Origin of the sequence: Caballeronia sp. LZ033 (assembly GCF_031451265.1) — a bacterium.
GTDB lineage: Bacteria > Pseudomonadota > Gammaproteobacteria > Burkholderiales > Burkholderiaceae > Caballeronia.
The window spans coordinates 1168188-1225409 of sequence record NZ_JARUXQ010000004.1 but is presented as its reverse complement, the minus strand read 5'-3'; the positions used below and the strand labels follow the sequence as shown (position 1 = coordinate 1225409).

Here is a 57222-nt window from a genome sequence, read left to right as displayed (position 1 = left end):
AGGCGACGAATGCGCTGTTGAACCGGTCTCCTGCACAGCGTGAAGCTGCGCCTTCGACACTTGCCGAACTGATGCCGCTCAACAGGGCATGGGCCGTTGATGTGTCGGTGCGCGATCTCATCGCCGAGCAGGGCGTCCATACGATACAGGGCAAGAGGTACATTGAAGAGCAGACCCATGTCTATCGCGTGCGTTACAGCCGCGAAGAAGGCGTTTTGTGCGTATTGTCGAATGGTCGGGAGCATGATCGGATGGCCTGGCATCCGCTCGAATTCAAAGGCGGGCATTGGTGGGTCAAGCCACGCACCGTCAAGCTTCCCGGGGGCGCGGCAAGCGATGCTGCATCAGCCGATGAGCATTCTTCGACTTCGGTACAGCAGATCGAGAGCGACGGCCTGACGATCCATGACTTCCTCGTCACGGACGCCGGCTCGAAGGAAGCCACCGGCCTCAACTGGACGCGAATAGTCGGCGCCGCTGGGCTTGCCGCCAGTCTCTCCGTGATGCTGACGCTGTTCTTTGTCTGGCGCGCGGCGCGTGGCGCTGAGGCGCATGCGTCGGAACGACGTGGAAGCGAGTCGTCGAGCGTCGAGCCCTCTGAAAGCGCGCCATTGTCCATGGAGTTTCAGTCGCTGCCTCCTGAAGTCAGCGAGATCGAAGTCAGCATCAACGGCAGCAGCAATAGCGCTTCGAGACGCAATAAGTACTTCGTTTTGATTGGCGCGCTGGCGGCGGTGATGGCGGCAGGATCGGTCTGGGCCCTCGTGACGCCACTCGACGAACCCCCTGTCGAAGACGACGCAACGCCCGACGGCGACACGGCCGGTAGGTCCGATCTTCTTGCGAGTGAATACCTGTGCGGCATCGAGTCGCCTTCAGTGCCGTCGCATCAGATTGTCATCGACGCTTCGATCGACCTGCGTCTGCTTCGCGCGGCACATCTGGAAGACGACGGAAAAGGTGACGCAGTCGAGGCGAGAGCTCACCGCTCGCGGCGATTCGCAGACGCCACGGCAGCAAGCCCTGAGTTCTGGCCGATGCCGGGTGACTCGGCAGTCGATGCCCAACTCGAAGCCGCCGTGACCAACATGTTTTCCGCTGCGAACGCTTATCCGCCGGAAGTCGAATACTTCCCGCAGATCGAAGACAAGCTGTATTCCAACAAGGCCGGCACGCGCAAGCTTCTTTTCGCAAGCGGGCGCTTCTGGGCCTGCCACAAGTTCGTTGATTTTTCGCCGATTACCGGAGCGGAGAATCAAGACGCGGCGAAGTCCACGGCTGCGGGGGAAAAGGGATCGACGAATCGTGACGCCATCCTCTCCGCAGGCGGCAAGCAACTCTACATCGCATTCGACGGGCACAACTGGAAGCTGAAGGCCGGCGCCAACACCGGTGTCAATACAACGAGCAAGTCCGTGCCGGAGCCTTTTGCCAAAGAGGTGATATCCGAAATCGGGCAGTGGAGCGAGCAATCGGTTTATCCCTACACCAGGGGCGCCGGCGGCGAAGGACGGCTGTATGCGGACCCCCAGGGAAACCGACTCATCTGCCTGAATCGACGGTTCTGGCGATGCGTATTGTTCCATCCAAACCTGATCGAAGTAATGGGGGGAACGGAGGCGCGTCCGGACACCGCTTATCTCGCATGGTCGACCGAAGAGTCCCGGTGGAATCTCGCGCAAGTCGCGAGTCCGTCGCCGTTGCCAGACCGCATCTATACGGATGAACTGAAGAGGGCGATTGTGGAACAGGTCGCGCCGGAGGATCCTGCCTACCCGTTGCACAGAGTGAAAGGTCATCCAGGCCTTTATTCGACGTCGGTCAGCCCGACTTCGCGGAAAAGCGAAAGTTGGTATCTCAAACTGGAAGCCGAATTCTACCGATGCGCCGAGAAGCTTCTGGTCATCTGTGTCAATACCCAGGGCGGGGATTCCGTCGAGGCAGTGTCGCTTGCGCCAAAAGAACGGGCCAGACCGACGATCCACGCGGCGTGGGACGCAAGCCTCGGACAATGGCAAAAAATCAGCTTCGACGGCAAGACAGCCTGCACGCCCGGATTCGACGCAAATGAACTTGCGTCGCATGGTCAATTCACGCGCGCCAACACGACGGCCGGAGCCGAACTGCTGACGCAGCTTTCCGATCTGGACGATACGGCCGCACTGGATAACCCGGACGTAGCTCAACCTCCTGTGCAAGGTGGGATTTACGAGTCTGATCGAAAGCTATACATGCATTTTCTCGAAAAGTTCTGGCCGTTCGTCATGCTCACGCCGGTGCTGGGCATTCTATTCACCGGAAAGAAGATGACGCAGTCCCGGACGCTCGTCTGCATCAAGGGCGCATGGTTTCCCCTCGATGCCGGCGTGGCGATGCGAAACATCTACCAGCTTTTGCAGGGCTCGCGGATGTCGGAGCTTCTTGAATGGTCGGATTCACTGCTGACGCGTGCGGGGCCCATGACCTGGTCGCAGATGTTGATCGGACTGGATGATCTCGCCACGAAGTCGCTTCTCGAGAATGTCGATACGCCGGACACGGAGGCATTCAGGATCGCCTTGCTCAGGAAGTCCCTTGTATGGTTTCTTCAAAGGCTGACGCCTCCTGATAAACAGTGGTCGCTGTCCATCGCGGCAGGCAGGTCGCCGAGCAATGATCTGATGCAGCAGATTGGTCTGGAATTGGGACGCCACGAGCCAGTCAACGAACCGAATATCGCTTTTGCTGTTTCCGTATGTGATTCGACCGACCAGCAGATCCAGAGCGAATTGAATGATCTGACCGCGAAGATAACGGCAACGGAAGCGGCGCTCAAGCAGGCTGAATATCATGTTCTCGCGGAGAATCGGGCCAGGCCCGATCCGAATGCATGCTCGGATGGACCGAAGGCCGAGCCGCTCGTTTTTATCCTGCTCAATGAGATCCATGAACTGGGCGCTGACATGGATGCCAAGGCCGAGTGGTGGATCGGCGAGTACAAACGTCTGCTACGCGTGAGCGAGAAGTTGAAGTGCCGGAGAACGGACCTCTTCGCCCTGCAGGACGGAATCAGAGCGAACGATTACGTTGCAGGCTTCAGGCTTGCTCGAGGCAAGGAGAAGGAGGAACTGTCCAGGCAATGGATCAGTGACGACTTCGGCAAGAAGCTACGTCAGGGAATCGCCTATTCGCGCATTCTTGCGGACATCGAATGGGAGATCTTCAGGTTCTGGAACCAGAACAAGGGCGGCGAAAATCTGAGCGATCCGGCGATGGTCAGGATTGGCGATCTCCTCAATGCACGCCTCTACATTTCCCGGCAGTGGCAGCAAGCCGATAACTTTTCCGAAATTCTGTTCGAACTGAATCGCTTCGACGCCAAGCAGCTTGCGATCAGCCTCGCCGGAAACTATCTGGATATCCTTGCCTCGCTGGAGAAGGCGGACGTGATCATCGCATCATCACCGCAGTCATCCGGACTGAATGCATCGCACCGGACGATCATTGCCGCGATCGTGCTCTGGACCGGTGAGAAAGGCGTGTCGATTGCGTCCATCAGGCCGCTGGATCACGCCCTCATTGCGGATCACTTCTCTGAACGCTCGCAAGCATTGCATCCATTGAGCGGCATCGGCCGCGCGCCTGAAGGCTACCGGACCTTGATGAATCTGAAGCCGAGTTCACTCTGTGCGAACGACACGGAGTTCTTCGCCCAATTCGAAAGTTATGAGGCGTACAGCCTGCCCTACGATGCGATGTGGACTGCAGCGACGCTGTTACTGCCGCTTCGGATTTCAATGCGTGAGTACTACTCGATCACAAAGGCGATTCACGTCAGCAACGAAATCGACAAGTCCGACGAGTACTTCATCAAGCTTGCAGGTGGCGACTGGATTCTGGCGAAACTTGGCGCGGACAGCGCTGACAGGAGCAGTCTCAGGATCGCGGCGAAAGATGCCAGAAACGCGCGGGCTGCTCCGCAATATCGATTCTGGAAGGATGTTCGTGTGCTGAGTGATTCCGGCAAGCAGATATTCGAATACACGTTCGAGGAAGTATTCATCTGCCTCGACCCCGGGATTCCCAGAAATTGCCCGAATGGGATCAAGCAGACTTCATTGAAACGGAACAGTGCCGAGTATCTGGACAAGACGAAGCACGCAAGCATCGCGGACTACCTGTCGCTTGAAATGGCAAAGCTGATCAAAGCCCGGGTCCCACAGTACAAAGACAAGCTCTATAGGCCGAGCTTCGCTCAACGATTGCTGTTCAATCTCGTGCCGTTCTACAAGATGGGATACATGATCTCGTTCGACAAGGACTATAAGGTCAGTCCGCTTGATGCCCTTGTCGATACGCTCACGGTCATGTTGTCCCTGTATCCGGCGGGCAGAGGAATCGGTGCGGCGATTTCCCGAGGCTCCTTGCGGGAAAGCGTACGTTCGGGCAGGGCGCTTGGATTGTCCGGAACGGCATTGGCCAATCACGTCCTGCGCGTCATCCAGGCGAGCGCAGTGGGGGCGGATGTATCCAGGATCGCCAAAACCATTGCGGCCGCTTTGCTGGACATTCTCGTTCCGCTTCCAATCGATATAGCGGATATCGGGCGGGCATCGAAGGCTGGAATCATCCGGCCCGCGCGACTGAAGGCGGAACTGTATTTCCCGGACGACTGGAGTGTGCGCGCCATGAGGGTCGACGATCAATATCTGACCTCCGTGGCATCCGAGCCCGGCCTGCAATTCAATGCCCCAAGCAATACCTATACGCTGCGCGGAGCCTCGCCCGTCCCGAGGTACGCGGAATATATCAAGGCTGGCGAGAAATTCTGCGAGGTCAGATTCAACTGGAGAACCAACACCTATAACGCCGTTCATCCGATGAGCCGTCTGGATGGCCCGTCGGTGAGGTTTTCCGGAGGAGAATGGAAGGTCGTGCCGGAGCCGACACCGCCGTGCACACCGATACGCAGATTTGCCATCACGCACATCGATGAAGGCATGAGCCTGCAAACCGCCAGGGAAATGCGCGACGTGTTGGCCAGAGCGAAGAATGAAGCGATGAGCCTGCTTGAGGATGCCAGCTTCGCGTTGCGGGAGAACCGTGAGGAACTGCGAATTGCGAGATTGTTCGAGATATTCTTCGGCGATTCCGTGGAGGAAATGCTCGAACATTTCTTGGAGACACGCCTCCCGCTGTGCGGCGCTTCACTGGACAAGCTGAACGTTTCCACCACAACACGCTATGCGAAGCAGGGATATCAGAGCGATGTCCTGGTCACCACGTATCCATCCAACGCGCCGCCTCTTTACCAGCCCCATCAGGATTACTATCCCCTGAAAGTGACATCAAAGGAGGTGACGTTCCTGTTGACCGCATTCGAGAAAGGTTTCGACGAAGTGGCGATCATGGGCTCGCAGTTCGATCAGGTGATGTCACGGATGTTGATTCACGAGAGTTATCACATGTCGGCGGAAGACTTGCTGGACGTTTATGCGTCACGGACCGGAACGCGGAATACCGTGGAAAGACTCGTGGTGAACAGCGGCGAAAAGCTCAGGGGAATTCCAGTGGAAGATCTGGCAACCGATCCGAAGTTCAAGAGCGTCGTCTTGCAGACGCTCAGGTTCGCGATAGAAAAGGATCCGACCCGGCGGAAATGGAGGCTGCGTAATCGTATGCCCGGGACCGATCAGCCACTCGGACCTCAGGCGCTGGAAGCGCTCTACGCCGACAAGAGCGCGGTCAAGCGCCAGCTACAGGATGTCATCGACAATTTCACGCCCAAGCTGCCTTTCAATCCGGATAGCGTGAGCTTCGTCGTACTGGGCCTGGCCTATCTCAGGAAAGATCCGGACAGCCTGCAAAGTTTCTTCGCCAGGTACGAGAATTTCATGAACGGAGAGCTGGATTCGCTCGCATGGGATTACCGTTCCCTCTACTGATGTCTTCGGCCCCGCCTTGCCGATCATCCATTCATCCCGCCCTATATGAACGATAAGAATGTCTTGGTTTCAAGAATGATCTTTCTGGCTCACCATGACGGAGTCTGGAAAAGCACATGGAGCGAGACATGGAAAGCACGACGGACTTGAAGCGCTATGAATTGCTGATCAACGGCGAGTGGATCCCGCCAAGCGGCGGCGACTATTCCACCAACCTCGATCCCGCCACCGAAAACCCCATTGCCCATGTCGCGCAAGGCACCTCCGCCGATGTCGACCGCGCGGTACAGGCCGCTCGCGCCGCGTTGAAACCCTGGAACGCGATCCGCGCAGCCGAGCGCGGCCGCATCCTGATGAAGTTCGCCGATCTGCTGCGCCAGAATCAGGATGAGCTTGCCGCGCTCGAAAGTCTCGACGGCGGCAAGCCCATTGCGGCGGTGCAGCGTCAGGACGTTCCCGCCGCCATCGATACGCTCGCGTACTACGCCGGCTGGTGCGACAAGATCAACGGTCAGGTCGTGCCCGCGCGGCCCGACGCTTTGACGTACACGGTGCGCGAACCGGTCGGCGTGGTTGCGGCGATCGTGCCATGGAACTTCCCGCTCATGATCGGCATGTGGAAGATCGCGCCGGCGCTTGCCTGCGGTTGCACGCTGATCGTGAAGCCCGCCGAGATCACGCCGCTGTCCGCACTGATGCTCGGTCGCCTGGCCCTCGAAGCCGGCGTGCCGCCCGGGGTGCTCAACATCGTGACCGGAAAGGGCTCGGTGGTCGGTGATTCGCTGGTCGCGCATCCGGGCGTCGACAAGGTGACGTTCACCGGATCGCCGTCGGTCGGACGCGGCATCCTGCAGGGCGCCGCGGGCAACTTCAAGCGCGTCACGCTCGAACTGGGCGGCAAGTCGGCCAATGTCATCTTCGCCGACGCCAACCTCGACGGCGCCGTGCGCGCGGCGGCATCGGGCATCTTCTTCAACGCGGGGCAGGTCTGTTCGGCGGGCTCGCGCATCCTGGCCCAGCGTGCCGTGTACGACGAGGTGGTCGAGCGGCTCGCGCAACGTGCCCGCACCATCAAGCTCGGCGATCCCACGCAGCGCGAGACCAACATGGGCCCCGTCATCTCCGCCAAACAGATGAAGACGATTCTGGAATACGTCGACATTGGCAAGGGCGAGGGCGCATCGCTCGTGACCGGCGGACGACGTGTCGGCGAGCGCGGCTATTTCATCGAGCCGACGGTGTTCGCCAACGTCGAGCACGAGATGCGCATCTCGCAGGAAGAGATCTTCGGGCCGGTGGCCAGCGTGATTCCGTTCGACGACGAAGCCGACGCGCTGCGCATCGCCAACGGCACCGCGTACAGCCTTGCAGCGGGCGTGTGGAGCGCGGATATCGGCCGGGTGCACCGGATGGCGGCCGGATTGAAGGCGGGCACCGTCTGGGTCAATACTTACGGCTACACCGACGTCCGGCTGCCGTGGGGCGGCAGCGGCGATTCCGGTTTTGGCCGCGAGCATGGCGATGTCGCGATCGAAAACTTCACGGAGCCGAAGGCCGTGTGGGTGGCGCTGGCGCCCTGAAGGGATGAACGCAAAGCGGGCGGCCCGGAGTGTCCGGGCCGCCCGCTTTCATTGGCAGAGAAGCTCAGAACTGCATCGCTTCCCGATCGCGCGCTCGCCAGAGCCGTGCGCGCTGCGTGCTGTCCTCATACTGGACGGTGTTCTGCCGGCACGCTTCGACCATCGAATTCTTCCGCTCCACGATAGCCTGGCAAAGGAACTCGGCGCTGTACGCCTTCAGCAGATGCGGACAATGCGTCTCGATGTACAACGCGATCCTGCCGTAGTCGCTGTCCGCTGATGCAAGCGAGCGGTACGTCTGCGCGTCCCAGCGGAACATCAGGTCGAGTTCTTCGAAAGCCGTATTGAATGCGCAGACCTGCGCCTGAACTTCGCGGTCATCGCCGTGAATTGCCTGGATCATGATCGTCTCCTGTTGGCCGGGGGGCTTCATCGCAGGATAGGAAAATCGATCCATACACGACAGTTAAACTTTCTTCGAGTATGTATTGATAAAGCCTTATGTGTTCGGCTTGCCCGTTGTCGCGACGATCTGCGTGATCGACTCGATTTGCGCAGCGCCTTCCTGGATCAGGAAGTCCTTGAATGCAAGCGCGACCGGCGGCAGACGTTTGTTGTTGCGATGCACGACGAACCAGTTGAGCATCACCGGAAAGTCCTCGATATCTAGCACGGCCAGCTTGCCCATCTGCAGTTCCATGCTGATGGTATGAGCAGAAAGAAAGCTGAGCCCCATGCCGGCGATCACCGCCTGCTTGATGGTCTCCGTGCTGGTGATTTCCATCGCCACGTTGAGGTTCGTCAGGCGTCCGGCGAAGCCTTCCTCCATCGAATTCCAGGTATCGGAGCCGCGCTCGCGGACGATGAACGGCTCGTCGGCCAGCGCTTCCAGCGGAAGATCGCGGCGCCCGACGAGCGGATGATCCGGCGGCGCGACGATCACATACGGATGCGGCGCGAACGACACGTTCACGGTATCCATGTCGCGCGGCGGACGCACCATGACGGCCAGGTCGGTGAGATTGTCGGATAGCTGATGCAGCAGTTCCTCGCGATTGTGCACGGCGAGATTGAGCCGCACGTCGGTATTGCGCAGCGTGAAGGCGGCGAGCAGCCGCGGAAAGAAGTAATCGCCGGCGCTGATGACCGCGACATTCAGCGTGCCTCCGGAAATACCCTTGAGGCGGGCCATCGCGTCGTCGGCTTCGCGGAATTGCTCCAGGATGGCGCGGCTGTGATGGAGCATTTCGTTGCCCGCCGGCGTCAGGAAAATCTTCTTGCCCAACTGCTCGAACAGCGGCAGTCCTGCGTGTTCTTCGAGTTGCTTCACCTGCGTGGAAACCGCTGGCTGCGTGAGGTACAGCTCTTCGGCGGCGCGGGAAAAACTCAGTCGCCGTGCGACGGTTTCGAAGATCTTCAATTGACGCAGGGTGGCGTTGCGGAGCACGGCAATCCCTCATCCATTAACGATACTGAATTTATACAATAATTTTTTCTAACTTTCCTTAATCGTTTTTCTCCCCCACGATGCTTTCACGTCCCATCAGTTGTAAGCCGGACAGTCCTACCAGGCGCGAACGGCCATGCTGGCCCCAGGCATCGACCGGATTTCGCGCGGCATATCAGAAGCACCCCGCCTCACCGCACCACGCATCAATCAGCACGATCAGCAGCATGCGAAGCCTGCAAAGGCTGGTTCGAATCATCCGGACTCAACTGGGAATCGCTTGACATGATTCTTCGATCGCCTGACGCGGATGTTTGCCCCATGTGCGAATCGATCGCCCGCTGCATCGCGCGCGCCGTGCGCCGCACGCACGCCAACCGGCGGCCTCCCGCCCATGCCGCCTGGACCGAGCCCTTCTCCTGACCGACCGCCCGCCGCCGACGCAGCGCGCCGGCTTCTCGCAGCACATCAAGCGCCGTACGAGCGCTGAGAAACACAACGGAGACAGACATGGCAAGCGCAGACACGGTTGTGTCCGGGCAATCGCACGGGCGTCATCACAACAGATGGTTCCAGCTGGTGATCGGCATCATCTGCATGGGACTGGTCGCCAACCTGCAGTACGCATGGACGCTGTTCGTCGTGCCAATGGACGCCAAGCACCATTGGGGTCAGGCGGCGATCCAGACCGCCTTCACCATCTTCATCGTCACCGAAACCTGGCTCGTGCCTGTGGAAGGCTGGCTCGTCGACAAGTTCGGACCGCGGCCGGTGGTCATCGGCGGCTCGATGTGCGCGGCGCTCGGCTGGATCATCGACGCCCACGCGACCAGCCTCGTGCATCTCTACATCGCGGCGGTCGTGGCGGGCGTGGGCGCGGGGTGCGTGTACGGCACCTGCGTGGGCACGGCGCTCAAGTGGTTCCCGGACAAGCGCGGCCTCGCGGCGGGATTGACCGCGGCCGGCTTCGGCGCGGGCGCCGCGGTCACGGTGATACCGATCTCGAACATGATCCAGCGCTCGGGCTACGAGCATGCGTTCATGTTCTTCGGCATCCTGCAGGGCGTCTGCATCTTCGTGCTTGCGCTGATGCTGGTGCGGCCGAAGCCGCCGGCGGGCATCGTTCCGGCGAAGCGCATCGTCGCGACGAAGATCGACTACACGACAGGCCAGATGGTGCGCGCGCCGATCTTCTGGGTGCTGTACCTGATGTTCGTGTTCGTTGCGGCGGGCGGCGTGATCGCGACCGCGCAGTTCGGGCCGATCGCGAAGGAATACGGCTTCGCGAAAATGCCGGTCAACCTGTTCGGCATCACGTTGCCGCTGCTCGCGATGACCTTGTCGATCGACAATCTGTGCAACGGCTTCACGCGTCCGCTGTGCGGCTTCATCTCCGACAAGATCGGCCGTGAAAACACGATGTTCATCATCTTCCTGGGCGAGGGCATTGCGCTGCTCGGGCTGATGGAGTTCGGCCACAACCCGTATCTCTTCATGCTGTTCGCGGCGCTGACGTTCCTGTGCTGGGGCGAGATCTTCTCGATCTTCCCGGCAACCTGTGCCGATACCTTCGGCAGCAAGTACGCCGCCGCCAATGCCGGCACGCTATACACCGCGAAAGGCACGGCGTCGATGCTGGTGCCGCTGGCGTCGGTGCTCGCGTCGATCGGGTCGTGGAACGCGGTGTTCACTGCGGCAGCGGTGACGTCGATCGCGGCGGGGCTGTGCGCCAAGTTCGTGCTCGCGCCGATGAGAAAGCGCTGGATCGACAACACGGTCGCGCAGGCGTCGAGTGAATCGTCGGTGAATGCATCTTTCCAGGCCGGCTGGGACGGATCGCACAAGACGGTGCAGTAAGCGGGGCGGCGCGGGCATGAGCGATCCGGACCATTCGAGCGATCACGCCGCGCCTGCGCTCAGTGTCTCGCTGCATCAACTGAGGTTGTTCGTGACACTGGCGCGGCATCGCAGTTTCACGCGCGCGGGCGATGCATCCGGCGTCACGCAATCGGCGGTCAGCCGGGGCATTCGTGAGCTCGAAGAAGAAATCGCGCTGCGGCTCTTCGATCGCACCACGCGTCACGTCACGCTCACCGATACGGGTCGCAAGCTGCTCGCGCGGGTCGCGCCGCTCGTCGAGGAACTGGAAGCGACGCTGCGGCCGCACGGCAAATCCGGCGCCGAGCCGGGCGTGGTGAATCTCGCGTGCGGCGGCGGCCTGGCGGCAGGCGTGCTGCCCGCGCTGCTCGCTTCGTGCCGTGCGCGTCTGCCGGATGTCACCGTGGTCGTGCTGGATTGGCCGCAGAATGCCGTGCTGCAACTCGTGCGTTCGGGTGAAGCCGATATGGGCCTCGTCATCGCGCCCGACACATTGGACGAACTCTCCGCCGAACCGCTTTATCCCGACGCATTGGCGGCGGTGGTCCCGGTATCGCATCGATGGGCCGGGGCCGCCGCGCTCGACTGGCGCCAGTTGCGCGGCACGTCCTTGCTGCTGCTCGACGACGACACCGGCAGTCTCGCTGCCATCGAGGCCGCGCTGGCGCTGCATGGCGTGAGCGGCGCGGTACGGCAGCGCTTCACCCAGGCGGCGGCGATCGCGCACATGACCCAGGCCGGCTTGGGCGTCGGCGTCCTGCCGATGCACACGCGCACGGCCTGCAATCCCGCCGCGCTCCATCTCCTTCCCCTCAACCCCGCCACCGCGCGCGCGCTGATGCTGGTGCGCCGTCGCGGCCACGCGCTGCGCGCCAGCGCGGCGAGCGTGTGGTCACACGTCGTGGCATCGTCGTCGCATACTGTCGGCAGCAGCCAGATCGCCGAAGTCTGAGCGTCGCACTCACCGGTTCACTTTTACTCGCAGCGTCATCGGCGCATGCGGGTTTTTGCCTGTACGCCCAGACGCCTTTCGCCTTGTCCTTGGTCTATACGGAATGTAGTATCTTGTATATCAGATGGATATCAGGCTATAAAACAGGAGACGAATCATGAAGATCTGCGTGTACGGCGCCGGTGCAATTGGCGGCTATATGGGCGCGCAACTGGCGCGCGCAGGAGCCGATGTCAGTTTTGTCGCGCGCGGGCCGCACCTCGCGGCCATGCAGGCGCACGGCGTGAAACTGCGGATCGACGGCGAGGAGCACACCGTCAAGGTGCGCTGCACGAACAATCCCGCTGAGCTCGGCCCGCAGGACTTCGTCATCATCGCGCTCAAGGCGCACTCGATTCCCGGCGTCGTCGACCTGATTCCGCCGCTGCTCGGTCCGGACACCGCGATCGTCACCGCGGTCAACGGCCTGCCTTACTGGTATTTCTACAAGCACGGCAACGAACTCGAAGGCACGAAGCTGCAGAGCGTCGATCCCGGCGGACGGCAATGGGACGTATTCGGGCCGGAACGTGCGATCGGCTGCGTGCTGCTGCCGGCGGCGGAAATCGCGGAGCCGGGCGTCATCGAGCATCACTACGGCAAGAAGTTTCCGATCGGCGAGCCGAGCGGGGAGATCACGCCGCGTCTGCAGGCGCTGCACGATCTGATGGCGAAGGCGGACACGGAAGCGCCGATGCGCGACAACATCCGTGACGAAATCTGGCTCAAGCTGTGGGGCAATCTCTGCTTCAATCCGATCAGCGCGCTCACCGGCGCGACGCTCGACGTCCTCACCAGCGATCCCGGCACGCGCGCGCTGTCGAAGGCGATGATGCTCGAGGCGAAGGCCATCGGCGACAGGATCGGCGTGAATTTCAGGGTGGACGTGGAACGGCGCATCAACGGCGCGGGCGCGGTGGGCGCGCATAAGACCTCGATGCTGATGGACTGCGAGGCCAGACGGCCGATGGAAATCGATCCGCTGATGACCGTCGTGCAGGAAATCGGCCGTCTGGTGCACGTCGAAACGCCGATGCTCGATGCCGTTCTCGCATTGATCAAGCTGCGCGAAGGCGTGAACCAGGGCACCGCGAAGCCCGTGTCGCCTCCGCAGCCGCAGAAAGCGGCCTAAACTGAATCCATGGCGTCAGCTTTGTTTCTGATATACAAGATGCAAAATATGTTGCGTCCTGTTGCGACGCAGCATATACTCAGGGCTCTTGAGTGATTCGACTGGAGCCTGAAATGAGCATCGCCCTGTTGGTTGTCGTTGGTTTCGCGCTGATTGCCGTGGGTATGGGTGTTACGTTTATGATTGCATCGGCGGTGCCGCAGAGCATGCTGCAGCGCGCGCAGGATCACGGTCGCTTTGCCGGTCTCGCGGCGGACGACCAGAACGGCGGTTCGGGCAAGCGTATCGACGCTGGCCGTCCGCACTTGGGAAATCAAGCCATCAATGCCATCTGATACTCAATCCGTAGAACGGCCGGAAGTCCGCACCTCGGGGCTCACGCTCTCGCTGGAGCCGATCAACGCCACCGTGTCGCTGCGCGACCAGGCGTATGCCAAGCTGCGGCAGGCCATCGCCGAGGCGGACATCTACCGCTCGCGGGAAGAAATCCGTCTCGACGAGAAAGAGCTGACCGAAGCACTGGGCGTGTCCCGCACGCCCATTCGCGAGGCCATGACGCTGCTGGAGCAGGAAGGTTTTCTGCGCACCGTGCCGCGTCGCGGGGTGTATATCCTGCGCAAGACGAAGCGCGAGATCGTCGAGATGATCCACATGTGGGCGGCGCTGGAAAGCATGGCGGCGCGGCTCGCCACGCAGCGGGCGTCGGACGAGGAAATCGCCCAGTTGCGCCATATGTTCGACAACTTCCGCGATTCCACGCCGGCCGAACATATCGACGAATATTCGGAAGCGAATATCGCGTTTCACTCGGCCATCGTGCGGCTGTCGAAGTCGGAGATCATCTTCGACACCATCAAGAACATCTTCGTGCACGTGCGCGCCATTCGAAAAATGACGATTGCGCAGAGCGACCGCGCATCGCGTTCGATCGTCGATCACATGCGGATCATCGAGGCGCTGGAGATGCGCGATACCGAACTCGTCGAGCGGCTCGTGAAGCAGCATTCGCTCGATCTGGCCGCGTTCGTCGAGGCGAATTGCGACTTTCTGGATTGATCGTCGGACTACATGGTTCAATTGTGACGGAAGGCCGCCTGACAAACGTCAGGCGGCCTTTGTTTTTGATCTGCGTCGCCGTCAAGGCTTCGGACAGCCGGAACTCTTCGATTGCGCTTCGAGATCGCCGCGCTTGTCGCGAATGGACTGGGTCACGATGCGTTGATCGTCGAGCTTGCTGACGTTCACCGCGACTTGTCTATCGGGCGATGCCGTCGCGGCGGCAATCGACGACGCCAGTTCCTTGCAACGGGTGCTCATGCCCGTGCGCGACGCCGGGGTGGCTTCGGGCGGACGAGTGACGTTGGCGTTGCTGTTGCTCTGGAAGCGCGCGGACGAAGCGCTGTCAGCAAAGGAAGGACTGAGCGAAACCGCCGGCGCCTCCTGGCTGAATGCCGAAAGGGCCAACGCGGCGGCGATTGCGACAGGGAAGAAGCGGGTCATGTCGAAGCGGGGATCGTCGGACGAAATCCGTACGTTACGACTTCGGCTCGCATCGACTGACACAATCTGTGACGGCGGGGTTGGGCCGACCCCGCCGCGCTTCCGGAATTCCTAACGCATCGCGCGCAGCATCGTTTCGCCGAGCGCCGCGGGCGAATCCGCCACGCGTATTCCCGCCGATTTCATCGCGTCCATCTTCGCGCCTGCTGTGCCCGAGCCGCCCGAAATGATCGCGCCCGCATGGCCCATGCGGCGTCCCGGCGGCGCGCTCGTCCCGGCGATGAAGCCGACCACCGGCTTTTTCGTGCGCGCGTCCTTGAGGAACTGCGCGGCTTCTTCTTCCGCCGATCCGCCGATTTCACCGATCATGATGATGCCCTCGGTGGCGTCGTCTTCGAGAAAGAGCGTCAGGCAGTCGATGAAATTCGTCCCGTTCACTGGATCGCCGCCGATGCCGATGCACGTCGTCTGCCCGAGCCCGGCCGCGGTGGTCTGCGCGACGGCTTCATAAGTGAGCGTGCCCGACCGCGACACCACGCCGATCTTCCCCGGCTGATGGATATGGCCCGGCATGATGCCGATCTTGCATTGCCCCGGCGTGATGACGCCCGGACAGTTCGGACCGACGAGCCGGCTGTCCGAGCCGCTCAGCGCGCGCTTGACGCGCAGCATGTCGAGCACGGGAATGCCTTCCGTGATGCAGACGATGAACGGCACGTGCGCATCGATGGCTTCGAGGATGGCATCGGCGGCGAAGGGCGGCGGCACGTAGATCACAGAGGCATCGGCGCCGGTGCGGGCGACGGCTTCGGCAACCGTGTCGAATACGGGCAGATCCAGATGCGTCGTGCCGCCCTTGCCCGGGGTCACGCCGCCGACCATGCGCGTGCCGTAGGCCAGCGCCTGCTCGGAATGGAAGGTGCCCTGCGCGCCGGTAAAGCCCTGGCAAATCACTTTGGTGTTCCTGTCGATCAGAACGCTCATGTCGGTGTGCTCCTCAGTGACGTGCGCCAGCGACGGCGCTGACGATCTTGTCGGCGGCATCGGCTAGGTTGTCGGCGGGAATGATGGTGAGTCCGGACGTGCGCAGAATCTCGCGGCCGGCATCGACGTTCGTGCCGGCCAGGCGCACGACGAGCGGCACGCGCAGGTCGATGTCGCGCGCGGCCGCGACCACGCCTTGGGCGATCACGTCGCAGCGCATGATGCCGCCAAAGATGTTGACGAGGATGCCGCGCACCTTGGGATCGCGCAGGATCAGCTTGAACGCCGTCGCGACGCGCTCCTGCGTCGCGCCGCCGCCGACATCGAGGAAATTGGCCGGCTCGCCGCCATAGAGCTTGATGATGTCCATCGTGGCCATTGCCAGTCCGGCGCCGTTCACCATGCAGCCGATATTGCCGTCGAGCTTCACGTAGTTCAGCCCGTGTTTCGCCGCTTCGATTTCGGCGGGATCTTCCTCGTCCTCGTCGCGCAGCTTTTCGATGTCCGGAAGACGATAGAGCGCGTTGTCGTCGAAGTTGAGCTTGGCATCGAGCGCGATCACGTCGCCCGAACCGGTGACGACCAGCGGATTCACCTCGACGATCGACGCATCCAGATCGACGAACGCGCGGTACAGCGCCGCGATGAATTTCGATGCCGCGCTCACCTGCTTTCCGGCGAGCCCCAGCCCGAAAGCGATCTGGCGCGTGTGGAACGGTTGCAGGCCGATGGCCGGATCGATCGCGACCTTGAGGATCTTGTCTGGCGTACGCTGCGCGACTTCCTCGATCTCCATGCCGCCTTCGGTGGACGCCATGATGGTGATGCGCGACGTCGCGCGATCCACGAGCATGCCGAGATAGAGTTCGCGCGCAATGTCGCAGCCTTCCTCGACATACAGGCGCTTCACCTGGCGGCCGGCGGGGCCGGTCTGCTTGGTCACGAGCACCGACGACAGCATCTTCCGCGCGTTCTCGCGCACGTCTTCCACCGACTTCACAACGCGCACGCCGCCCTTGCCCTCGGGATCGTTCGAGAAGCGGCCCGCACCGCGTCCGCCCGCGTGAATCTGCGATTTGACGACCCAGACCGGCCCGCCCAGGGCGCTGGCGGCATCGGCGGCTTCCTGCGCGGTGAAGGCGACGCGACCCTCCGGCACCGCGACGCCGTACTGGCGCAGCAGTGCCTTCGCCTGATATTCGTGAATGTTCATTTCGTCTCCGGAATCCTCTGATGGGAATGGCGCGGGCATAAAGCACTGAGCCTCTCGATGCGCGCTGAAATACGATATATCACATATCAAGACGGGACAATTGAAATTGCGGGCTCGTTTCGAAGTCATGGAAAAGGGTACAGATTTGCCGCGCTGCGGCACGGGTGAGACGCAGAGTCATGCGGGGCAGCCTTATTGACCATTGACGCACCGCATCACAGGGTTTTCGCCGAGCGGGATACAGTTGACTAATACTGTGTGTGGAATATTGTATATCACAGCAACGGCGACCCGATCGAGGTCGACGGAACCGCACACCACCCCCATCGAGGAGGAGACAGCAATGTCCGAAGTCGTCAGCAGCCGCCCCGAAATCGCTCCCGCCACCACCACCGCCGATGACACCCTGAAGGCGAAGACGCGCGGCGCCGGCGTGATTTCGGGCGGCCATCTGGTCGCCCGCGCGCTGAAGAACGAAGGTGTCGATACGATTTTCACGCTGTGCGGCGGCCACATCATCGACATTTACGATGGTTGCGTCGACGAAGGCATCCGCATCATCGACGTGCGTCACGAGCAGGTGGCGGCGCACGCGGCCGACGGGTATGCGCGCCAGACCGGCAAGCTCGGCTGCGTCGTGACGACGGCCGGTCCCGGCTGCACGAACGCCGTCACCGGCGTGGCCACGGCGTTCCGCTCCGAAAGCCCGATCATCCACATCGGCGGGCAGGGCGCGCTGACGCAGCACAAGATGGGTTCGCTGCAGGACTTGCCGCACGTCGACATGATGGCGCCCATCACCAAGTTCGCCGCGACCGTGCCGAGCACCGAACGCGTCGCCGACATGATCTCGATGGCCGCGCGCGAAGCCTTCAACGGCGCGCCCGGCCCGGCGTATCTCGAGATTCCGCGCGACGTGCTCGACCGCGAAATCGACCAGACCAAAGCCGTGATTCCGCAACCCGGCCGCTATCGGGCGTCGACGAAATCCGTCGGCGATCCGGCATCGATCGAGCAACTCGCCGACTTGCTGGTGAACTCGGAGCGGCCTGCCATCCTCTACGGCCAGCAAGTGTGGACCGCGCGCGGTCATGAGGAAGCCATCGCGTTGCTGCGCGGGCTCGACGTTCCCGGCTACTTCAACGGCGCGAGCCGCGGCCTGCTGCCGCCGGGCGACCCGCATCACTTCGACCGCACGCGCTCGCAGGCTTTCGCGAAGGCGGATCTGATCGTGATCGTCGGCACGCCGTTCGATTTCCGCATGGGTTACGGCAAGCGCATCAGCAAGGATCTCAAGCTGGTGCAGATCGACATGGACTACCGCACGGTCGGCAAGAATCGCGACATCGATCTCGGTCTGGTCGGCGATCCGGGCGCGATTCTCGGCGCCGCGCTGCAAGCAGCGAGCGGACGCCTGAAGAACGACAAGCGCCAGGCGCGCCAGGCCTGGATGCGCGAACTCTCGACGCTGGAAGAAGCCGCGACGGCCAAGCTGATGCCGCTGTTCACCTCGGACGCGAGCCCGATCCATCCGTACCGCGTCGCGCATGAAATCAACCAGTTCCTCTCCGACGACACCATCTACATCGGCGACGGCGGCGATGTCGTGACGATTTCCGCGCAGGCCGTGCGGCCGCGCCGTCCGGGCCAGTGGATGGATCCGGGCGCGCTGGGATCGCTGGGCGTCGGCACGGGCTTCGCGATCGCGGCGGGCTTGGCCAATCCGGAGAAAGAAGTACTCTGTTATTACGGCGACGGCGCGTTCTCCATGACGTCCTTCGACATGGAAACCGCGAACCGTTTCGGCGTGCCGTATATCGCGGTGATCGGCAACAACTCCGCGATGAACCAGATCCGCTACGGCCAGCTCGCGAAGTACGGCGACGAGCGCGGCAACGTGGGCAATTTGCTCTCGGACGTGCCGTATGGCCGCTTCGCGGAGATGCTCGGCGGCTACGGCGAGGAAGTGCGGGAAGCGTCGAAGATTGCCGGCGCGCTGCAACGGGCGCGCGAAGCGGTCGCGAAGACGGGCAAGAGCGCGGTCATCAACATCTGGGTCGATCCGACCGTGTACGCGCCAGGCACGATGGCGCAGACGATGTACAAATAAACGTCGAACCTACAAACATCGATTGAGTTTCGGAGACAAGCCATGACGGTGAAAGTGAACACATCGGGCAAGGCGCTGGACGGCGTGAAGATTCTCGACTTCACGCACGTCCAGTCGGGACCGACCTGCACGCAGCTGCTCGCGTGGTTCGGCGCGGACGTCATCAAGGTGGAGCGCGCGGGCGCCGGCGACATCACGCGCGAGCAATTGCGCGACATCCCCGACGCCGACAGCCTCTACTTCACGATGCTGAACCACAACAAGCGTTCGATCACCATCGACACGAAGAATCCCGAAGGCAAGAAGGTGCTGGAGACGCTCGTCAAGCAATGCGACGTGCTGGTCGAGAACTTCGCGCCGGGCGCGCTCGACCGCATGGGCTTCACGTGGGAGCGTATCCAGGAACTGAATCCGCGCATGATCGTGGCGTCGGTGAAAGGCTTCGGACCGGGACCGTATGAAGACTGCAAGGTCTACGAGAACGTCGCGCAATGCGCGGGCGGCGCGGCCTCGACCACCGGTTTCGACGACGGACCGCCCACCGTCACCGGCGCGCAGATCGGCGATTCGGGCACGGGGCTGCATCTGGCGCTCGGCATCGTCACGGCGCTGTATCAGCGCAACACGAGCGGGCGCGGCCAGCGCGTGCTCGCCGCGATGCAGGACGGCGTGCTGAACCTCTGCCGCGTGAAGCTGCGCGATCAGCAACGGCTCGAACGCACGGGCGTCATGAAGGAATATCCGCAGTATCCGAACGGCAGCTTCGGCGAGGCGGTGCCGCGCGCGGGCAATGCATCGGGCGGCGGCCAGCCGGGCTGGATTTTGAAGTGCAAGGGCTGGGAGACGGATCCGAACGCGTACATCTACTTCATCACGCAGGCGCCGGTGTGGGGGGAGATCTGCAAGGTGATCGGCCGCGAGGAATGGATCGATCATCCGGACTACAAGACACCCAATGCACGCCTGCCGCACCTGAAGGATATCTTCGACGAGATCGAGCGCTGGACCATGTCGAAGACCAAGTTCCAGGCCATGGAAATTCTCAACAAGCACGACATTCCCTGCGGCCCGATCCTCTCGATGAAGGAAATCGCCGAAGAGCCGTCGTTGCGCAAGACCGGCACCGTGGTGGAAGTGGATCATCCGGTGCGCGGCAAGTACCTCACGGTCGGCAACCCGATCAAGCTCTCGGACAGCCCGACCGAAGTCGTGCGCTCGCCGCTGCTCGGCGAACATACCGACGAAGTCATGGCCGAACTCGGCTATACGCCTGACCAGATCGCCACGCTGAAAAGCCTCGGCGCGATCTGAACTCCTTTCAACTGCAATGACGCCCGCCTTCGAAAGAAGGTGGCGCAGGCCCCTGCACGCCCAGAAAAAACGGAGACACTCGACATGAACAGCACGGTGGTCCACGAACCCAGCGCAGCAGCTCATTCTTCTTCGCAGAAGCCCTACGTCGCGCCGCTCCATGCGCCCGATGCGAAACGCCGCGTCGCCGAAGTGTTCGAGCGCGTGAAGGCCGAAGGCCGCACCTCGCTCACGGCGCCCGAAGGGAAGCTCGTCTGCGATGCATACGGTATCGCCGTGCCGCAGGAAGGCGTGGCAAAGTCCGCGGACGATGCGGCGAAGCTCGCATCGTTCATCGGCTTTCCGGTGGTGCTCAAGATCGTATCGCCGGAGATTCTCCACAAGACCGAGGCGGGCGGCGTGCTGGTCGGCGTGAAGAACGAGGCCGAAGCAAAAGCCGGCTTCGACACGATCATTTCGAACGCACGCAAGTACGCGAACGACGCGACGCTCATCGGCGTGCAGGTCCAGCAGATGGTCGGCGCGGGGCAGGAAGTGATCATCGGTGCGGTGACGGATCCGTCCTTCGGCAAGCTGATCGCGTTTGGCCTCGGCGGCGTGCTGGTCGAAGTGCTGAAGGACGTCACGTTCCGCCTCGCGCCGGTCACGCATGAAGAAGCCGCATCGATGCTCGACGGCATCCAGGCCGCCGATGTCCTGCGCGGCGTGCGCGGCGCGGAGCCGGTGCAGCGCGAGGCGCTCGTCACCTTGATCCAGCGCGTCTCGCAACTCGTCGACGACTTCCCGCAGATCTCGGAAATGGACCTGAATCCGGTGTTCGCGAGCCCGAGCGGTGCGGTCGCGGCGGACGTGCGCATCGTGATGGACTTCGAGCCCGCCGCGCCGCGTTACCGTCCCACGCAGGAACAGATCGTCACGCAGATGAACCGCATCATGAAGCCGGATGCGGTCGCGGTGATCGGCGCGTCGAACGAGGACGGCAAGATCGGCAACTCGGTGATGAAGAACCTGATCAACGGCGGCTATCAGGGCGCCATCTACCCGATCCATCCGAAAGCCGACGAGATCATGGGCCGCAAGGCGTACCGCAGCGTGAAGGACGTGCCCGGCGTGATCGATGTCGCCGTGTTCGCGATTCCCGCGAAGTTCGTCGCGCAGGCGCTGGTGGAAGTGGGCGAGAAGCAGATTCCGGGCGCCGTGCTGATTCCGTCGGGCTTCGCGGAGACCGGCAATCACGAAGGGCAGGAAGAGATCGTCAAAATCGCGCGCCAGTACGACATCCGCATGATGGGCCCGAACATCTACGGCTTCTACTACACGCCCAAGAACCTCTGCGCGACCTTCTGCACGCCCTATGACGTGAAGGGCAAGGCGGCGCTGTCGTCGCAGTCGGGCGGCATCGGCATGGCGATCATCGGCTTCTCGCGCTCGGCGAAGATGGGCGTGAGTGCGATCGTCGGGCTCGGCAACAAGAGCGACATCGACGAAGACGATCTGCTCACCTTCTTCGAGCAGGACGACAACACCGAGATCATCGCGCAGCATTGCGAGGATCTGAAAGACGGACGGTCCTTCGCCGAAGCCGCGCGGCGCGTGTCGAAGAAGAAGCCGGTGGTGGTGCTGAAGGCTGGCCGCACGAGCCTCGGCGCGCGCGCGGCGAGTTCGCACACTGGCGCGCTCGCGGGCAACGACAAGATCTACGAAGACGTGTTCGCGCAATGCGGCGTGATCCGCGCGCGTTCGCTGCGCGACCTGCTCGAATTCGCGCGCGGCATTCCGAAGCTGCCGACGCCCAAGGGCGAGAACACGGTCATCATCACCGGCGCGGGCGGCTCGGGTGTGCTGTTGTCGGATGCGTGCGTCGACAACGGTCTCTCGCTGATGACCATGCCCGACGATCTCGACGCCGCCTTCCGCAAGTTCATTCCGCCGTTCGGCGCGGCGGGCAATCCGGTCGACATCACCGGCGGCGAGCCTCCGGCGACCTACCAGAACACGATCCGCCTCGGCCTGGAAGACGAGCGCATCCATTCGATCATCCTCGGCTACTGGCACACCATCATCACGCCGCCGATGGTCTTCGCGAAGCTGGTCATCGAGGTGAAGGAGGAGATGAAGGCGCGCGGCATCGAGAAGCCGATCGTCGCGTCGCTTGCGGGCGACGTGCAGGTCGAGGAAGCCGCCGAGTACCTGTACCAGCACGGCGTGCCGGCCTATGCGTATTCCACCGAGCTGCCCGTCGCGGTGCTCGGCGCGAAGTACAAGTGGGCGCGCGGCGCGGGTCTGATCTGAAGAGCATGGAGGAGGGGACGAGAGAGCGCGGGCCACGCATGCCCGCGCTCCTTTTTTTCCAAAGGGAGACAGAGATGACACACTGGATTCGTTTCCGCGACGCCGACGACCGCATCGGCTTCGGCACGCTCGACCCGCATTCGGGCCGCGTGGTGCAGCATGACGGTGCGATGTTCGACGCGCCGCGCCCCACCGACATCACCTGGGCCGTCGATGATCTCGCGCTGCTCGCGCCGTGCCAGCCGAGCAAGGTGATCGCGCTGTGGAACAACTATTACGCGCTGTCGCGCAAGCTCGACAAGGCGCCGCCGCAGCATCCGCTGTTTCTCATCAAGCCGCCGATGTCGGTCATCGGGCCGCACGAGTCGATCCGTCGGCCGCGCAGCTATCACGGCAAGATCGCGTATGAAGGCGAGCTGGGCATCGTGATCGGCAGGACGGTGAGCGGGGCATCGGTGGAGGAGGCCGAGGCGGCGATCTTCGGCTATACCTGCGTGAACGACGTAACGGCCATCGAATTGCTTCAGGAAGATCCCAACTTCGCGCAATGGTGCCGCTCGAAAGGCTTCGACACGTTCACCTGTCTCGGTCCCGCGATCGTCACGCCGGGCAACGGCTTCGACTGGCGCACCGCGAACGTGGTGACGACGCTCGAAGGCGTCGAACGGCAGAACTATCCGCTCGACGACATGATCTTTTCGCCCGCCGAGCAGGTGAGCCTGTTGTCGCAGGACATGACCCTCGTGCCGGGCGATGTCATCGCGTGCGGCACGTCGATCGGCGTCGGCTCGATCAAGGACGGTGCGCGCGTGGAGGTGTCGATTGCGGGCATCGGCACGTTGTCGAACGTGCTGGCGGCCTGAGGGAGCGCGGCATGTCGGATCTTGTGGGCGCAGGGTTGCTCGTGCTGGCGGTCATCGGCTGGCGGCGGCCGCAGGTCTCGCTGCAAAGCGTGCTGGTCACGCTCGCTTTCGTCGCCGCGCAATGGCCCGGTGATGCGCTTGTAATTGGCGCCGTCGGATCGGCACTCGCGGCGTGCTTTCGCGTGCAGGACTGGACGCGCTGGCGCGGGCCGCTGCATCTCGCGATGGCCGGCGTCTGCGCGGCGCTCGCTTATGCGCTCGGCGCGCAGCCGGGCGGGCTCGCGGTGCTGATGGCCGTCGCGATGCTCATGCTGATCGGCGCGCATCTGGCGCTCGCGTTCGGCGTACCCGTGGCGAGCCTGTTGAGCGCGCTGGCGGCGGCGGGACTCGCCACGGCACTGACCATCGACGGTACGCACGGCGTGCTCGCGAGCGCCTGCGCCGTGCTCGGCATCGGTTGCGCGCGGGCTGTGTCGTTTGCAGGCTTCGCGCGCGAGGCGCCGTAAAAAAACGAAGCCGGTGCAACGAGGCACCGGCTTGCGGGTCCATCTCTTCGGCGCGGGGCGAGCGCGCCGAACGCATCAGCGATCGCGATTCCACAACGCGCCGAGCACGAAGCCCACGGCGGCGGCAATCAGCACGCCCTGAATGGGCTGGCTGGCGACGGCCACGCGCACGTGGTCCACCGTCTGCCCGTAGCTTTCCTGAAGATTGCCGAAGGCCTGACGCACCTTGCCTTCGGCCTGCAACTGTTCATCGCCCGTCAGCGCGCCGACCGCGTCCTGCACCTTGCCGGCGACCTTTTGCGCCGCGCCTTCTACCTGATCCTGCACCATGGTGCCTCCATTTCGGTTGAGCGGTTCCAAGAAAACCCTCGTGCATTCCGCAACGAGGGAACGCATGTCAGCAGCACGGTTCGTGCCCAGCGTCGTCACGCCGGACCGATGAGCCCCCGGACCGTATCGAGCAGGTCGTCGATGGAAAACGGCTTGCGGCGGAACTGCGCGTGCGGATGTTCGATCTGGGGCGCGTGGGCCGCCGCGCTCATGAGGATGACGGGCACGTGGGCCAGGCCGTCGCTGGCGGCGAGCGCGTTGATGAACTCGACGCCGTCCATGTGCGGCATCATCCAGTCGGTGATGATGAGTGCGGGCGCGCTGGAGCGCGCGGCATCGAGCGCCGTGCGTCCGTTCGACGCGGTCGACACCTCGTAGCCCTCCATTTCGAGCACGAGCCGCCACGTGGTGAGGATGTCGAATTCGTCGTCGACGACGAGGATCTTTTTCATGACCGCGCGCCGGGATCGGACACGGAGAGCGCGGGCCCGGCCGACGGATGACCGGACAGGAGACCTGTCGGGCCGATGAAGCCGTCGCTGATGTGCAGGCCGCGTGCGTCGATGGTGAGCCTGCGAATGGCGGAATCGTGCGCGCCTTCGCGCTGCTTGATGATCGACACCATGCGGTACAGCGACGAATTCGCCTCGATGTAGCGCAGCAGCACGATGTTCTCGGTCATCGCGGAGGCGCGCAGCGTGGACGGCTGCCTTGCCTCGCCGTAGAGCGGCATTTCCTCGGTCAGGACCGTGGTCACACCGGCTTCGCGCAGGCGGTGCGACAACGCGTTCAGGAACAGCCCGAAGCGCTCCACGCGGTTGGCCGACTGATGAAAACCGTCGATACCGTCCACCACGAGGCGCGATGCCTTGGCGTTCTTCACGGCGCTCAGCAACTCGTTGGCGAGTTCGTCGATGGCCAGTTCCACGGCCGGATGCCAGTGGATCGTGAGCCGGCCGTCCTGCAAGGCGGGCTCGAGATCGACACCGACCGCGCGCGCCTTGGCGATCAGCCGCGACGGCGATTCATAGAAGCCGAAGTAGACGCAGCGCTCGCCACGCTCGATGCCCGATTGCAGGAACTTGAGCGACATCAGCGTCTTGCCGACCCCCGAAGGACCGACGAGCGTCGTGGTCGACCCGCGCACCACGCCGCCGCCGAGCATCTGGTCGAAGTCGGGGAAGGCAAAGCTGAGCCGGCTCGTGAAGTCCGGGATGTCGCCGTCTTCGGCGGCGGTCGCCTCGATGCGCGGGAACGTCACGAGGCCCTGGTCCGTGATCTTGAAGAAGTGCTTGCCGAGCAGATGATCGCGGGCGCGCAGCTTGTGCACCTCGATCTCGCGCGCGCGCCGCATGCCGGTGTTGTAGCGGTTCAGTTCGATGAGACCGTCCACCAGCGTGTGTTCGGGATGCGGCTCGTTGCCGGAGAGCGGCGCGAGAATCAGCGTGGTGCAGCGCGCGGCGCTGACGAAGGCGGACAACTCGTGGATGAACTGCGACAGTTCGAGCTCCGTCGAGCTGAACTCGCGGGCGCTGCGGAAACCGTCGATCACCATGAAGCGCGGCCGGCTGGTCTTGATCGTCGCGGCGATCAGCGACAGAAAGCCGGACAGGCCGTCGCGCATCAGCTCGTGATAGCCGGAAACGAACAGCATGCGGTCGGAGATCGCGTTGGCGTCGTAGAACGACAGCGGCTTCAGATGCGACAGCAGCTTGGTGTGCGACTCGGCGATCAGGGTGATGTACAGCACCATGTCGCCCTGCGCTACCCGGTGAAAGCCGATCTGCGACGACAGGATCGTCTTGCCTGCGCCGGCCATCCCTTCGATCAGGTACAGGCCGCCTTCGACGAGCCCGCCACCAAGGATATCGTCCAGCCCCGTGACGCCGGTCGTGACGTTGCCGTTGCGGTCGGATTCGGGCGCGGGTGCGGAGGAGTCGGCGGGCTGGTGGTCGTCTTGAGTCATGGAGTGTCGTTTTTACTTGGGCATCGGCGTTGGGCGAACGCGATTATGGCTGACTCTTGTTGGGGAAATGTCCGCTGGCCAGGACAAGCGCGTCGCTCGCATCTGCGCGACGATCCTGCTGTGGCGCGGACTTGCGGGCGTCGCGGGCAATTCGCTCACCGTGCTGACGCAGCCAGCGCGCGAGAATGTCCCGGACAGGGATGGTCGTGTGCCGCATTTTCCGCGCCCGATGTCCGAAGTGCATGGCTCGATGCAAGGCATGGGTTTCGGACCTGGCTGCGATTGGTTCAGAACAGCGCGAGCTGCTCGCGTCCCGGTCCGCCTTCGAGCGTGAGCAGATGGCGCTTGCGTTCGACGCCGCCGGCATAGCCGGTCAATTCCCCGTCGCCGCCGATCACGCGATGGCACGGCACGATGATCGCGACGGGATTGCGGCCGTTCGCCCCGCCGACCGCGCGCGCGGCGCCGGGCGGCAGGCCGAGCCGGCGGGCGAGATCGCCGTAGGTCCAGGCGTCGCCGAAGGGAATTTGCTGGAGCAGTTCCCAGACGCGCCGCTGGAATTCGGTGCCGCCGAGCCGTATCGGCACGTCGAAGCTGGCCCGCTGGCCTGCGAGATAGTCGGCGATCTGTTCCTGGGCTGCCGCGATGGCGCGCGAGACCGGCGGGGAGTCGGACAGCGTTTGCTCTTGCACATGGGCGGGAAAGTGCTTTTGCCCGATGAAGAACAGGCCCGTCAGTGCGTCGTGCTCCGCGCGGTAGAGGATGTGCCCGAGCGGACTCGGGCCGACATGACATTCGATCACTTCGGTTCTCCGCGCCGCATGCTTCCGGCGCCTGGGGCTCAGATGAACGGATTGTCGGTCTTGCCGGCGAGCTTGTCCGGCTCGTCTTGAAGTTTCGCGGGCAAGGATGCGTCGCCTTGCAGCGTCGCGACGATGGCGCCCAGCGCCTTGTAGAGCGCGAGCGCGTTGGCGAGACCGGCCTTGTCGCGCGTGATGGTCAGGTCACCGCTGACGGTGACGCGGGTGGTGTCGTTGACGATGTTGATGGCATCGCCGGCGATGTTCAGGGCGTCGGTATCGTTCGCAAATGGCTTAAACACCTTTCAGTCCTCCGATTCGCTTGTCTTTCAGGCCGTCCGGGATGCCGGGAAACGCGAGGCCGCTCATGGCTTCGAGCTCGCGGACGGTTTTCATCGTGTAGGTCTCGGTGGAGGCATTGTCCACCAGGACCGCGAAGGCGATCTGCCGCTGCGGCAGATAGACCACCTTGTAGAGTTGCGTCGGCACGAAGACGCGTGATTCGCCGATCGTCTGCAACTGGCGTCCCGAGAACAGCGGCCCGGTGACCACGAAGGCTTCGCCGGATTGCTCGGTCAGGCGGCGCACGGCTTCCTCGATGCGCGCCCAGATGCGCCGGTTGTTCGACGGGTCCTGCGGCACGATGTTGGCGAGCGAGAAGGACTCGGCCATGCCTTTCTTGCTGGCGCGGTCGCCGGCCGGGCTCATGTGGCCGCGATCGAAGCCGCTTTTCTTGTAGTCGGAGAGTTGCGCGCTGGCGCCGGGCGGCAGACGTTTCTCGACGAAGAAGCGGTTGGTGCGCGTGTTGTTCTTCGCCTGGTCGATGCCTTGCGCCGTCAGATGTTCTGCCGACCACAGCGGTCCGTGCGTGACCCCGGAGTGGAGCAGCGCAAAATCGGTGTAGCAGACTTCCTGGGTCGCCGCGCGCATCTTCGCGTTGACGACGACGGGCTCGCGCCCGCCGGGACTGAACTGCGGACAGTCGCTCGCGGCGGCGCTGATACATACGAGGCCGAGCGCGGCGGCGAGTGCCTTGAAGCGGAATTGCATGCGGGTAGTGTGCCGGGTTGATGCACCGCGGACGGGTGCGGAAAGCGGGCCGCAAAGTATAAGCGCAGGACGCGCTGCGCGGGGTGCATCCGGCGTGCGCCGGAGTGGCGCGCTAGAATGCGTCGGCCTCGAAATTCGAAATCAACCCGTCAGGTCATCAGGTCATCCCACGAACATGAATTCGTCCGTCTTCCGCTCTGTGTTGGTGTCGTTCATGGCGTGTGCCGCGCTGTCGTGCGTCGTTCCTGTTCACGCCCATGCCGATGAAACGCCGGTCCCGCCGTCCGGCAGTAGCGACGGCCCGGCCTACGGTCCGGAACTGCAAGGCTTCGATTATCCGTATCCGGTGGCGCGCTTCGCGTTCACGTCGCAGCGGCAGGTGGTGCGCATGGCTTATATGGACGTGCATCCGCCGCATCCGAACGGCCGCACCGCGGTGCTCCTGCATGGGAAGAACTTCTGCTCGGCGACCTGGAAGCAGACCATCGACGCGCTGACGGGTGCGGGTTATCGCGTGATCGCGCCGGATCAGATCGGCTTCTGCAAGTCCACCAAGCCCGAGCGTTACCAGTACAGCTTCCAGCAGCTCGCACGCAATACGCACGCGTTGCTGACGGCGCTCGGCGTGCCGCGTGCGACGCTCATCGCGCATTCGACCGGCGGCATGCTCGCGGTGCGCTATGCGCTCATGTATCCGCAGGAGACGGAGCAGCTCGTGCTGGTCAATCCGATCGGGCTCGAGGACTGGAAGGCGAAGGGCGTGCCGTCGGTGTCCATCGACGAGTGGTATGCGCGTGAGCTCAAGACGAGCGCCGATGGCATTCGCCGCTATGAGCAGAACACGTATTACGCGGGGCAATGGCGCGATGCCTACGAGCCGTGGGTGCAGATGCTCGCGGGGATGTATCGCGGGCCGGGGAAGGAGATTGTCGCGTGGAATTCGGCGCTGCTGTACGACATGATTTATACGCAGCCGGTGGTGTATGAGTTCGACAAGCTGAAGACGCCGACGCTGCTGATGATCGGCGACAAGGACACGACGGCGATTGGCAAGGAGTTCGCGCCTGCGGAGGTACGGCCGACGCTGGGGCGGTATCCGGAACTGGCGAAGCTCGCGAAGGAGCGGATTCCGAATGCCACACTTGTCGAGTTCCCGGATGCCGGGCACGCGCCGCAGATGCAGGATCCGGAGGGGTTTCATCGGGCGTTGCTGGAGGGGTTGGCTGGGAAACTGTCTCATCGCTAAGCGTGAACAGGGTTCGCGTGTTGCGTGGAGTAGGCTCCCTCAGTCATATTGGCTCTGACTGCCGCAGATACAATGCGGCCTGAGTCCTGACGTACCCGTCCGCTTCAACGTTGGCTGACGAAGCCTTTGCGGACCGACTGCGGGCCGTCCCGTGCCGGTGATGGATCAACCGTGCCCGGATCCATGCGAGACCGTTCATGCTGAAACGACTGAAAATTCAAAATTTCACAGTACTGCCTCAGGCCGATCTGGAGTTCGGGAAGCATCTCAATGTGTTTGTCGGCGAGAACGGTGCGGGCAAAACGCATCTCCTGAAGCTGGCGTATTCAGTGCTCGCGGCCAGCTGGCAGGAGGGCATCAAGGGGCAAGCGGCATCGGCGCCCACCAAGACCATCCTGCAGACGCGTCTGGCCGACAAACTGGTCAACGTGTTTCGTCCAGAGTCGCTCGGCCGGCTGACGCGCCGGAAGCAAGGTAGGGAACGTTGCGATGTCCAAATGAGTTTTGCCGATACCGGGCTGGACATCGACTTTGGTTTCGCGACGAACAGCAAATCGGAAGTCAGCGTCACCCAACTGCCGAAGCACTGGCTGGGCACTGCTCCCATCTATCTGCCGACGCGGGAATTGCTGACGATTTATCCGAATTTCGTTTCGGTCTATCAAAACCACTATCTGGAATTCGAGGAAACATGGTTTGATACCTGCGTCTTGCTGGGCGCGTTGTTGCAGCGAGGTCCGAAGGAAACGCAAATACAACGCCTGCTTGATCCGCTCGAAAAAGCAATGGACGGCTCCATCGAACTCGACAAGAACGGGCGCTTCTATCTGCGCACGCCCAATGGGCGCATGGAAATGCCGCTGGTCGCCGAGGGCCTGCGCAAGTTGGGCATGCTGGCACGTCTGATTGCTACAGGCGCTTTGCTCGGTCAGGGTTATCTGTACTGGGATGAGCCGGAAGCCAACCTGAATCCGCGCTTGATCAAACAGGTGGCGCGCACGATCGTGGCACTGAGCGCAAATGGCATCCAGGTCTTCATTGCGACTCACAGCCTGTTCCTGCTGCGCGAACTCGAAATCCTTCTGGCAGACAAGCAACAGCCTGCTTTGGACGCTCGCTACTTCGGTTTGCAATCGCGGGCGGAAGGCGTCGAGGTCGTGCAAGGGACATCGCTCGATGACATCGGCGACATCACGGCGCTGGAAGAGAGTTTGCAGCAATCAGATCGATATCTGGCGTTGTAGGGATCATGCATGCCGACTTTGAACGTCGATGGTTTGACATTTACTTTTCCGCAAACGTGGCAGGTCAGCAAGTATGACGAGTGGTCGTTCTACCGTTTGAGTTTCGCCAGGCAAGGAGAGGGCATCAAGGCCATCGATGTGTTGGCGATAACCGAAACGAATGTGGCGTTCTTCATTGAAGTCAAGGACTATCGGCATCCGGATACGGAGAAGCCCTCTCACCTGCCTGAAGCAATCGCAAGCAAGGTACTGCACACTTTGGCTGCCATGCTTCCGGCAAAGCTTCGTGCCAATGTCGATTCGGAACGGCAACTGGCGTCAGCTATCCTGGCGTGTGACTCGCTCAGCGTGATTGCCCATCTCGAACAACCGCAGAACCACCGTCCTGTCGTGGATCCCGCCGATATCCAGCAGAAACTGCGTCGCTTGCTGCGCGCAGTCGATGCCCATCCGAAGGTCGTATCCAAGAGCAATTTGCGGGGTTTGAACTGGACGGTAACCTAGCCGTTTCGGGAGAGGTTGGAAGCCTCGTTGCCGTCATTCCGAACAGCGCGTTCAATCCGGCGCGGCCCCGCCCACTCTCCGCTCCACCCCCGGCACCTGCACTGCCAACGTGACCCCTCGCGCGACCATGAAGATAGCAAGCGCGAGCCACAACCCGTGATTTCCCAGCGTCCCTGCCAGCCCCCACGCGGCGAGCAGGAACACCCCGAGCGACACCGCCATCGCCTGCATGAGTTCCCGCGTCCGAGTAGCGCCGATGAACACGCCATCGAGCAGAAACCCCGCCACCGATACCACCGGCAGCACCGCCGCCCACGGCAGATAACGCACGGCGGCCGCATGCACGACGGCCTGATCCGTCAGCCTGCCGATGATCCACTCCCCGCCCAGCGCATACACGACCGAAAATCCCGCCGCGCCGATGACCGACCACAACATCGTGACCTTCACGGCCTGACGAAACGCATGCCGGTCACGCGCCCCCGCCGCCGCGCCGACGAGCGCCTCCGCGGCATGCGCGAAGCCATCGAGGCCGAACGCCATGAAGGTCTGAAAATTCAGCAGCACGGCGTTGGCCGCGAGCACCGCATCGCCCTGCCGCGCGCCGAGATGCGCGAACCACGCGTAAGAACCCAGCAGGCAGATCGTGCGAACGAAGATGTCCCGATTGATCGCCACCAGCCGCTGCAACGCATGCCCGTCGAGCAGCATGCCCCAGGCGGGCGCTTCGAGCCCGCGCGGACGCAGGCGCCACAGGATCGCGACACCGAGCACGAAGCCGCAGAAGTCGGCGAATGCCGTGGCCGCGCCGATGCCCGCGATGCCCCAGCCGAAGCGATACACGAACAGCAGCACGGCAACGATGTTCACCAGATTGATGAAGATCTGCGTCACGAGCGCGAGCCGCACTCGCTGACAGCCGAGCAGCGCGCCGAGCACGACGTAGTTGCCGAGCGCGAACGGCGCGGCCCAGATGCGCGCGTGACTGTAGGCGCTCGCTGTGTCCTGGACCGCCGCACTGCCACCCAGCGCCGCGAGCGCATAGCGGATGACCGGCAGCTGCAACGCGAGCACCGCCATGCCGATCGCGAACGCCAGCAACATCGCGCGCAGGACGCTGGCGCGCAGGGCCGCGTCATCGTGCGCGCCGAAGGCCTGCGCGACCAAACCTGTCGTGCCCATGCGCAGGAAGCCGAAACCCCAGAAGACGAAACTGAACACCAGCCCGCCGAGCGCGACGCCGCCAAGATACTGCGGCCCGTCGAGATGACCGGCGACGGCCGTATCGACAGCGCCAAGGATCGGTTGCGTCAGATTCGCGAGGACGATGGGAAACGCCAGCGTCAGCACGCGTCTGTGCCAATGCACGGGCAACGCGGCCGGCTTGCCGGGTGGATCTTGCGAAGTTGTCTGCACAGCGGTCGAACGCGCGTTCATGCGCGCGTTTCGTGGATTCGTGGGGAAGGCGTCATTGTCCGGAGCGCAAGCCCGCGACGCAACCTTGCTTCAGCACGGATAATGCGCGTCATGAAAACCTTCGCGCTCTATGTCATCACGGCGGTCGCCGAGATCGCCGGCTGCTACTTCCCGTATCGATGGCTCAAGCAGGGCGGCTCGCCCTGGCTGCTCGTGCCTGGCGCGCTGTCGCTGGCGCTTTTCGCGTGGCTGCTGACGCTGCACGCCGCGGCGGCGGGACGCGTGTACGCGGCCTACGGCGGTGTCTATATCGGCGTGGCGATCATGTGGCTATGGGCCGTCGATCGCATCCGGCCCACCGCGTGGGATCTCGCGGGCGCGGCGATCGCGCTCGCGGGCATGAGCGTGATCGCATTCCAGCCGCGCGTTTGAACCGTGACGCGCCCGGAACAAGTCAACCCGCTCAGGCTTCGAGCGCCAGCAGCGCAAACGTAGCGAGCCAGTGCTCGCCCATATAGTCCCCTGCGACATGCGCAATCCCCGACGCAAGATGCTCGTCCGCGCTCGCAACAAGCACGGCGATGCGAGCATCGCCGGCAGGCAAGGCGCGTGCGATGGTCCGCTGGCACCACGCACGGCTCAGATTCAGGCCGTCGAGATGCGCGAGCTTGCCGTCGCTCCGGTCCGTGACGGTAGCCGGCGTAAACAGCGTCGCGGGCTCGCGCGCCGCGATGTGCGGCAGAAAGCCGTCGAACCAACCGACGAAGTGCCCGTCCGTCAGCACATGCCGCATCAGCACGGCTTCCATCAGCGAGGGCGAAAGGAATTCGTCGCCGGCGGGTTCCCATGCCTGGCAGGCTGCGTCCTTCTCGAACCAGCGCAGCGCGGTCGCGTTCAGCAAACGTTCGAAGTCCGCGTCCTGTGCCACGCGTGCATAGCCCAGCGAGAGCGTCAGCGCGAACGCCATGTTGAAGTGCGTGCCGACCCTGAGCGGATAGGTCGATTTCGGCAGGAACTCCGTAAAGCGCGCGACGAACGCATCGGCGAGCGGTTGCAGCGTCCGGGCCCAGCGCCGGCCATCGTCGGAAGTCATCGAACGCAGCTGGCCCGCGAGCGCGAGCAGCCACGCCCAGCCGTAGGGCCGCTCGAAGCCGCGCGCAGCGGGGCGCCGCAGATAGGCGACCTCAGCCGCGACGTTCGCCTCAGTGAAATGTTCGTCGATCACGGCGCGAATGCGCGGCGCCTCGGGCAGATCGGGAAAGCGCTCGAGCAGCCGCGCGATCAGCCAGTAGCCGTGCACGCAGGAATGCCAGTCGAAGCTGCCATAGAAGATCGGATGCAGCGCGCGCGGACTTTGCACGTCGGCGGCGTCGGCCATGACGTGATCGAGCTTGTTGGGATACTCGCGGGTCAGGTGGCCAAGCGCGACCTGGGCGAATTTCGACGCCAGCGCGGCGTCGAGGATCGGAGCGTGTGGATTCATGCGGACCTCACGTGGGCTGTCTCTGGATTCCGAGACTTTATCGATAAATGATGGATAAAGTCTCGAATAAGGGTAATTACCTAAGTCGACATGTGGGACGCGGTCGAGTCATTGCCTGAAAGCCGCGAATCAAACTTCTGCAAGCCGCGCGAATGCCTTTGCCACAAGCCTGGGGGGACTTTCCGGAGCTGTCGTGCGGGTCATGCGAAGCGCCCAAACCCGCCGCCCGACCCGCCCGCAATGGGCGTTTGCCCGCCTGTCCGGCACGCGCCGCCGCGCGGATCGTCGTATAAACTGGCGCCCGAATGCCGCCAGGAGCATTCCGCACCGGGGTCACGAGCCCCGGGACGCGTCATTTGCACAACGACCAAGAGATCAAGACACGACATGAATGACTTTCCTGCCTACACCGCGGAGGACACGCGGCGCCGCGTTTTTGCGATCGTCGGCGCTTCGTCGGGCAACCTCGTCGAGTGGTTCGACTTCTATATCTACTCGTTCCTCGCGCTGTACTTCTCGGCGGCGTTCTTCCCCGGCGGCAATCCGACCGTGCAGCTGCTCAACACCGCAGGCGTGTTCGCGGCGGGCTTCCTGATGCGTCCCATCGGCGGCTGGATGTTCGGCCGTATCGCCGACAAGCATGGCCGCCGCAACGCCATGATGATCTCGGTCCTGATGATGTGCGGCGGTTCGCTCGTCATCACCTTCCTGCCGACCTACGCGAGCATCGGCGCGTGGGCGCCGTTCCTGCTGCTGATCGCCCGGCTGTTCCAGGGCCTGTCGGTGGGCGGCGAGTACGGCACCAGCGCCACCTACATGAGTGAAGTGGCCCTGCGCGGCCGGCGCGGCTTCTTCGCGTCGTTCCAGTATGTGACGCTGATCGGCGGCCAGCTCGGGGCGCTGCTGGTGCTCGTGGTGCTGCAGTTCTTCCTCTCGACCGACGAACTCAAGGCCTGGGGCTGGCGCATTCCGTTCTTCATCGGTGCGTGCGCGGCGCTGATTTCCCTGTACCTGCGCCGTTCGCTCGATGAAACCTCGACCGCCGAAACGCGGGATCGCAAGGAAGCCGGCACGCTGGCCGGCCTGATGCAGCACAAGGCCGCGTTCATGACCGTGGTGGGCTTCACGGCGGGCGGCTCGCTGATTTTCTACACGTTCACGACCTACATGCAGAAGTATCTGGTCAACACGGCCGGCATGCATGCGAAGACGGCCAGCAACGTGATGACCGCCGCGCTGCTGGTCTACATGTTGTTGCAGCCGGTGTTCGGCGCGCTGTCGGACCGGATCGGCCGGCGCACCTCGATGCTCTGGTTCGGCGGCCTCGCCACGCTCGGCACCGTGCCGCTGCTGCATGCGCTGTCGGGCGTCACGAGTCCGGTGATGGCCTTCGTGCTGGTGGTGGTGGCGCTGGCGATCGTGAGCTTCTATACGTCGATCAGCGGTCTCATCAAGGCGGAGATGTTCCCGCCGGAAGTGCGTGCGCTGGGCGTGGGCCTTTCGTATGCGGTCGCCAATGCGATCTTCGGCGGCTCGGCGGAATACGTTGCGTTGTGGCTCAAGTCGGCGGGCAACGAATCCGCTTTCTTCTGGTATGTCACGGTGATGTGCTTCATCTCGTTCGTCGTGTCCTTCCGCATGCTCGAGCCGAGCAAGGAAGGCTATCTGCGCAACGAACCGTAAGCGTCGCAGGCCGGCTGCCACGAATCACGGTGTGGCAGCCGCGCCGCGTCCGGACGGGCCGCGCACACCGCCGGGCTTGCCGATGGCGCCAGTATGGTGTTTGATGCGGGTTGTGACGGCGCGCCATGTGCAGCGCGCCAGCGTAATCGGGAACCGGAGTTGCATGCGCGCGCACTCCGCGCGCTACACCGATGGCGGGGTCGAGCCTCGGTCTGCCTGGAGCCTGTTCATGGAAGATTTCGACGAAACGCTGTTTGTCGTCTGGCGCGCCAATCTGAGCGTGCTGGTCGGCTCGCCGGGAGGCGCCGGACGCCTCGCGCGCATGATGAACTTCTCGCCGTCGTTCATGAAGCTCATCGTCGCGGGTCAGCGCGACTTCAATGAGGAATTCGTGCGCGGCATCGAGCTGGTGGCGGGTCTGCCGCCGCACTGGATGGATGAGCGCCACAGCCCGGCCGAAGTGCCGCCGGAAGTGCAGCGCGCGCTCGATGAAGAAACCCCGATGGCCGTATTCCGCGGCACCGCGCATCCGGCGCCGAAGCGCTCGGTGCTGCGCGGCCCGGAGCCCCTGCTGTCCCAGACCGAGGCGACGCGACGGGTCGCCGACCTCGCGCAGCAGCAGGCGGAGAACAACCGGCGTGACTTGCTGTTCCGCAAGAATCGCGAACTGCTGTCTCAGGACCTGCGCCGCCTCGAACGGCAGCTCGGGCTGTTGCAGGTCGATGCGATGCAGCCGAAAGTGGATGAACTGATCGCCTCTGACCGCATGAGCGAAGCGGCCAAGGCGGATCTCACCGGACGCCTGGAGCAGATCGACAAGCACGTCAAGCTGCTGCATCAGCATGTCGAGAAGCTCGTGACGCTGCTCACGGCGCCCGACGAACCCGAAACGGGCGATTGATTTTCTACTGCTTCTTGTCCTCGTCGCGCCGTTCCCGCTCGGGATGCACGGCGATCGGATCACTGGCCGGAAAACTTTCTTCCAGCGCCTCGTCGAGCAAGGCATCTTCGTCGGGGAGGTCCTGCTTGGCAGGGTCGTCGCGGCTGGGCTTCGTCATGGTGCGCTCCGTGCGGGTCGTCGGTTCATGCCGGTGAGGCGAGGCGAAAGTTCAATATAGCAGCCCCGCTGCGCCCCCGCAGTCAGCGCCCCCGACGGTAATCGGCGGGGCGCACGCCCGTCCACTTCCGGAAGGCGCGCCGGAATGCGCTCGGCTCGGCAAAGCCGAGTGCGTCGGCGATCTGCGGAATCGTTTCCCGCGTATGCGCAAGACGCGCGATGGCGAGATCGCGCTTCAGCGCGTCCCGGATCGCCCGGTAGGTCGAGCCTTCCTGCTTCAGCCGCCGGCGCAGCGTCGCCTCCGCCATGTTGAGCGCGGCGGCCAGCGGCTCCGCTTCCGGCCAGTCGGCGGGCGGCGTCTCCCTGAGGTGCCGTCGGATGCGCGCCGTCAATGAATCCGGATTGCGATACTTCACGATGAAGTTGGCCGGCGCCGCGCGCAGGAAGCGTTTGAGCGTCGCGCGCGTCTGCACGACCGGCAGCGTCGCGCATCCGGCATCGAGATCGACGAACGAACGCGCCGCGCCGAAACGCATGTCGTCGCAGAACATCAGGCGGTACTCGTCGCCGGCCTCGGGTTCAGGGCAGCGCAAATGCGCGGCCAGCACCGGAATGCGCCGGCCGACCAGCCAGCACAGCAGCCCGTACACGAGAATGAAGCCGGTCGCGTAGGCGAACATCGTGCGGGCATCGCCACGGTCGTCGAGCCAGATGCGCACGCGTGTGCCGTCGATGTCGGGCGTGAAGCGCAGTTCGTCGAGCACCAGCCGCATGAAGTCCGCGATGCGCGTTAGCGCCTGCGTGCCGTCGCGCGACGAGAGCGCCGCGTGACACATCAGGACGAAGCTGCCGCGTCGCATCGGATGGGCGTCCTGGCCGAAAAATTCGTCGTCGAGGGCGTCGGCTACTGCGTGCCACAACTTGCCGTACTGCAGCGGCGACACGCGTGCACGCGGCGAGGCCAGCATCGTCGGGGCGATGCCCGCCGCGGCCAGCAAGCCGTCGCGCGCGACCCCGCGCGCTTCGGCGCAGCGCAGCGCGGCTTCGACGAGACTCACGGCGATCGAATCGCGTTCGACGTGCTCGACGTGCTCGAGGTGCTTGTCAGGACTTGGGGTTGTCACTAGGTGGCCAAAGCGCTCAGTTAGCGTGATCGTTTCGGGCATCGGCCAGGGTCCGGCGATTGCCTAGACTCGAACGGATGACCGCCGACGTCCACCAGCATGGGCGGCCAGCAAGCTTACACGATCGATGCCGCGCGACACGGCGCCGACCTCAAGACCTTTCAGACCAGGACCATGATCGACCCATTCCTCACCGAAGAGCAGCGCATGATCCGCGACGCGGCGCGCCAGTTCGCGACCGAAGTCCTCGCGCCCGATGCGGGCCAATGGGACCGCGAAGGCGCGCTGCCTGACAGCGTCATCCGGCAACTGGGCGAACTCGGCCTGCTCGGCATGATCGTGCCCGCCGAGCTGGGCGGCACCTTCAGCGACTACACCGCCTACGCCCTCGCGATGGAAGAGATCGCCGCCGGCTGCGCCTCGTGCGCGACGCTGATGAGCGTGCACAACTCGGTCGGCTGCGGACCGATCCTCGCCTACGGCACCGACGCGCAAAAGGCCGAGTGGCTGCCGAAGCTCGCGAGCGGCGAGGTCATCGGCGCGTTCTGCCTGACCGAACCGCAGGCCGGCTCCGAGGCCAACAACCTTCGCGTGCGCGCCGTGGAACGCGACGGCCAGTGGGTCCTGTCGGGCAGCAAGCAGTTCGTGACCAACGGCGCGCGCTCGGGCGTGGCGATCGTCTTCGCGGTCACGGACCCGGAACAGGGCAAGCGCGGCATCTCGGCGTTCATCGTGCCGAAGGACACGCCGGGCTTCAACGTCGGCGCGCCGGAGCACAAGCTCGGCATCCGCGCGTCCGACACCTGCCCGATCACCTTCGACGACTGCGCGATTCCCGCCGCCAATCTGCTCGGCCAGCGCGGCGAGGGTTTGAAAATCGCGCTGTCGAATCTGGAGGGCGGGCGCATCGGCATTGCGGCGCAGGCGCTGGGCATCGCCCGCGCGGCCTTCGACGCGGCCCGCGCCTATGCCCGCGAACGCGTGCAGTTCGGCCGGCCGATCCATGAACATCAATCGGTCGCCAACAAGCTGGCCGACATGCAGACGCAGATCAACGCCGCGCGCCTCCTGATCCATCACGCGGCGCGCATGCGCACGGAAGGCGTGCCGTGCCTGTCGGAGGCGTCGCAGGCAAAGCTGTTCGCCTCGGAAATGGCGGAGCGCGTGTGTTCCGATGCCATCCAGATCCACGGCGGCTATGGCTATCTGGAGGATTACCCGGTGGAGCGGCATTATCGCGATGCACGCATCACGCAGATCTACGAAGGCACGAGCGAAGTGCAGCGGATGGTGATCGCGCGCAACGTCTGAGCGGTGCCCCTATAAAAATCACGGAGACGCAATGAACGACGCCACGGCTTTCATCGAAGCACGAGATTTTCTGTTTGCGCATCGCACGGATTACGACACGGCCTATCGCGACTTCAAATGGCCCGTGCTCGACCGCTTCAACTGGGCGCTCGATTACTTCGATCCGATGGCCCGCGACAATCACGCGCCGGCCTTGCATATCGTCGATGAAAGCGGCGGCGCGACACGCCTTTCGTTCGCGCAGATGAGCGAGCGTTCGGCGCGCGTGGCGAATCATCTGCGCGGCCTGGGTGTCGCGCGTGGCGAACGCATCCTGCTGATGTTGCCGAACCGCGTCGAACTGTGGGATGTAATGCTTGCCGCGATGAAGCTCGGCGCCATCGTCCTGCCCGCGACGACGCAGCTCGCGCCCGCCGACTTGCGCGATCGCATCGCGCTCGGTCGCGTGCAGCATGTGATCGTCGATGCCGCCGATACGCCAAAATTCGACGGCATCGACGTGCCGGGGCTGCGCATCGCGGTGGGCGGCGCGCGCGAGGGATGGCTGGATCACGGCGCCGCTTACGAAACGTCGCCGGAGTTTGCTCCGGATGCCGAAACGAATGCCGCTGATCCTTACCTGCTGTATTTCACGTCGGGCACGACCTCGAAGCCGAAACTCGTCGCGCATACGCACCAGAGTTATCCGGTGGGACATCTGTCGACGATGTACTGGATCGGCCTGCAACCCGGCGACGTGCACTGGAACATCAGCTCGCCCGGCTGGGCGAAGCACGCGTGGAGCTGCTTTTTCGCGCCATGGAACGCGCGGGCCTGCGTGTTCATCTACAACTTCAGCCGTTTCGACGCCGCTCGCGCGCTGGAAGTGCTCGTCGAGCACGAAGTCACCACGCTGTGCGCGCCGCCGACCGTCTGGCGCATGCTCGTGCAGGAGCCGCTGGCGTCGTATGCGGTGAAGCTGCGCGAGATCGTCGGCGCGGGCGAGCCGCTGAATCCGGAGATCATCGAGCGCGTGCAGACGGCGTGGGGCCTGTCGATCCGCGACGGCTACGGTCAGACCGAAACCACCGCGCAGATTGCCAACACGCCGGGACAACGGCTCGTACCCGGCGCGATGGGCCGGCCGCTGCCGGGCTATCGCGTCGCGCTGCTCGATCCGGACGGCATGGAGGCGGAAGAGGGCGAAATCGCGCTGGCGCTCGATCCGCCGCCGCTCGGCCTGATGACCGGCTATGCGGACAATCCGAAGGCCACGGAGACCGCAATGCGCGGCGGTTTCTATCGCACTTCGGATGTGGCGTTACGCGGCAGCGACGGCTATTTCGTCTATGTCGGCCGGGCGGACGATGTGTTCAAGTCATCGGACTACCGGCTGAGCCCGTTCGAACTCGAGAGCGTGCTGATCGAGCATGAGGCGATCGCCGAAGCTGCGGTCGTGCCCAGTCCCGACCCGCTGCGCCTCGCGGTGCCGAAGGCCTTTGTCACGCTGCGTCATGGCTATGCCATCGGCCCGGATCTGGCGCGCAGCGTGTTCGCGTTTTCGCGCGAGCGCCTGGCGCCCTACAAGCGCATCCGCAGGCTCGAATTCGCCGAGTTGCCGAAGACCATCTCCGGCAAGATCCGCCGTGTCGATCTGCGTCGCCAGGAAGCGGCGCGTACGGAAGACGGCGCGCGCGGCGAATTCGAGTTCTGGGAAGAGGATTTCCCGGAGTTGCGTCAGACCAGCAAGGCAGGTTGAAACGTTCGGAAGCGCCGTATCGGCATGACGCGGCGCGCTCGCGGGATAACCCGCGCAAAACGCATTCCCCCGACGATTTTCGCAAGCAAATGTTTCCGCGCCGAACCGTCCTCCGGACCGATGGTCGAATCGCCCTGATTCAGCATCGGACCCATCGAACAGGAGGACGGATCATGTCGAAACCCGCAGCGCGCCGCGCAATCATTGCATCGGGCATTGCATTCTCGTTGCTGGCTCCGGCCGCATCGTACGCGCAACTCAATCTGCAGCAGTTCGGCTTCGGCAGCGCCAAGTCGGATGTCGCCGGCGCGGCGTCGAATCAGGCCGCGCAGCCTTCGGCGCTGGGCTCGCTCGTGCAGAACTATCTCGGCGCGAATCAGCAAGTGCTGACGGGGCAGTCGAGCCTTGCATCGGCGATGGGCATGTCGAGCGCCGCGAGTCAGGCGCAGTCGGCGGCGGGATTGCTGTCGGGTGCAACGGCCGGCAGCGCGCCGAGCACGAGCGTGTTGTCGCAACTCGGCGGCACGCAACAGAGCGTGTCGCAATCGCTGCTGCAGGCATTCTCGAACGGCGCGGCCACGCCGCCGACGGCCGCCAGCAAGCAGACCTTCAGCGACGGCCTCGCCTCACTCGGTCAAGGCGTGCAACAGTACGCGGGCCTGCAATCCGGTCTCGGCGCGGTCAAGAACTCGATGAACATGTCGTCGCTGCTGCAGGCCGGCTCGAACCCGGGTACGGCACAGGCCGCGAGCTATATCGCGCAGTCCGCGCCGGGGCAGTTGCAGTCGCTGGTGCAGACGCTCACGCAGGCCGTGCAGTACGCGAAGGCCAATAACATCTCGGTGCCTTCGATCGCGACTTCGGCGTTGAGCGGCGTGAAATAAGCGCGCGCGGCGTGCAGCATGGTGAAGCAGAGCGGCGGAGCTTTCAGGCTTCGCCGCTTTTTTTGTATCGGCGTCAGGGCTGCCGTCTGGCTGTGTCCGCGAGATCACCAGCGGGCGCCGCGCCGCGCATCGCTTCGACTTGCGGCAGCGGCGGTTGCTCGTTGATCCACGCGTTGAGGATGGTCGACGTCACGGCGAGAATCACCGGGCCAATGAACAAACCGACGATGCCGAACGCGAACATGCCGCCGAGCACGCCGGACAGAATCAGCAGCATGGAAAGGTTCACGCCGCGCCGGATCAGGATGGGGCGCAGGAAGTTGTCGAGCATCGCGATCATGATCGACCACACGAGCAACAGGATCGACGCGACATGCGCGCCATGCCAGAACAGCCAGGCGACGCCGCCGAGCAGCGGCAGCAGCGGCCCGATCTGCGCGAGACACAGCATCAGCATGACGGCCGTGATGATGCCCGCGGCGGGCACGCCCGCGAGCGCGAGGCCGATGCCGCCCAGCGCCGATTGCGTGACGGCCGTGACCACGATGCCGAGCGCCACCGCGCGAATCGCAAGGCCGGCGAGCTTGACGGCTTCGGCGCCGCGCTGCGCGGCGATGCGCGTCGCGAAGCGCGTGATGAAGCGTCCCGCCGCTTCGCCGTTCATGTACAGGATGCCCGAGATGATCACGGTGATAACCATATGCACGACGAACACGCCGACCACGGCCGCGTGTGAAAGCATCCAGCGCGCAGCGACGGTCACATAGGGTTCGAGCTTGGCGAGCAGGCCGCCGGGGCCGGCGTCGGACAGCATCTGCCACTCCTTGGCGATGCGTTCGCCGGCGAGCGGCACGTCGTGGATCCAGCCGGGCGGCGGAGGCAGCGCGTAGGAAGGCAGGGTCTTGATGGCGGCCATGATTTCGCCGCCGTGCAGCGCGAGCGTCGAGATGGCTTCATAGAGCGGCAGCACGATGACGATCAGGAGCCCGAGCAGCATCACGCTCGTCGCTACCCAACGGCGGTTGCCGGCGCGGCGCTGCACCGCGACCATCAGCGGCCAGGTCGCCACGACAATCGTGGTGGCCCAGATGAGCCCCGGCAGGAAGGGGCGCAGCACATAGAGACTGCCGACGGTCAGCGCCGCGAGTATCGTGATGACGAGCAGGATTCGGGCGATGTCCACGGGCTGACGCGGCGGGGGAGTGTTGGCGGGATTGGGCGTGGTGGACATGATGGTATGGAGGGAAGTGGACGGGGGCGCGAGGCGTGCGGACGAAGCCTCGAACGTGCGCGCCTGAATTGAATCAGCGATAAGCGAAAGCCGGCGATCCGGCAAGCCTGAGCGCAGAAAAACCGCCGCCATCATAACGGCAGCTCAATCCATACTACTAAAAATGTGTCGCAGCCTTGCCGGACGTCAGGTTCGTGGCGCGTGCGATGGAACCAGAGTAGTTCAGCTTCTCAGCAAGCGTTCGCGCAACATTGCCGTGCTGCCTTCAGGAAACAGCGAGGCCGCCACGCGTTGCGGATCGATGCCGAAGCTTTCGCCCGCCGCGTGCGCGATCACGGCATCGAGTCCGAGGGTCGGCTTCAGGTCGCGCGCCTGATACAGCGATGCGTTCGCCAGTCCCGGCCAGTCCGCGAGCACGCGTCCGCCCGCCACCGCGCCGCCCAGCAGCAGCGCCGCCGACGCCGTCCCGTGGTCCGTGCCGCCCGTGCCGTTGGCCGCGGCGGTGCGGCCGAATTCGGTCGCCACCAGCACGGTCGTGTCGGCCCAGTGTGTGCCGAGTCCATCGCGCAGGGCGCCGAGCATCGCGTCGAGCGCTTTCAGCTGCGTGGCAAGACGCGGGTTCTGCGCGCTGTGCGTGTCCCAGCCGCCGGTTTCGATCATCGCGATGCGCGGGCCGTCGGGCTTGCTCAGGAAGGTCGCCGCAAGCTTGCCGAGGCTGGCCGGATCCTGCCGCGCGCCGGCGTCGGCGGCGAGGCCGCGCGCCTGCATCGCGGCGTCCCATAACGGGTGCAGTTGCGCGTCGCCGGCATAGAGCTGCGAGACGCGCGTGATCAGATCGTCCGGAGCCTGCGGCAGTCCGGACGGCGCATAGGAAGTGACATCGGCGCGGCCGCGCAGCGCGAGCGGCACGGTCGGCGCGAGGGCGACGGCGTCGGCGCGCGGTGCGGGCAGCATCGACAGAAGACGGTTAAGCCAGCCGTCCTTCAACTGATACGGCGCGCTGCCGCCGGTTTCGAGCACGTTCTGGCCGTCGAAGTGCGAACGCTCGCGATACGGCGACGCCACCGCGTGGACGAACAGCGCCTGCTTGTCGCGATACATCTGCGCGGCCGTCTGCAAGGACGGATGAAGCGCGAACGTGCCGTCGAGCTTGGTGGCCGTCGCGGCGTCGATGGCGAGCGGTCCGCGCAGCGCCGCGTAGGCCGGATCGCCATAGGGCACGACGATGTTCAGGCCATCCGCCGCGCCGCGCTGGATCACGAAGACGAAGCGGCGTTCGGTTTCGGCGGACGCCAGCACGAGTTGCGGCGCAATCAGCATCGCGCCGGCGCTTGCGCCTGCGCAGCGGAGAAATCGGCGACGGGTCAGCATGCGTTCATCTCCTCAGAAAATCGGGCGATACCAGCAGCAGCGCCAGCGCGGTCTGCGCGCTTTCGGCGCGCGCCACCGCGCTGCCTGTCGGTTCCGACAGCGAGCCCGCCAGCAGTTGCGGACCGAGCGCGCGGGCGTCGAGCGTTGCGCTGCTGTGCGCGGCGAAGCGCTGCGCGATCTCCACGCGGCGCACCAGCGCATCCGGCGCGGCCCAGCTTGCGGCGGCATCGTCGTAGCCGGCAGGCGAGCCGGGTCGCCATACCGGCTGCCCGAGCTGCCGCAGCAATGGCGCGGCGTGCATGTTTTCCAGGCCGGTGCGGCCGAGTCCGCGTAACGAGGAAAGTGTCCAGTCCCATGGCGACTTGAACTTGGTCGGCGTCGCGGGCCACGCCTCCGGCGCTTCGACCAGCGCGCGATAGACCGCGGGCAGATCGCCGCCGCTATCGCCGAAAACCTTCGCGAGCCGTTCGACCAGCGCGGGCGGCGGCGTATCGGCGACGAAGTGACGCGCGAGCTTGTCGGCGATGTGCCGCGCCGTCGCGGGCGACGCGGCCAGATCGTGCAGCACCGCGAGCGGCTGCGCTTCGCCGTCCTGTGCGTACTGACGGCCCATCACCGTGCGCACGCCCGGTTCGTGCAGGCGCGGGCGGAATGTGTACTGGCCGGGCGGCGTCGGATCGGCGGGATTGCTTGCAGCCTGCGCAGCCCGCGCGGACATCGCGCCGAGACTCCAGCCGGTGAGCGCGCGGGCGAATTCGGTCACGTCGCCCTGCGTATAGCCGGTGCGCGCGCCGAGCGTATGCAATTCCATGATCTCGCGCGCGAGATTTTCGTTCAGGCCGCGCTTGCGGGCGGGATCGCGCATTTCGGCGCGTTCGGCGGCGGGGCTGTCAGGGCCGATCGAACGCGGCTGGTCCAGGAAGATCTGCATCGCCGGATGGCGCTCCACGGCCACCAGCATGTCCTCGAAGCGGCCGAGCACGTGCGGGCGGATCGCTTCGTTCTCGAACGAGCCGGCCAGCAGCGCGACCGGCGGCTTTTCGATCGACACCGCGAAGTGGTTCGCCCAGAAATGCACCAGGCGTTCCACGAACGGCGTCCCGGTGCCGAGCGCGCTCGTCACGCGGGCATCGACGGCGCTGACATACACCGCGCGGATCATGTCGCCGTATTGCTTGCGCAGCACGGGCCGGTCGGCGTCGCTGGCGTCGCGCAAGGCCCGCTGGCGTTCCGCGAAACGTTCGGCGAGCGCCGCGCTGGCCGGCTGAGTGGCCAGCGCGGCAGGCATCGGAACGTACCCGCCGCGGGCGGGATCGAGCTGCTGCGTGAGCCAGCCGTGCGGGTCGGCGGGCAGCGGTTCGCCCGGACGCGCGCCCAGGCCGAAGCGGTTCAACGCGATGGCGGCAGGCGTGAGCGGCGGCGCAAGGCTCATGGTCGTCTCCGGAGGCAGGATGCTATCGGCAGCGTGCAGCCGTCAGGGCTGCCGTGGGGGCTGCGGCTGCGGCTGAAGCTGCGGCCGGTCCTCGGGCGGAACGGCGCGCAGCGGGCCGTTGCGCTCCATCGCGCCGACCAGCTTCAGGCGTTCGTCGAAGGTGAGCGTCGAGGCAAACGCGGCCACCGTGCCTTCGGTCAGCGCGCGCATGGTGACATCGGCCTGACGGGTGCGGGCGAGGGCGTTGTCGAGCGCCTGGCGGTCGAAGGTCGGCGCGGCGAGAATGTGCGCGATCTCGATCCGCCCTTCGCGCGATTCCCGTATCAGCGGCTGGTTCGCGAGGCGCATCTCGCGCAAGGCTTGGCGCAGCTGTTTGCGCCGGTCCGGGGAAAGGTCCGCCGCCGCGAAGCCGATGCCGCGCGGCGCCGCCGCCGGCTTGCAGAACTGTTCCTTGAGCGGACCGGACAGGTAGTACACGCCGCCCGCCAGCAAGCCGAGCAGGAACACGTTGAGCACGATCGACACGCCAGTCAGCGCCTTCAGCGCGCGTGAACTCATTCATCGCTCCAATCCGAAGCGCCGCCGAACGCGGTGCCCGAAAGGGTTTGTTCAAATCCGCCGTGTAGGTGTTCATACGTTACGGATGCGGGTGCAAGCAGCGTCACCAACAACGCGCCCGCCGCGATGCCGGCTGCGCCCACGCCGACAAAACCCACGCCCGAAAACCACAGGCGCGGATTGAGCCACGGCGCGCGCGCAGGCCGCGGCGGTGCGGAAGCGATGATGCGCCGCGCGAGTGCCGGCGCAGGTCGGGCAACGGCGTGGGCGTCGAGCATGCCGTCGAGCGTGCGTGCCAGGGCCAGTGCCGCGTGTGCGTCGGCGTTGCCGTCGGCGAGGAGGGCGAGGGCGGCGTTGCGTTCGCCGGCGGGCCAGCGTTCCGGGGACGCCCCATAAGCTTCAGTGAGGTAACGAAATCGGTCGGGGGTCATCGTTGCTCCTTGGGGGCTCTGTCATCAGATCCGCCCTGACCGCGGGCCAGGTCCTCGAGAGCGGTCCTGAGATTGCGGCGCGCACGGACCAGCAGACTTTCGAGCGCTTCGACGCTCACGCCCATCAGATCGGCGGTCTCCGCGTTCGACAGTTCCTGGTAGTACTGCAGCACCAGAGCCTCGCGCTGGCGCGCCGGCAAGCGTGCGAGCGCAGACGTGAGACGCTGGTTGGTGTCGCTTGCTTCGATGCGCTCGTCGGGCAGCGGCGCGGCATCTTCCTGTTCCGGAAGTTCGTCCGACATGGATGCCTCCCGATGGCGCCGCAGCCGGTCGTAGCACAGGTTCAGCGTGACGCGATGCAGCCAGGTATCGAAGCGCGCCGCGCCGGGCACCCAGTCCGGCGCGGCTTTCCAGATGCGCATGAAGGCTTCCTGGGCCACGTCGTCCGCCTCGTCGCGATCGCCGAGCATGCGCGTTGCAAGCGCAACGATGCGCGGCAGCTTCTTCTCGACGATCTCGCGAACGGCGCCCGATTCCCGCTTGCCGACGCGGGCGATGAGGCGGGTATCCGGATCTGGTTCGTTCAAGGTCGTGTCGGTTCCTGTTGCACGCGGTGAGCGGCCGGATTGTCATGGTTGTTGACATCGTCAATAGACGACGACCGGTCCGCGATAGTAGGCGGCGTGCGCCGGATACACGACGCACCCGGCGAGCGTCACGGCCGCGAGCGCCGCGGCCAGCAGTGCTTTCAGCATGATGCAGTCCTTCAATCAGATGATAGGTGCTCACGGCGGCGACGGTTGACGTGCTGCCGCGAGATGTGTCGCGGCGTGGGAAGCAGGGCGCCGGACTCAGGCCCAATGTCCTTCGACCCAGAAATAATTCGGCCCGCGCCGTGCCCAGTGTCCCGGGGCCCAGTGGTGGCCCACGCGTACCGCCTTCCAGTGGCCAGGTACCCAGACATAGCGGCCGGGTCCCCAGCGCCAGTGGCCCGGATCCCACGCATAGCCCGCGCGGGGCGGCGGCGGGGGTTCGACCCGGGGCGGCGGCGGCGGGGCGACCGGCGCTGCAACGACCGCCGGTGCAACGACAACGGCTTGTGCATGCGCGGCGACGCTGTGCAACGCGCCGAACGAAACGGCCAGGACCGGTGCTAGCAGGGCGGTGCGCAGGGGCAGGGATCGGTGGGTCATGAAGGTCTCGTCTTTTCAGAGTGGTGACGAGAACTTGAACGCAGCGGGCGCCGAAAATCCGTCGCGGTTTGCGCCCAGCAAATGTAACGATGTTTTACGGCGAAAGATCAGGCGAAGGCGTCGAGCCCGTCGACGAGATGCTTCGCGAGACGCGGCTGACGCAATTGTTCGATCCACCATTGCAGCGCACGTCCTTCGTGATCGCCGCGCCATGCCACGTACAGCACGTTGGGCTCGCGCGGATCGGCGGTAGGTTTCTCGATCAGTTCGCCGCGCGCCAGCAGCGACGCGATGCGATGGCGCGGCAGCCAGCCCGTGCCGAGCCCCTGACGCTGCGCGAGAATCTTCGCCCGCATGCTGGGTACCGCGAGCGCCGCCTGGCCGCCGAGCACGCCATAGGCGCGTCCTGTGGCGCGCGACGAATCCGCCACCACCACCGCCCGATGCGCCGCGATCTCTTCGCGCCGGAGCGGACCGGAGGTCTGGGCGAGCGGATGGCGCGACGCGACGGCGAACACCCACTCCATCACGCCCAGTTCGAACCAGCGCAGGCCCGGAATGGCGGGCGGCTCGTTCGTGGCGCCGACGATCAGATCGGCGCGGCCGTCGCGCAGGGCTTCCCAGGTGCCGCTCAGCACCTCGTGCGTCAGGCGCAGCGTGACGCCGGACCCGAGCGCGTCGAACGCCTGCACGACGGGGAGCATCGTCTCGAATTCGAGGATCTCGTCGCACACGATCCACAGCCGGTCTTCCCAGCCGCTCGCGATCTGCTTGACGCGCTGCGCGAGCCGGCCGACGTCGAGCATCAGGCGCGCGGCTTCATCGGCGAGCAGATGGCCGGCGGGCGTCAGTTGCAGGCGGTAGCGGCGCCGGTCGAAGAGCAGGGCGTCGAAGCGCGTTTCCAGTTGCCGCGCCGCGTGGGAGACCGTCGACGGCGCCCGTCCCAGCCGTGCCGCCGCGCGCGACAGGCTGCCGGTTTCGCGGATGGCGTCGAGCAGTGCGAGTTCGTCCTCCGACAACATGTTCGACTCCATCGAACGAGTTCATCCGCGGCATCGTACGGCAAAAGCAGGCGGTGCGCCGAAGATTGGAGCCATCGGATAACACTCTTTCGGCGGAACTAAACGATGAACTCATTGCTGCCTTTCCTGCGCCCTATGGTCGGCGCACTGCTCGCGGCGGCCGCGTTGCTGCCGGTCGCGCAGGCTGCATCCGCCTCGACGGCGATCCAGTCGCGCATGATCGATGCGAACGGTATGGAACTTCACTACTTGCAAGCGGGGAGCGGCGACGCGACGACGCCGGTCGTGCTGCTGCACGGCTACACCGAAACCAGCCACATGTGGCGGCCGCTGATGACGCGGCTGGCCGCCGACCGCCTGGTCCTGGCGCCCGATTTACCGGGTGCGGGCGAGTCCGCGATGCCCGCCACGGGCTACGACAAGAAGACGCTCGCGCAGGATATCCATGCGATGGTGCGTGCGCTCGGCTATCGCAAGGTGAAGCTGGTGGGGCATGACATCGGACTGATGGTCGCCTATGCCTACGCGGCGCAGTATCCGGACGAAGTGGACAGCATCGTGCTGATGGACGCTTTCCTGCCCGGCGTCGGCGACTGGCAGAAGGTCTGGCTGCTGCGCGACAAATGGCACTTCAATTTCTACGGCGACACGCCGGAAAAACTCGTGCGCGGGCGTGAGCGCGTGTATTTCGAACACTTCTGGAACGACTTCGCCGCTGATTCCGCGCATTCCCTGAGCGAAGCCGACCGCCGTTATTACTCGGCACAATACGCACGCCACGGCCGCATGCGCGCGGGATTCGAGTATTTCCACACGTTCCCGCAAGACGCGGAGGACTTCGCCGCGTTCGCCCGGACGCCGCTGCCGATGCCGATGATCGTTCTCGCCGGCGAGCGGGCTTCGGGCACGTTCCTGCTCGACCAGGCGAAGCTCGTTGCGACGGACGTGCAGGGCGTGGTCGTGCCCGGCAGCGGACACTGGCTGATGGAAGAAGCACCGGACGTGACCATGGCGCAACTCGTGCGTTTCATCGACACGCCTGCGTCCAACTGATCCACCCGATTGCCGCGGCGCGCGTCTTGCACCGCGCTGCGGGAACACTACAGGGAGCGTGTGAAATGGGACTTCTGGTCGATGGCAAATGGCAGGACGGGTGGTACGACACGGCATCCACGGGCGGGCGCTTCGTGCGCAAGGAAGCGGCCTTTCGCAACTGGGTCACGGCCGACGGTGCGCCCGGTCCGAGCGGCGAGGGCGGGTTTCGCGCCGAAGCGGGCCGGTACCACCTGTACGTGAGCCTCGCGTGTCCGTGGGCGCACCGCGCGTTGATCATGCGGGCGCTCAAGGGCTTGCAGGGGATGATCGACGTTTCGGTCGTCCACTGGCTGATGCTCGAGAACGGCTGGACCTTCGCGGACGGGCCGGGCGTCGTGCCCGACGCGATCAACGGCGCGCGCTTCATGCATCAGGTCTACACCGCCGCAGATCCGAACTACAGCGGCCGCGTGACGGTGCCAGTTCTGTGGGACAAAGCGCGCGGGACGATCGTCAACAACGAGTCGTCGGAAGTCATCCGCATGCTGAATTCCGCGTTCGACGGCATCGGCGCACTGCCCGGCGATTACACCCCGCACGAACTCCGCGAGGACATCGACGCACTCAACGCGCGCATCTACGACACGGTCAACAACGGCGTCTACAAGGCCGGTTTCGCGACCACGCAGGCCGCGTACGAAGAAGCCGTGCTGCCGCTCTTCGACACGCTCGATTTCCTCGAAGCACGCTTGCAGTCGCGCCGCTATCTGACGGGCCCGCGCTTCACCGAAGCCGACATCCGCCTGTTCACGACGCTGGTGCGCTTCGACGCGGTGTATGTCGGGCACTTCAAGTGCAATCTGCGGCGTATTGCCGACTATCCGAACCTGTCGAACTATGCGCGTGAGATCTACCAGATGCCGGGCGTGGCAGACACGGTGAATTTCGTGCACATCAAGCGGCATTACTACGAGAGCCATCGGACGATCAATCCAACGGGCATCGTGCCCGCCGGACCGCTGCTCGATTTCACCGCGGCGCACGACCGCGCGCGGCTGCCCGCTGCGACCTGACTCAGTTGGACTCAGTCGTACCGGTATACGCCGTGCTTCGTCTTGCGGCCGAGCCGGCCCGCCGCAACCAGTTCGCGCAACAGCGGACACGCGCGATATTTCGAATCGCCGAAGTCCTTGAGGAACACGTCCATCACGGAGAGGCACACGTCGAGGCCGATCAGGTCGGCCAGCGCAAGCGGGCCGATAGGATGATTGGCGCCGAGCTTCATGCCGGCGTCGATTTCCTCGGCGCTCGCCACGCCTTCATACAGCACGAAAAAGGCTTCATTGATCATCGGCACGAGGATGCGGTTGACGACGAAGCCCGGCGAATTACGCACGCCGATAGGCGACTTGCCGAGCTTCTCCGTGAGTTCGCGCACGGCGGCGGCGGTGGCGTCGCTGGTCTGCACGCCGCGGATCACCTCGACCAGTTGCAGCAAGGGCACCGGATTGAAGAAGTGCATGCCGATGAAACGCTCGGGCGTGGCAAGCGTGGCGCCGAGCGCGGTGATGGAGATGGACGAGGTGTTCGACGCGATGATCGCGTCCGGGCGTGCCGCTTCCTCGATCTGCTTCAGGATGCGGTTCTTCAGTTCCGTGTTCTCGGTCGCGGCTTCGATCACGATGTCGGCGTCAGTCAGACGCCCGTAGTCCGTGGACGTGGCAATGCGCTTGAGCGCGGCATCGCGCGCGCCGGCCTCCAGCTTGTCCTTCGACACGAGCCGCTCCAGGCTGCCGGTGAGCGTGGCGACGCCTTTGGCGAGCGCGGCCTCGGTGACGTCGATCAGTACGACTTCGAAGCCCGCGACGGCCGCGACCTGCGCAATGCCGTTGCCCATGGTTCCCGCACCGACGATGCCGACGGTCTGAATCTTCATGCTGCTGCTCCCTGTGTGTGCGCCGGCTCGGGCAGCCGGCAAGCCTGAATGGTCGATGGCGCGGCGCGCGCCGGAAGGTTCGACGAGGGTTCGATTCTAACCAGCGAGAAAGCGGGCGGTTCTAGCCGAACGCCGTCAGGTCCCTGGCTTCGATGCCATTCGCCTGACAGTAAGCCGCATACCGATCCCAGCCGGTCTTCCAGTTCTCGCTGGCGAGCACCTGGCCGCGTTCGTTCACGAAGAGCAGTTCGCCCTGGATGATGTTGAGCGTGACGATGTCGTCCTGCGCGGCGTCATCGGCAAGCGCCTCGGGCGTATGGCTCGATCCGGCGGTCTCGTACACGATGCTGCCCGGCGCTGCGATCCAGTCGTGCTCGCGATACTTCCAGCGCCCCTGCACCGTATGGACGATCACCGTACCCGTATGGCGATGCCGCGGCATCTCGCCCCGCGGCGGCGCCTTCATCAGCGCGATGACCTCGCCGCGGACCGGGTCGAGCTTGAAGTACTTGACCAGGACGCGCTCGCTGTAGGGCGTGAACGGCACCCAGGGCAGGTCCGCGTCATTGAGGCAGGTGGTGTGAATCTGTTCGAACAGCATGATGTCGGCTCCGTGCAATCAGCAGTGCATTGTAGGCAGTGCGACTCCCGCTGAACATCGGCCGAACGGACGACCCGGGCCGACCCCAGCCGACCAAGCCGGATCGCGCCCGATCTGCTATCGTCCGTGCCATGCCAACCATCATCACCGTTTCCAATCTGTCCAAGACCTACGGGTCGGGCTTTCACGCGCTCAAGCACGTCAATCTCGAGATCCGGCGCGGCGAAATCTTCGCGCTGCTTGGGCCGAACGGCGCCGGCAAGACCACGCTCATCAGCACGGTCTGCGGCATCGTGAATCCGAGCGAAGGCCAGGTCACCGTGGCCGGTCACGACATCGTCACGGACTACCGCGCCGCGCGCGCCATGATCGGCCTCGTGCCGCAGGAACTCACCACGGACGCCTTCGAAACCGTCTGGGCCACCGTGTCCTTCAGCCGCGGGCTGTTCGGCCGGCCGAAGAATCCGGCCTATGTCGAGAAGGTGCTGAAGTCGCTGTCGCTGTGGGCGAAGAAGGACAACAAGATCATGACGCTCTCGGGCGGCATGAAACGGCGCGTGCTGATCGCGAAGGCGCTGGCGCACGAACCCGAGATCCTGTTTCTCGACGAACCCACCGCCGGCGTCGACGTCGAACTGCGCCGCGACATGTGGAACCTCGTGCGCGAGCTGCAGCAGAACGGCGTCACGATCATCCTGACGACGCACTACATCGAGGAAGCGGAGGAGATGGCGGACCGCATCGGCGTCATCAACCGCGGCGAGATCGTGCTGGTGGAAGAGAAGCGCGAACTCATGCGCAAGCTCGGCCAGAAGAAGCTCACGCTGCAACTCGAAACCCCGCTCGACGCCATTCCCGCGCCGCTCGCGCCGTACGGCCTCGCGCGTTCGGCGGACGGCAGCGAACTCACCTACACCTACGACGCCCACGACGAACCGGGCCGCATCATCGCGCTGTTGCGTCATGTGGACGAAGCCGGCGTGCGTTTCAAGGACCTGCAAACGACGCAAAGCTCGCTCGAAGACATCTTCGTGAGCCTCGTCAGGGAAGCCAAATGAATCTTCATGCCGTTCGCGCAATCTACCGTTTCGAGATGGCGCGCGCCGGACGCACGCTGATGCAGAGCATCGTGTCGCCGGTGATCTCCACGTCGCTTTACTTCGTCGTGTTCGGCGCGGCCATCGGCTCGCGCATCCCGGAAGTGGACGGCATCAGCTACGGCGCGTTCATCGTGCCGGGCCTCGTCATGCTGTCGCTGTTGACGCAGAGCATCGCGAATGCGTCCTTCGGCATCTACTTTCCAAAGTTCACCGGGACCATCTACGAACTGCTGTCCGCGCCGGTCTCGTACTTCGAGCTGGTGGTGAGCTACGTGGGCGCGGCCGCGACCAAGTCCATCATCCTGGGCCTCATCATCCTGCTGACCGCGCGCCTGTTCGTGCCGCTCAGGATCGACCATCCGTTCTGGATGATCGTGTTCCTGCTGCTGACGTCGGTGACGTTCAGCCTGCTCGGGTTCATCATCGGCATCTGGGCGGACGGCTTCGAAAAGCTGCAGATCATTCCGCTGCTCATCGTCACGCCGCTCACGTTCCTCGGCGGCAGCTTCTACTCGATCAACATACTGCCGCCGTTCTGGAAGACCGTCGCGTTGTTCAATCCGGTCGTGTATCTGATCAGCGGCTTTCGCTGGAGTTTTTACGGGCTCGCCGATGTCCAGGTCGGCGTGAGTTTCGGCATGACGCTAGTATTCCTTGCAGTGTTCATCGCGATCGTCGCGTGGATCTTCAAGACGGGTTACCGGATCAAGACCTGACCCGACGGTGGTTCTGGCCAGCAAAGAGGGCGTTCACCGGATGAAAATCATGAGACGCACGAAGCGGCATGTTTTCGGCGCAATGACCGGCTTCTTCGCGAGCGCCGCCGCGCGTTCCGCGCCCGCGCTGGCCTACGAGATCGATCACGGCGCGGCCGGCTGGCGCCGCCGTCTTTCGGCCGAGCAATTCCGCGTGCTGCGGCGCGGCGGCACCGAGGCGCCGTTCGCCAGTCCGCTGCTCAAGGAGCGGCGCGAGGGCATCTACCGGTGCGCGGGCTGTGCGCTCGAACTGTTTTCATCGGCGACCAAGTTCGACAGCGGCACCGGCTGGCCGAGCTTCTGGAAGCCACTCGACGGCTCGGTCGCGACGCACGCCGACGCCGCCGGCCACATGCGCAACGAAGTGCATTGCCGGCGCTGCGGCGGCCACCTCGGCCACGTGTTCGACGACGGCCCGAAACCCACCGGTCTGCGCTATTGCATGAACGGCGCGGCGCTCGATTTCAGGCAGGAAGACGCCTGAAAGCGCGGGTTCAAATCCATGTTTCCTTCTTGCTACTTTTCATGAACGCACCTGAACTCAAGCTTGCCGCCGCGCAAAGCGCACTCGTGCTGATCGATCTCCAGGCGGGCATCGCCGCCTTGCCCGTGCAGCCGCACGATTCCGCCAGCGTGCTGGCCAATGCGCGCGCGCTCGCGGACCGTTTTCGCGCGCTCGGCGCGCCGGTCGTGCTCGTCAGGGTAGCGTTTCCGAACGGGCCCGGCGGCCTGCGCCCGATCACCGACGCGGGCCAGGCGCAGGAGACGCCCGAGCCGGCCGGCTGGAGCGACCTGTGTCCGGAACTCGCCGTGCAGCCGTCCGACATCATCGTCACCAAGCGGCAGTGGGGCGCCTTCTACAACACGGATCTGGATTCGCATCTGCGGCGACGCGGCATCGAGACGATCGTGCTGGGCGGGATCGCGACGGCCATCGGTGTCGATTCGACCGCGCGCGGCGCGCACGAACGTGGCTATCAGCAGATTTTCGTCGAAGACGCGATGAGCGATCTGAACGCGGCCACGCATGAATCGACCTGTCGTTTCATCTTTCCGCGCATGGGGCGGATCCGCTCGACGCAGCAAGTGCTGGCGGCGCTGGCCTGAAGTCGGCGGCGCGAGAGAACAGGGCTGGCTGTTTTTAGGATTATTCGTATGGCCTCGGCCGCGACGTTCCCGTAACTTGTTATAACCGGTTGACGGGACCCCGCCTGTCAGTCCCGGCGCATTCGTTCTACCCCTGTTCGAATGCAGCGCTTTCCCCGAGCGCAGGACGCGCGTCGCACATCGCGGCGCGTGTCCACCTTTCCATTGATTAACGTGTCACGTCTTTCGAGCGTCAAGCAGCCTACGTTGCTGCCGAGGGAATCAGTCGTATCCGTGTGATTTCCGAAGGTGCGCCCAGACGCTTCGGCGGTCCCCAGTAGCCGGTTCCTCGGCTCGTATAGACCCACAGTCCATTGAACTTGACCAGCCCGGCAACGAAGGGCTGCTGCAAGCGCACGAAGAAGTTCCACGGGAGGAACTGTCCGCCGTGCGTGTGGCCGGAAAGTTGCAGCGTAAAACCTGCGTCGGCGGCGGCTGGCGCGCTGAGCGGCTGATGCGCCAGCAGCACGCGTACGGCGGCGTCGGGCGGGGCGCCGCTGATCGCCTGGGCCGGATCGCTGCGGTGCGCGGGATCGAAGCTGCCCGCGCCATAGTCCGTCACGCCGGCTACCACGGCCTGGGCGCCGTCGTGGTCCAGCACCACGTGCTGATTGAGCAGCACGTTGAGGCCGAGGCGTCGGAACTCCGCAATCCACTTGTCGGCGCCGGAGTAGTACTCGTGATTGCCGGTGACGAGAAACGCGCCATGGCGCGCGCTCAGCTTGGCCAGCGGGCGAGTGTGGTCGGCGAGATGGGGCACCGAGCCATCCACCACGTCTCCCGTCACCGCAATCAGATCGGGCTGAAGTCCGTTCACGGCGGCGACAATGCGTTCCACGTAGTGCCGCTTGATCGTCGGCCCGACGTGGATGTCGCTGATCTGCACGATGGTGAAGCCATCGAGCGCGGCGGGCAGATTCTCGATGGGCACGTCCACGTCCACCACCGGCGCGCGGCGGCGCGCATTGTAAAAGCCGATTGCCGAAGACAGCACGGCCAGCAGCGGAACGATCAGCGCGCTGCGGGCCACCAGCGTGGGCGAGCCCACCGGCACGCCGCGCACCCAGTCGATGAGGTGGACACAGAACAACATGACGTCGCGTGCGAACGTCAGCAGCAACAGCGAGGAAAAGAAGCCGAGCGCGGTCAGGCCGAACCAGGCGAGACGATCCGCGAGCGGCTGGGTTTCGAGCGAGCGCGCGGCCATGCCGATGGGAATCAGGATCACGGACGCCACCAGCAGCGCCGCGGCCAGCACCTTGAGCGGCAGGCCCACCGGCGCGTCCGGGATGAGCCGCACGCCGACATAAATGTGAAACAGAATGCCGATACCGATAAAGCGGATGAAGAAAGCCGAGCGTCGCATAGCGCTCCTGGAAGATCGATGAAGCGGCGGGCGTGGGCTATGAGCGCCCGCGCTGCCGGACACGAGTGCCCGCGCCGGATAGGGAACCAATTCTACCGGTTCGGTGCGCGGGACGCCGTCCGGCATGGCAGGACGGACCATCTGCGCGATGCGAAAAAAAGCCCCGGCACCGGAATGCCGAGGCTTGCCTGCATCGAAACGTTCAGCGTGTGATCAGACCGCCATGCACAGGTACTTGATGACGACGTAGTCATCGATGCCATAGTGCGAGCCTTCGCGGCCGAGGCCGGATTGCTTGACGCCGCCGAACGGTGCGATTTCGTTCGAGATCAGTCCGGTGTTGATGCCCACCATGCCGTATTCGAGCGCTTCGGCCACCCGCCATACGCGGCCGATGTCGCGGCTGTAGAAGTAGGCGGCAAGACCGAATTCGGTGTCGTTGGCCATGCGCACGACTTCTTCGTCGGAGCTGAACTTG

At 64.4% G+C, this 57222-nt stretch carries 53 protein-coding genes and 1 pseudogene (1 of these 54 cut by a window edge); 27 read left to right on the top strand and 27 right to left on the bottom strand.

From position 1 onward, the window contains the following. Together QCE62_RS32865 and QCE62_RS32860 are read left to right on the top strand one after the other, a co-directional pair. On the top strand, positions 1–5924 hold the 3' portion of the coding sequence (locus QCE62_RS32865; protein ID WP_309927134.1) for a hypothetical protein. Its footprint begins 3031 nt before the window's first position; only the last 5924 of its 8955 coding nucleotides appear in the window; its start codon lies beyond the left edge, outside the window; it ends in the stop codon at positions 5922–5924. Between the two features lie 128 nt (positions 5925–6052). Continuing rightward, the gene (locus tag QCE62_RS32860) at positions 6053–7504 is read left to right on the top strand and encodes an aldehyde dehydrogenase family protein (protein ID WP_309927131.1); all 1452 of its coding nucleotides are present in this window, start codon (positions 6053–6055) and stop codon (positions 7502–7504) included. A gap of 64 nt (positions 7505–7568) precedes the next feature. Here QCE62_RS32860 and QCE62_RS32855 read toward each other — a convergent pair whose 3' ends face one another. Beyond that, entirely contained in the window at positions 7569–7907 is a 339-nt protein-coding gene (locus QCE62_RS32855) for a hypothetical protein (protein ID WP_309927128.1), read from the bottom strand. Positions 7908–8003: 96 nt separating this feature from the next. Beyond that, on the bottom strand, positions 8004–8951 hold the full coding sequence (locus QCE62_RS32850; RefSeq protein ID WP_309927126.1) for a LysR family transcriptional regulator: 948 nt from the start codon (positions 8949–8951) through the stop codon (positions 8004–8006). 510 nt (positions 8952–9461) lie between these two features. Here QCE62_RS32850 and oxlT point away from each other — a divergent pair. The 5 genes from oxlT to QCE62_RS32825 all read left to right on the top strand — a co-directional run bounded on the left by oxlT (position 9462) and on the right by QCE62_RS32825 (position 14008). Beyond that, complete coding sequence (gene oxlT, locus QCE62_RS32845; protein WP_309927124.1) at positions 9462–10808, top strand: oxalate/formate MFS antiporter; 1347 nt, start codon at positions 9462–9464, stop codon at positions 10806–10808. Positions 10809–10824: 16 nt separating this feature from the next. Beyond that, positions 10825–11781: a LysR family transcriptional regulator gene (locus QCE62_RS32840; RefSeq protein WP_309927123.1), complete on the top strand. Its 957-nt coding sequence runs from the start codon at positions 10825–10827 to the stop codon at positions 11779–11781. A 157-nt stretch (positions 11782–11938) separates the two neighbouring features. Next, positions 11939–12952 (top strand): 2-dehydropantoate 2-reductase, encoded by a 1014-nt coding sequence (locus tag QCE62_RS32835; protein ID WP_309927121.1) that lies wholly within the window; start codon positions 11939–11941, stop codon positions 12950–12952. Positions 12953–13065: 113 nt separating this feature from the next. After that, entirely contained in the window at positions 13066–13287 is a 222-nt protein-coding gene (locus QCE62_RS32830; RefSeq protein WP_309927119.1) for a hypothetical protein, read from the top strand. Beyond that, positions 13277–14008 (top strand): GntR family transcriptional regulator, encoded by a 732-nt coding sequence (locus tag QCE62_RS32825; RefSeq protein ID WP_309927117.1) that lies wholly within the window; start codon positions 13277–13279, stop codon positions 14006–14008. The genes QCE62_RS32830 and QCE62_RS32825 overlap by 11 nt, the downstream gene beginning before the upstream one ends. Positions 14009–14089: 81 nt before the next feature. Here the strand turns inward: QCE62_RS32825 and QCE62_RS32820 are convergent, their stop codons facing one another. The 3 genes from QCE62_RS32820 to sucC all read right to left on the bottom strand — a co-directional run bounded on the left by QCE62_RS32820 (position 14090) and on the right by sucC (position 16649). Beyond that, positions 14090–14452, bottom strand: a complete 363-nt coding sequence (locus tag QCE62_RS32820) for a hypothetical protein (RefSeq protein WP_309927115.1) — start codon at positions 14450–14452, stop codon at positions 14090–14092. 111 nt (positions 14453–14563) lie between these two features. After that, positions 14564–15436 carry a succinate--CoA ligase subunit alpha gene (gene sucD, locus QCE62_RS32815; RefSeq protein WP_309927113.1) on the bottom strand — a complete coding sequence of 291 codons (873 nt, stop codon included), beginning with the start codon at positions 15434–15436 and terminating at the stop codon, positions 14564–14566. Between the two features lie 13 nt (positions 15437–15449). Further along, positions 15450–16649 (bottom strand): ADP-forming succinate--CoA ligase subunit beta, encoded by a 1200-nt coding sequence (sucC, locus tag QCE62_RS32810; protein ID WP_309927111.1) that lies wholly within the window; start codon positions 16647–16649, stop codon positions 15450–15452. Positions 16650–16992: 343 nt separating this feature from the next. On the opposite strand from sucC, the gene QCE62_RS32805 reads away from it, so the two are divergent. The 5 genes from QCE62_RS32805 (at position 16993) to QCE62_RS32785 (ending at position 23731) form a co-directional block, all read left to right on the top strand. Continuing rightward, positions 16993–18759, top strand: a complete 1767-nt coding sequence (locus QCE62_RS32805; RefSeq protein ID WP_309927109.1) for a thiamine pyrophosphate-binding protein — start codon at positions 16993–16995, stop codon at positions 18757–18759. Between the two features lie 42 nt (positions 18760–18801). Beyond that, positions 18802–20070 carry a formyl-CoA transferase gene (frc, locus tag QCE62_RS32800; RefSeq protein ID WP_309819352.1) on the top strand — a complete coding sequence of 423 codons (1269 nt, stop codon included), beginning with the start codon at positions 18802–18804 and terminating at the stop codon, positions 20068–20070. An 84-nt stretch (positions 20071–20154) separates the two neighbouring features. After that, entirely contained in the window at positions 20155–22362 is a 2208-nt protein-coding gene (locus tag QCE62_RS32795) for an acetate--CoA ligase family protein (protein ID WP_309927107.1), read from the top strand. A gap of 74 nt (positions 22363–22436) precedes the next feature. Further along, positions 22437–23225: a fumarylacetoacetate hydrolase family protein gene (locus QCE62_RS32790; RefSeq protein ID WP_309927105.1), complete on the top strand. Its 789-nt coding sequence runs from the start codon at positions 22437–22439 to the stop codon at positions 23223–23225. Positions 23226–23236: 11 nt separating this feature from the next. Continuing rightward, positions 23237–23731, top strand: a complete 495-nt coding sequence (locus QCE62_RS32785) for a hypothetical protein (protein ID WP_309927102.1) — start codon at positions 23237–23239, stop codon at positions 23729–23731. Between the two features lie 75 nt (positions 23732–23806). On the opposite strand, the gene QCE62_RS32780 is transcribed toward QCE62_RS32785, so the two are convergent. The 6 genes from QCE62_RS32780 to QCE62_RS32755 all read right to left on the bottom strand — a co-directional run bounded on the left by QCE62_RS32780 (position 23807) and on the right by QCE62_RS32755 (position 27877). Further along, positions 23807–24061 (bottom strand): CsbD family protein, encoded by a 255-nt coding sequence (locus tag QCE62_RS32780; RefSeq protein ID WP_309819359.1) that lies wholly within the window; start codon positions 24059–24061, stop codon positions 23807–23809. Positions 24062–24156: 95 nt separating this feature from the next. Continuing rightward, positions 24157–24513 (bottom strand): response regulator, encoded by a 357-nt coding sequence (locus QCE62_RS32775; RefSeq protein WP_309927100.1) that lies wholly within the window; start codon positions 24511–24513, stop codon positions 24157–24159. After that, positions 24510–26027 (bottom strand): ATPase domain-containing protein, encoded by a 1518-nt coding sequence (locus QCE62_RS32770; protein WP_309927098.1) that lies wholly within the window; start codon positions 26025–26027, stop codon positions 24510–24512. The genes QCE62_RS32775 and QCE62_RS32770 overlap by 4 nt, the downstream gene beginning before the upstream one ends. 287 nt (positions 26028–26314) lie before the next feature. Beyond that, complete coding sequence (locus QCE62_RS32765; RefSeq protein WP_309927096.1) at positions 26315–26830, bottom strand: methylated-DNA--[protein]-cysteine S-methyltransferase; 516 nt, start codon at positions 26828–26830, stop codon at positions 26315–26317. Between the two features lie 38 nt (positions 26831–26868). After that, the gene (locus QCE62_RS32760; RefSeq protein WP_309927094.1) at positions 26869–27129 is read right to left on the bottom strand and encodes a hypothetical protein; all 261 of its coding nucleotides are present in this window, start codon (positions 27127–27129) and stop codon (positions 26869–26871) included. Further along, positions 27122–27877, bottom strand: coding sequence for a DNA/RNA non-specific endonuclease (locus QCE62_RS32755; protein ID WP_309927093.1), 756 nt, complete (start codon positions 27875–27877; stop codon positions 27122–27124). Before QCE62_RS32755 ends, QCE62_RS32760 begins: the two co-directional genes overlap by 8 nt. A 175-nt stretch (positions 27878–28052) precedes the next feature. Between QCE62_RS32755 and QCE62_RS32750 the strand changes: the two genes are divergently transcribed. The 3 genes from QCE62_RS32750 (at position 28053) to QCE62_RS32740 (ending at position 30871) form a co-directional block, all read left to right on the top strand. Then, a complete protein-coding gene (locus QCE62_RS32750; RefSeq protein ID WP_309927092.1) occupies positions 28053–29123 on the top strand; it encodes an alpha/beta hydrolase in 1071 nt (356 codons plus the stop codon). A gap of 197 nt (positions 29124–29320) precedes the next feature. Continuing rightward, positions 29321–30367 (top strand): ATP-binding protein, encoded by a 1047-nt coding sequence (locus tag QCE62_RS32745; RefSeq protein ID WP_309927089.1) that lies wholly within the window; start codon positions 29321–29323, stop codon positions 30365–30367. A 9-nt stretch (positions 30368–30376) separates the two neighbouring features. Next, positions 30377–30871: a hypothetical protein gene (locus tag QCE62_RS32740; RefSeq protein ID WP_309927087.1), complete on the top strand. Its 495-nt coding sequence runs from the start codon at positions 30377–30379 to the stop codon at positions 30869–30871. A 51-nt stretch (positions 30872–30922) separates the two neighbouring features. On the opposite strand, the gene QCE62_RS32735 is transcribed toward QCE62_RS32740, so the two are convergent. Then, positions 30923–32308 carry an MATE family efflux transporter gene (locus QCE62_RS32735; protein WP_309927086.1) on the bottom strand — a complete coding sequence of 462 codons (1386 nt, stop codon included), beginning with the start codon at positions 32306–32308 and terminating at the stop codon, positions 30923–30925. A gap of 90 nt (positions 32309–32398) precedes the next feature. On the opposite strand from QCE62_RS32735, the gene QCE62_RS32730 reads away from it, so the two are divergent. Beyond that, positions 32399–32719 (top strand): YnfA family protein, encoded by a 321-nt coding sequence (locus QCE62_RS32730; protein ID WP_309838614.1) that lies wholly within the window; start codon positions 32399–32401, stop codon positions 32717–32719. Positions 32720–32750: 31 nt separating this feature from the next. Here QCE62_RS32730 and QCE62_RS32725 read toward each other — a convergent pair whose 3' ends face one another. Beyond that, on the bottom strand, positions 32751–33770 hold the full coding sequence (locus QCE62_RS32725; RefSeq protein ID WP_309927083.1) for a DUF2891 domain-containing protein: 1020 nt from the start codon (positions 33768–33770) through the stop codon (positions 32751–32753). Between the two features lie 387 nt (positions 33771–34157). Here QCE62_RS32725 and QCE62_RS32720 point away from each other — a divergent pair, with 387 nt between their 5' ends. Both QCE62_RS32720 and QCE62_RS32715 read left to right on the top strand, forming a co-directional pair. Further along, positions 34158–35453: an MFS family transporter gene (locus tag QCE62_RS32720; RefSeq protein ID WP_309927081.1), complete on the top strand. Its 1296-nt coding sequence runs from the start codon at positions 34158–34160 to the stop codon at positions 35451–35453. 229 nt (positions 35454–35682) lie between these two features. Continuing rightward, positions 35683–36354, top strand: a complete 672-nt coding sequence (locus tag QCE62_RS32715) for a hypothetical protein (RefSeq protein WP_309927079.1) — start codon at positions 35683–35685, stop codon at positions 36352–36354. A gap of 4 nt (positions 36355–36358) precedes the next feature. Here the strand turns inward: QCE62_RS32715 and QCE62_RS32710 are convergent, their stop codons facing one another. Beyond that, complete coding sequence (locus QCE62_RS32710; RefSeq protein WP_309819382.1) at positions 36359–36511, bottom strand: hypothetical protein; 153 nt, start codon at positions 36509–36511, stop codon at positions 36359–36361. An 82-nt stretch (positions 36512–36593) separates the two neighbouring features. After that, complete coding sequence (locus tag QCE62_RS32705) at positions 36594–37634, bottom strand: AraC family transcriptional regulator (RefSeq protein ID WP_309927075.1); 1041 nt, start codon at positions 37632–37634, stop codon at positions 36594–36596. A 177-nt stretch (positions 37635–37811) separates the two neighbouring features. Between QCE62_RS32705 and QCE62_RS32700 the strand changes: the two genes are divergently transcribed. The 3 genes from QCE62_RS32700 (at position 37812) to QCE62_RS32690 (ending at position 41567) form a co-directional block, all read left to right on the top strand. After that, positions 37812–38945, top strand: a complete 1134-nt coding sequence (locus QCE62_RS32700; protein WP_309927555.1) for an acyl-CoA dehydrogenase family protein — start codon at positions 37812–37814, stop codon at positions 38943–38945. 31 nt (positions 38946–38976) lie between these two features. Next, a complete protein-coding gene (locus QCE62_RS32695) occupies positions 38977–40683 on the top strand; it encodes an AMP-binding protein (protein ID WP_309927072.1) in 1707 nt (568 codons plus the stop codon). 173 nt (positions 40684–40856) lie between these two features. After that, a complete protein-coding gene (locus tag QCE62_RS32690) occupies positions 40857–41567 on the top strand; it encodes a hypothetical protein (RefSeq protein ID WP_309927071.1) in 711 nt (236 codons plus the stop codon). A gap of 73 nt (positions 41568–41640) precedes the next feature. Here QCE62_RS32690 and ydiK read toward each other — a convergent pair whose 3' ends face one another. From ydiK to QCE62_RS32650, 8 genes and pseudogenes are all read right to left on the bottom strand, one after another. Continuing rightward, positions 41641–42798, bottom strand: a complete 1158-nt coding sequence (gene ydiK, locus QCE62_RS32685) for an AI-2E family transporter YdiK (RefSeq protein WP_309927068.1) — start codon at positions 42796–42798, stop codon at positions 41641–41643. A gap of 222 nt (positions 42799–43020) precedes the next feature. Next, positions 43021–44169 carry a DUF1501 domain-containing protein gene (locus QCE62_RS32680; RefSeq protein WP_309927066.1) on the bottom strand — a complete coding sequence of 383 codons (1149 nt, stop codon included), beginning with the start codon at positions 44167–44169 and terminating at the stop codon, positions 43021–43023. A 4-nt stretch (positions 44170–44173) separates the two neighbouring features. Continuing rightward, positions 44174–45601: a DUF1800 domain-containing protein gene (locus QCE62_RS32675; protein WP_309927064.1), complete on the bottom strand. Its 1428-nt coding sequence runs from the start codon at positions 45599–45601 to the stop codon at positions 44174–44176. Between the two features lie 42 nt (positions 45602–45643). Next, complete coding sequence (locus QCE62_RS32670; protein ID WP_309927062.1) at positions 45644–46159, bottom strand: periplasmic heavy metal sensor; 516 nt, start codon at positions 46157–46159, stop codon at positions 45644–45646. Beyond that, a complete protein-coding gene (locus QCE62_RS32665; RefSeq protein ID WP_309927060.1) occupies positions 46156–46590 on the bottom strand; it encodes a hypothetical protein in 435 nt (144 codons plus the stop codon). The genes QCE62_RS32670 and QCE62_RS32665 overlap by 4 nt, the downstream gene beginning before the upstream one ends. After that, a pseudogene (locus QCE62_RS32660) lies at positions 46587–47189 on the bottom strand (RNA polymerase sigma factor); the annotation flags it as partial. The gene QCE62_RS32665 and the pseudogene QCE62_RS32660, both read right to left, overlap by 4 nt. Before the next feature lie 252 nt (positions 47190–47441). Beyond that, positions 47442–47783: a hypothetical protein gene (locus QCE62_RS32655; RefSeq protein WP_309927058.1), complete on the bottom strand. Its 342-nt coding sequence runs from the start codon at positions 47781–47783 to the stop codon at positions 47442–47444. 107 nt (positions 47784–47890) lie between these two features. Next, positions 47891–48805 (bottom strand): LysR family transcriptional regulator, encoded by a 915-nt coding sequence (locus QCE62_RS32650; protein WP_309927055.1) that lies wholly within the window; start codon positions 48803–48805, stop codon positions 47891–47893. Positions 48806–48910: 105 nt separating this feature from the next. Between QCE62_RS32650 and QCE62_RS32645 the strand changes: the two genes are divergently transcribed. Further along, complete coding sequence (locus QCE62_RS32645; RefSeq protein ID WP_309927053.1) at positions 48911–49858, top strand: alpha/beta hydrolase; 948 nt, start codon at positions 48911–48913, stop codon at positions 49856–49858. A 65-nt stretch (positions 49859–49923) separates the two neighbouring features. Continuing rightward, positions 49924–50913 carry a glutathione S-transferase family protein gene (locus tag QCE62_RS32640; protein ID WP_309927052.1) on the top strand — a complete coding sequence of 330 codons (990 nt, stop codon included), beginning with the start codon at positions 49924–49926 and terminating at the stop codon, positions 50911–50913. Between the two features lie 11 nt (positions 50914–50924). Here QCE62_RS32640 and QCE62_RS32635 read toward each other — a convergent pair whose 3' ends face one another. Beyond that, positions 50925–51776, bottom strand: a complete 852-nt coding sequence (locus tag QCE62_RS32635) for a 3-hydroxybutyryl-CoA dehydrogenase (protein WP_309927051.1) — start codon at positions 51774–51776, stop codon at positions 50925–50927. A gap of 121 nt (positions 51777–51897) precedes the next feature. Next, the gene (locus QCE62_RS32630) at positions 51898–52377 is read right to left on the bottom strand and encodes a 2,4'-dihydroxyacetophenone dioxygenase family protein (RefSeq protein WP_309927050.1); all 480 of its coding nucleotides are present in this window, start codon (positions 52375–52377) and stop codon (positions 51898–51900) included. Between the two features lie 131 nt (positions 52378–52508). On the opposite strand from QCE62_RS32630, the gene QCE62_RS32625 reads away from it, so the two are divergent. From QCE62_RS32625 to QCE62_RS32610, 4 genes are read left to right on the top strand one after another with little or no spacing between them, the layout of a single operon-like run. Beyond that, positions 52509–53435 (top strand): ABC transporter ATP-binding protein, encoded by a 927-nt coding sequence (locus QCE62_RS32625; protein WP_309927048.1) that lies wholly within the window; start codon positions 52509–52511, stop codon positions 53433–53435. Continuing rightward, positions 53432–54193 (top strand): ABC transporter permease, encoded by a 762-nt coding sequence (locus tag QCE62_RS32620; protein ID WP_309819416.1) that lies wholly within the window; start codon positions 53432–53434, stop codon positions 54191–54193. The genes QCE62_RS32625 and QCE62_RS32620 overlap by 4 nt, the downstream gene beginning before the upstream one ends. Before the next feature lie 40 nt (positions 54194–54233). Continuing rightward, positions 54234–54716, top strand: a complete 483-nt coding sequence (msrB, locus tag QCE62_RS32615; protein ID WP_309927046.1) for a peptide-methionine (R)-S-oxide reductase MsrB — start codon at positions 54234–54236, stop codon at positions 54714–54716. Positions 54717–54757: 41 nt separating this feature from the next. After that, on the top strand, positions 54758–55339 hold the full coding sequence (locus QCE62_RS32610; RefSeq protein ID WP_309927044.1) for a hydrolase: 582 nt from the start codon (positions 54758–54760) through the stop codon (positions 55337–55339). Between the two features lie 241 nt (positions 55340–55580). On the opposite strand, the gene QCE62_RS32605 is transcribed toward QCE62_RS32610, so the two are convergent. Together QCE62_RS32605 and QCE62_RS32600 are read right to left on the bottom strand one after the other, a co-directional pair. Then, entirely contained in the window at positions 55581–56744 is a 1164-nt protein-coding gene (locus QCE62_RS32605; protein ID WP_309927041.1) for a metallophosphoesterase, read from the bottom strand. Positions 56745–56957: 213 nt separating this feature from the next. After that, on the bottom strand, positions 56958–57222 hold a 265-nt coding region (locus tag QCE62_RS32600; protein ID WP_309927038.1), incomplete at its 5' end, for an aldehyde dehydrogenase family protein.

Coding starts and splice junctions, on each gene's coding strand:
- QCE62_RS32770 (WP_309927098.1), bottom strand. CDS start 26,027: ATGACTCAAGACGACCACCAGCCCGCCGACTCCTCCGCACCCGCGCCC.
- QCE62_RS32640 (WP_309927052.1), top strand. CDS start 49,924: ATGGGACTTCTGGTCGATGGCAAATGGCAGGACGGGTGGTACGACACG.
- QCE62_RS32775 (WP_309927100.1), bottom strand. CDS start 24,513: ATGAAAAAGATCCTCGTCGTCGACGACGAATTCGACATCCTCACCACG.
- QCE62_RS32835 (WP_309927121.1), top strand. CDS start 11,939: ATGAAGATCTGCGTGTACGGCGCCGGTGCAATTGGCGGCTATATGGGC.
- QCE62_RS32780 (WP_309819359.1), bottom strand. CDS start 24,061: ATGGTGCAGGATCAGGTAGAAGGCGCGGCGCAAAAGGTCGCCGGCAAG.
- QCE62_RS32860 (WP_309927131.1), top strand. CDS start 6,053: ATGGAAAGCACGACGGACTTGAAGCGCTATGAATTGCTGATCAACGGC.
- QCE62_RS32840 (WP_309927123.1), top strand. CDS start 10,825: ATGAGCGATCCGGACCATTCGAGCGATCACGCCGCGCCTGCGCTCAGT.
- frc (WP_309819352.1), top strand. CDS start 18,802: ATGACGGTGAAAGTGAACACATCGGGCAAGGCGCTGGACGGCGTGAAG.
- QCE62_RS32825 (WP_309927117.1), top strand. CDS start 13,277: ATGCCATCTGATACTCAATCCGTAGAACGGCCGGAAGTCCGCACCTCG.
- QCE62_RS32650 (WP_309927055.1), bottom strand. CDS start 48,805: ATGTTGTCGGAGGACGAACTCGCACTGCTCGACGCCATCCGCGAAACC.
- QCE62_RS32675 (WP_309927064.1), bottom strand. CDS start 45,601: ATGAGCCTTGCGCCGCCGCTCACGCCTGCCGCCATCGCGTTGAACCGC.
- QCE62_RS32805 (WP_309927109.1), top strand. CDS start 16,993: ATGTCCGAAGTCGTCAGCAGCCGCCCCGAAATCGCTCCCGCCACCACC.
- QCE62_RS32645 (WP_309927053.1), top strand. CDS start 48,911: ATGAACTCATTGCTGCCTTTCCTGCGCCCTATGGTCGGCGCACTGCTC.
- QCE62_RS32795 (WP_309927107.1), top strand. CDS start 20,155: ATGAACAGCACGGTGGTCCACGAACCCAGCGCAGCAGCTCATTCTTCT.
- sucD (WP_309927113.1), bottom strand. CDS start 15,436: ATGAGCGTTCTGATCGACAGGAACACCAAAGTGATTTGCCAGGGCTTT.
- QCE62_RS32715 (WP_309927079.1), top strand. CDS start 35,683: ATGGAAGATTTCGACGAAACGCTGTTTGTCGTCTGGCGCGCCAATCTG.
- QCE62_RS32670 (WP_309927062.1), bottom strand. CDS start 46,159: ATGAGTTCACGCGCGCTGAAGGCGCTGACTGGCGTGTCGATCGTGCTC.
- QCE62_RS32725 (WP_309927083.1), bottom strand. CDS start 33,770: ATGAATCCACACGCTCCGATCCTCGACGCCGCGCTGGCGTCGAAATTC.
- QCE62_RS32755 (WP_309927093.1), bottom strand. CDS start 27,877: ATGCAATTCCGCTTCAAGGCACTCGCCGCCGCGCTCGGCCTCGTATGT.
- ydiK (WP_309927068.1), bottom strand. CDS start 42,798: ATGTCCACCACGCCCAATCCCGCCAACACTCCCCCGCCGCGTCAGCCC.
- QCE62_RS32630 (WP_309927050.1), bottom strand. CDS start 52,377: ATGCTGTTCGAACAGATTCACACCACCTGCCTCAATGACGCGGACCTG.
- sucC (WP_309927111.1), bottom strand. CDS start 16,649: ATGAACATTCACGAATATCAGGCGAAGGCACTGCTGCGCCAGTACGGC.
- QCE62_RS32665 (WP_309927060.1), bottom strand. CDS start 46,590: ATGACCCCCGACCGATTTCGTTACCTCACTGAAGCTTATGGGGCGTCC.
- QCE62_RS32610 (WP_309927044.1), top strand. CDS start 54,758: ATGAACGCACCTGAACTCAAGCTTGCCGCCGCGCAAAGCGCACTCGTG.
- QCE62_RS32710 (WP_309819382.1), bottom strand. CDS start 36,511: ATGACGAAGCCCAGCCGCGACGACCCTGCCAAGCAGGACCTCCCCGAC.
- QCE62_RS32625 (WP_309927048.1), top strand. CDS start 52,509: ATGCCAACCATCATCACCGTTTCCAATCTGTCCAAGACCTACGGGTCG.
- QCE62_RS32745 (WP_309927089.1), top strand. CDS start 29,321: ATGCTGAAACGACTGAAAATTCAAAATTTCACAGTACTGCCTCAGGCC.
- QCE62_RS32855 (WP_309927128.1), bottom strand. CDS start 7,907: ATGATCCAGGCAATTCACGGCGATGACCGCGAAGTTCAGGCGCAGGTC.
- QCE62_RS32690 (WP_309927071.1), top strand. CDS start 40,857: ATGTCGAAACCCGCAGCGCGCCGCGCAATCATTGCATCGGGCATTGCA.
- QCE62_RS32830 (WP_309927119.1), top strand. CDS start 13,066: ATGAGCATCGCCCTGTTGGTTGTCGTTGGTTTCGCGCTGATTGCCGTG.
- QCE62_RS32680 (WP_309927066.1), bottom strand. CDS start 44,169: ATGCTGACCCGTCGCCGATTTCTCCGCTGCGCAGGCGCAAGCGCCGGC.
- QCE62_RS32655 (WP_309927058.1), bottom strand. CDS start 47,783: ATGACCCACCGATCCCTGCCCCTGCGCACCGCCCTGCTAGCACCGGTC.
- QCE62_RS32785 (WP_309927102.1), top strand. CDS start 23,237: ATGTCGGATCTTGTGGGCGCAGGGTTGCTCGTGCTGGCGGTCATCGGC.
- QCE62_RS32605 (WP_309927041.1), bottom strand. CDS start 56,744: ATGCGACGCTCGGCTTTCTTCATCCGCTTTATCGGTATCGGCATTCTG.
- oxlT (WP_309927124.1), top strand. CDS start 9,462: ATGGCAAGCGCAGACACGGTTGTGTCCGGGCAATCGCACGGGCGTCAT.
- QCE62_RS32720 (WP_309927081.1), top strand. CDS start 34,158: ATGAATGACTTTCCTGCCTACACCGCGGAGGACACGCGGCGCCGCGTT.
- QCE62_RS32820 (WP_309927115.1), bottom strand. CDS start 14,452: ATGACCCGCTTCTTCCCTGTCGCAATCGCCGCCGCGTTGGCCCTTTCG.
- QCE62_RS32790 (WP_309927105.1), top strand. CDS start 22,437: ATGACACACTGGATTCGTTTCCGCGACGCCGACGACCGCATCGGCTTC.
- QCE62_RS32735 (WP_309927086.1), bottom strand. CDS start 32,308: ATGAACGCGCGTTCGACCGCTGTGCAGACAACTTCGCAAGATCCACCC.
- QCE62_RS32635 (WP_309927051.1), bottom strand. CDS start 51,776: ATGAAGATTCAGACCGTCGGCATCGTCGGTGCGGGAACCATGGGCAAC.
- QCE62_RS32695 (WP_309927072.1), top strand. CDS start 38,977: ATGAACGACGCCACGGCTTTCATCGAAGCACGAGATTTTCTGTTTGCG.
- QCE62_RS32730 (WP_309838614.1), top strand. CDS start 32,399: ATGAAAACCTTCGCGCTCTATGTCATCACGGCGGTCGCCGAGATCGCC.
- QCE62_RS32620 (WP_309819416.1), top strand. CDS start 53,432: ATGAATCTTCATGCCGTTCGCGCAATCTACCGTTTCGAGATGGCGCGC.
- QCE62_RS32750 (WP_309927092.1), top strand. CDS start 28,053: ATGAATTCGTCCGTCTTCCGCTCTGTGTTGGTGTCGTTCATGGCGTGT.
- QCE62_RS32740 (WP_309927087.1), top strand. CDS start 30,377: ATGCCGACTTTGAACGTCGATGGTTTGACATTTACTTTTCCGCAAACG.
- msrB (WP_309927046.1), top strand. CDS start 54,234: ATGAAAATCATGAGACGCACGAAGCGGCATGTTTTCGGCGCAATGACC.